The organism is Kitasatospora sp. NPDC088548, assembly GCF_044753005.1.
GTDB lineage: Bacteria > Actinomycetota > Actinomycetes > Streptomycetales > Streptomycetaceae > Kitasatospora.
Genome location: NZ_JBIVMI010000036.1, coordinates 1 through 57,671, shown reverse-complemented (window position 1 = coordinate 57,671; position 57,671 = coordinate 1). Strand labels below are relative to the sequence as shown.

The window sequence follows — 57,671 nt, the reverse complement described above, 5'->3', positions numbered from 1 at the left end:
TGGGCCCGAACATGATGGACCCGGCCCGCCGCGGCGCGGTGCTGGAGAGCGCGCTGTGCACCAGCCGGGCGGCCCTGGCGGGCGTGCGGTGAGACGCCCGGCCCGGACCGGACCGGGGGCGCGCGCCGCCGACCGGTGATCACGGGCGCGCTCCGGCGCTTATTCTGGGGGCGCTGGAAGCTGTGCCGCTGGACGAACCGGAGAGTGCCACCGATGCGCGTGTACGTGCCCACCACCCTGAACGGCCTGGCGGCGGCGCACCCGGGCGGCGCCCTGGAGCAGTCCGTGGCGTACGCCGTGACCCCCGCGCTGCGCGAGTGGTACGTCAGCGACGACATCGAGGAGCTGGAGTACGCGGCGCTGAACCGGGCCGCCCAGTCCTCGCTGCGGCTGCTGGCCGCGGAGCCGGACGCGCCGCGCCGCCGGGTGGTGGTGGCGCTCGACGTCGCCGACTCGGCGGTGAAGCCGTTCCCCGGTGACGAGTACCAGGACCAGGCCTCGCTCGGCCGGGTGGTGCTGGCCGGTCCGGTCCGGCTGGCGAAGGCGGCCGCGGTGCACGCGGACGTGGCCGACCAGGAGGTGGTCGCGGACGTCGAGGCGGCGGTGGCGGCCGTGGCGGCGGCCGACGCGGGTGACCAGGACGCCCAGTTCACCGTGGACGGCGCCGAGGACCACGACCTGCTCTGGTTCGCGACCCAGGAGATCCCCGCCCTGCTGGCCTGACCGGCGAGGGCCTGACCGGCGAGGGCCTGGCCGGGGGAGCCCCTGGGGCGAGCCCCGGCCTACCGGTGCGGCGGTGACCGGCGTTACCGTTCCCTGCGTGCGCACTCATATCGTCTGGGACTGGAACGGCACGCTCTTCCACGACATGGAGGCGGTGCTCGGCGCGAGCAACGCCGCGTTCGCGACCATCGGCATCGGGCCGATGACCATGGAGGAGTACCGCGAGCAGTACGAGATCCCGATCCCCCGCTTCTACCAGCGGCTGCTCGGCCGGATGCCCTCCGAGGCCGAGTGGCTGCGGCTGGACGACGTGTTCCACGACCGGTACGTGGAGCTGAGCCCGGCCTGCGGCCTGACCGAGGGCGCGCTGGAGCTGCTGAGCGGCTGGCGGGAGGCCGGGCACAGCCAGTCGCTGCTGTCGATGTACAACCACGAGCGGCTGCTGCCGGTGGTCGACACGTTCGGCCTGACCGGCCAGTTCCTGCGGGTGGACGGCCGCAGCGGCCCGTCCGGCGGCCAGAAGGCGCAGCACCTGACCAGGCATCTGGCCGCGCTCGGGGAGCATGTGGACCCGGCCCGTACGGTGCTGATCGGCGACGCGGCGGACGACGCGCTGGCGGCGCTGGGCGTGGGTGCCCACGCGGTGCTGTACACGGGTGGCTCGCACACCCGGGCGAAGCTGGAGCCGGTCGGGGTGCCGGTGGTGGACAGCCTCGCGGAGGCGGTCGAGCTGGCCGGGCGGCTGGCCGGCTGAGGCGGGTCCGGCACCCGCGCGGGCCCGGTGCGGTGGGCGTGGCGTGAACCACGTCCACCGGTGGCGTGTCTGAGCGGGCGAACCGGCCCGTCCCTCGTCAGTCTGGATTGACGCCAGGTCAATCAGTACGACGAGCGGAGCCGCCATGCCCATCGACGCAGTCACCCAGGTCCCGACCCCGGGCAACGAGCCGGTGCGGGGCTACGCGCCCGGCAGCCCGGAGCGGGCCGGGCTGGTGCGCCGGCTGGACGAGCTGGCGGCCGAGCAGATCCCGCTGCCGATGACCATCGGCGGCGAGCAGCGGTTCGGCGGCGGCGAGCGGATCGACGTCGTCCAGCCGCACCACCACGCCGCCAAGCTCGGCGTGCTCGGCAACGCCACCCGGGAGGACGCCCGGGCCGCGGTGGACGCCGCGCTCGCCGCCGGGCGGCAGTGGCGTTCGCTCTCCTTCGACGACCGGGCGGCGGTCTTCCTGCGCGCCGCCGACCTGCTGGCCGGGCCCTGGCGGGACACCCTCAACGCGGCGACCATGCTGGGCCAGTCCAAGACCGTGCAGCAGGCCGAGATCGACTCCGCCTGCGAGCTGATCGACTTCTGGCGGTTCAACGTCGACTTCGCCCGCCGGATCCTGGCCGAGCAGCCGCTCTCCTCACCGGGGGTGTGGAACCGCACCGACCACCGCCCGCTGGAGGGCTTCGTCTACGCGATCACCCCGTTCAACTTCACCGCCATCGCGGGCAACCTGCCGACCGCGCCCGCGCTGATGGGCAACACCGTGGTCTGGAAGCCGGCCCCGACCCAGACGCTGGCCGCGTACTACCTGATGCGGCTGCTGGAGGCGGCCGGGCTGCCGCCCGGGGTGATCAACATGGTGACCGGTGACGGGCAGCAGCTCTCCCCGGTGGCGCTCACCGACCCGGCCCTCGCCGGTCTGCACTTCACCGGCTCCACCGCCACCTTCCAGTCGCTCTGGCAGACCATCGGCGCCAACATCGGCACCTACCGGACGTACCCGCGGATCGTCGGCGAGACCGGCGGCAAGGACTTCCTGCTCGCCCACCGCTCGGCCGACCCGGAGATCCTGAAGACCGCGCTGATCCGCGGCGCCTTCGAGTACCAGGGCCAGAAGTGCTCCGCGCTGTCCCGCGCCTACCTGCCGCGCAGCCTCTGGCAGAAGATCAAGGACGACTTCCTGGCCGAGGTGGACGCGCTGGCCGTCGGCGATGTCACCGACCTGTCCAACTTCATGGGCGCGCTGATCGACCAGCGGGCCTTCGACAAGAACCGCGACGCGATCGACCGGGCCAAGAGCGACCCGACCGTGGAGCTGGCGGCCGGCGGCCAGTACGACGACGCCATCGGCTGGTTCGTCCGCCCGACCGTGCTGGTCTCCTCCGACCACCGCAACGAGATGTTCCGGACCGAGTACTTCGGTCCGGTCCTCGCCGTCCACGTCTACGAGGACGCCCGCTGGGACGACGTCCTCAAGCGGGTCGACGGCGGCGCGCCGTACGGGCTGACCGGCGCGGTGATCGCCCAGGACCGCTACGCGATCGCCCGCGCGGTGGAGGAACTGCGCTTCACCGCGGGCAACTTCTACATCAACGACAAGCCGACCGGCGCGGTGGTCGGCCAGCAGCCGTTCGGTGGCGGCCGGGCCTCGGGCACCAACGACAAGGCGGGCGCCGCGCAGAACCTGCTGCGGTGGACCTCGGCACGCTCCATCAAGGAGACCTTCGTCCCGCCGACCGCCCACGGCTACCCGCATATGGGCTGATGGCGAACATGACGGACCGGTTTGGACATGCTGTCCAGGACGGACGGATCTTCCTGCGGGTTTGCGCCTCCCTGTCCCCTGACACCTTCGTTTCAGCCCGTTAGGCTGGCTGGCGTCGTCGGGTGGTTCCGCAGGCCGAACGTCTCGTCCTACCCGCTGTAAAGGTGTTTCATGCGTGCCATGGAGGCCTTTCAGCCGGGTGGTGGGGCAGGATTGCGAGTGACCCGGCGGTGCGTGTCCATACACCACCGAGTCACGCAACGGCGCGCGACAGGAGCCAAGAAGTCATGCAGACCAAGCTGGACGCAGCCAAGGCCGAACTGCTCAAGAAGGCAGCAGCAGCCGCTGAGAACAGCCAGGTGGGGGGAGCGGCGCCGGGGGAGGGTCTGAGCAACGGCGCTCTGACCGCGTACCTGCACCACTACTACCTCCACACCGCGCCCGAGGACCTGGTCGACCGCGACCCGGTCGACGTGTACGGCGCGGCCGCCTCCCACTACCGCCTCGGTCTCAAGCGCCCCCAGGGCACCGCCGAGGTCCGGGTGCACACCCCCTCGGTGGAGGAGAACGGCTGGTCCTGCGGCCACACCGTGGTCGAGGTCGTCACCGACGACATGCCGTTCCTGGTCGACTCGGTCACCAACGAGCTCTCCCGCCAGGACCGCGCGATCCACGTCGTGATCCACCCGCAGCTCGTGGTCCGCCGTGACATCACCGGCAAGCTGCTGGAGATCCTCGACATCGACGCCTGCGCCCGCAGCCAGGCCGCCGGCACCGAGTGGCCCGCCGACGCGGTGGTCGAGTCGTGGATGCACATCGAGGTCGACCGCGAGACCGACCGCGAGGACCTGCGCGCGATCGAGGCCGACCTGCGCCGCGTGCTCGGCGACGTCCGCGAGGTCGTCGAGGACTGGTCCAAGATGCGCGACTCCGCGCTGCGGCTGGCCGACGAGCTGGCCGAGGAGCCCCCGACCGGGCTGCCCGAGCAGGAGGTCGGCGAGGCCTGGGAGCTGATGCGCTGGCTCGCCGACGACCACTTCACCTTCCTCGGCTACCGCGAGTACGACCTGGTCGAGCACGACGGCGAGGAGGTCCTGCGGGCCGTCGCCGGCACCGGCCTCGGCATCCTGCGCTCCGACCCGTTCACCCGCGACGAGGACCACCACCCGGTCAGCGAGGCCTTCGGCCGGCTCTCCGCGCCGGTGCGCGCCAAGGCCCACGAGAAGAAGCTGCTCGTCCTCACCAAGGCCAACAGCCGCGCCACCGTGCACCGCCCGTCCTACCTCGACTACGTCGGCGTGAAGAAGTTCGACGCCAACGGCGAGGTCATCGGCGAGCGCCGCTTCCTCGGCCTGTTCTCGGCCGCCGCGTACACCGAGTCGGTCAGCCGCATCCCGGTGGTGCGCCGCAAGGTCCAGGACGTCATCGCCAGCTCCGGCTTCTCCACCGAGAGCCACGACGGCCGCGACCTGCTGCAGATCCTGGAGACCTTCCCCCGGGACGAGATCTTCCAGACCCCGGCCGCCGAGCTGCTCCAGATCGCCACCAGCGTGCTCTACCTGCAGGAGCGCCGCCGGCTGCGGCTGTTCCTGCGCCAGGACGAGTACGGGCGCTACTTCTCCGCGATGGTCTACCTGCCGCGCGACCGCTACACCACCCGCATCCGGCTGCGCCTGATGGACATCCTGATGCAGGAGCTCAACGGCGCCTCGATCGACTACACGGTCTGGTCGACGGAGTCGGTGCTGACCCGGCTGCACTTTGTCGTCCGGGTCACCCCGGGCAGCGAACTGCCGCAGCTCACCGACGCCGAGATCGAGCGGATCGAGGGCAAGCTCGCCGAGGCCGCCCGCTTCTGGATGGACGGCTTCAACGACCAGCTGCACATCGAGCTGGGCGAGGAGAAGGCCGCCGAGCTCTCCCGCAAGTACGCCAACGCCTTCCCCGACGGCTACCGCGCCGACTTCACCGCGCGCACCGCCGTCGCCGACCTCAAGCAGATCGAGTCGCTGCACGGCGAGGGCGACTTCCGCCTCAACCTGTACCAGCCGGTCGGCGCGGGCGACGACGAGCGCCGCTTCAAGATCTACCGGGTCGGCGGCCCGATCTCGCTCACCGAGGTCCTGCCGGTCCTCCAGCGGCTGGGCGTCGAGGTGCTCGACGAGCACCCGTACGCGCTGACCCGCTCGGACCACACCACCGCCTGGGTCTACGACTTCGGCCTGCGGCTGCGCGAGGCCGTCGAGCTGACCGACGAGGCTCGCGAGCGCTTCCAGGAGACCTTCGCCGCCACCTGGACCGGCCTGGCCGAGAACGACGGCTTCAACGAGCTGGTCCTCACCGCCGGGCTGACCTGGCGCCAGGCGATGATGCTGCGCGCGTACGCCAAGTACCTGCGCCAGGCGGGTTCCACGTTCTCCCAGGACTACATGGAGGACGCGCTCCGCAACAACACCCACACCACCCGCCTGCTGGTGAACCTCTTCGAGGCCCGGCTGAGCCCCAGCCACCAGCAGGGCTCCGCCGAGCTGACCGAGGGCATCCTGGAGGAGCTGTCCGGCGCGCTGGACGAGGTCGTCTCGCTGGACGAGGACCGCATCCTGCGCTCCTTCCTGCACCTCATCAAGGCCACCCTGCGCACCAACTTCTTCCAGCACGCCGGTGAGCACGGCGAGTGGCACGCGTACGTGTCGATGAAGTTCGACCCGAAGGCCATCCCGGACCTGCCGGCCCCGCGCCCGGCGTTCGAGATCTGGGTGTACTCGCCGCAGGTCGAGGGCGTGCACCTGCGCTTCGGCAAGGTCGCCCGCGGCGGCCTGCGCTGGTCCGACCGGCGTGAGGACTTCCGGACCGAGATCCTCGGCCTGGTCAAGGCGCAGATGGTGAAGAACACCGTCATCGTGCCGGTCGGCGCCAAGGGCGGCTTCGTCGCCAAGCAGCTGCCGGACCCGTCGGTGGACCGGGACGCCTGGATGGCCGAGGGCATCTCGTCCTACAAGACGTTCATCTCGGCGCTGCTGGATGTCACCGACAACCTGGTCGGCGGCGAGGTCGTCCACCCGGCCGACGTGGTCCGCCACGACGAGGACGACACCTACCTGGTCGTCGCCGCCGACAAGGGCACCGCGAGCTTCTCCGACATCGCCAACGGCGTCGCGGAGTCGTACGGCTTCTGGCTGGGCGACGCGTTCGCCTCCGGCGGCTCGGCCGGCTACGACCACAAGGGCATGGGCATCACCGCCCGCGGCGCCTGGGAGTCGGTCAAGCGCAACTTCCGCGAGCTCGGCGTCGACACCCAGACCGAGGACTTCACCGTCGTCGGCATCGGCGACATGTCCGGCGACGTCTTCGGCAACGGCATGCTGCTCAGCGAGCACATCCGCCTGGTCGCCGCCTTCGACCACCGGCACATCTTCCTCGACCCGAACCCGGACGCGGCCGCCTCGTACGCCGAGCGCCGCCGCCTCTTCGAGCTGCCGCGCAGCTCCTGGGACGACTACGACAAGTCGCTGATCTCGGCGGGCGGCGGCGTCTTCCCGCGCAGCGCCAAGTCGATCCAGCTCAGCCCGCAGGCCCGGGCCGTGCTGGGCATCGAGCAGTCCCGGCTCACCCCGGCCGAGCTGATGAAGGCCGTGCTGCAGGCGCCCGTCGACCTGTTCTGGAACGGCGGCATCGGCACCTACGTCAAGGCCTCGGCCGAGACCAACGCCGAGGTCGGCGACAAGGCCAACGACTCCATCCGGGTCAACGGCGAGCAGGTCCGCGCCCGGGTCGTCGGCGAGGGCGGCAACCTCGGCTGCACCCAGCTCGGCCGCATCGAGTACGCCGCGTCCGGCGGGCCCGCGGGCACCGGCGGCTGGATCGACACCGACGCCATCGACAACTCGGCCGGCGTGGACACCTCGGACCACGAGGTCAACATCAAGATCCTGCTCAACCAGGTCGTCGCCGACGGCGACATGACGGTCAAGCAGCGGAACGCGCTGCTCGCCGAGATGACCGACGAGGTCGGCCGCCTGGTGCTGCGCAACAACTACGCGCAGAACGTGGTGCTGGCCAACGCCGTCGCCCAGGCGACCAGTATGGTCAACGTCCACTCCCGGATGATCAACCGGCTGGAGCGCCAGGGCCAGCTCGACCGGGCCCTGGAGTTCCTGCCCGCCGAGCGCCAGATCCGCGAGCGCCAGCAGAGCGGCCGCGGCCTGTCGCAGCCCGAGATGGCCGTCCTGCTCGCCTACACCAAGATCACCCTGGCCGAGGAGCTGCTCGCCACCGAGCTGCCCGACGACCCGTTCTTCCGCACCGCGCTGCACGAGTACTTCCCCAGCGCGCTGCGGGCCCGGTTCGCCGAGGCGATCGACAACCACGCGCTGCGCCGCGAGATCATCACCACGCTGATCGTCAACGACACGATCAACCGCGGCGGCTGCACCTTCGCCTTCAGGCTGAAGGAGGAGACCGGCGCCACGTACGAGGAGATCGCCCGCACGCACACCGCCGCGCGCGCCGTCTTCGGCCTGGAGGAGATCTGGTCCGAGATCGAGGGCCTGGACAACCAGGTCTCCGCTCACGCCCAGACCAAGATGCGGCTGCACTCGCGGCGCCTCGTCGAGCGCGCCACCCGGTGGATGCTCAACAACCGCCGCCAGCCGCTCGACATCGCCGGCACCATCGAGTTCTTCCACGACCGGGTCAACCAGGTCTGGGGCGCGCTGCCCAAGCCGCTCCGCGGCGACGACCTGGCCTGGTACGAGTCCGTCTACAACGAGCTCGTCGGAGCCGGCGTGCCGGAGGCGCTCGCCACCCGGGTCGCGGGTCTCTCCTCGACCTTCCCGACCCTGGACATCACCGAGGTCGCGGACCGTTCCGGCAAGGACGTCGCCGAGGTCGCCGAGCTCTACTACGACCTCGCCGACCGCCTCCAGATCACCCACCTGCTCGACCGCATCATCGAACTGCCGCGCACCGACCGCTGGTCGTCGATGGCCCGGGCCGCCATCCGCGAGGACCTCTTCGCGGCCCACGCGGCGCTGACCGCCGACATCCTGGCCTGCGGCCCCGAGGGCGCCACCCCCGAGGAGCGCTACAGCGCCTGGGCGGAGCTCAACGGCACGCTGCTGAACCGGGCGAAGAGCACCCTCGACGACATAAGGGGTTCGGACAACTACGAGCTGTCCAGCCTGTCGGTGGCCATGCGCGTCATCCGCACCCTGCTCCGCACGGGTTCGATGCGCTGACGGAACCGGTGGAACGGCGGGCCCGCGTCTTCGGACGCGGGCCCGCCGCCGTATGCGGGGCCCTGGCGGCCGGAGGCGGCGGCGGAGCCGGGGCCGCGGGGTGATGGCGCGATCACCCCGCGCGTGAACCGGTTCGTGGCCTGGGTGTGACGTGCGGGTTGACGCCGTGTCACAATGTTCGGCATTTCTCTGCCGGGGTGGCGGCAGGGGGCGGAGTTTTGCCCCAACTGCCCTGTTTGACAGCTGTTCTGGCATGCCGGGAGTTGCAGTAGGCTAACTCCGCGATAGGCGTTGCCGCAGGTCTCGTACCGGAAGAGCTCCACCGACGTGATGAAACAACAGGTGTCTTTCGAAGGGGCTAGGCCGCCAGTCCCATTCGCGCAGGGCGGTCCGGAGCCGTTCCTGACGCGATGCCACCTGAAGAGAGTTTCATGACGTCATTTGTGCAGGAACCCTTTTTCTGGGTCTTTATCGTGGTGGTGCTCGCAGCCGTCGGGGCCGCCCTCCAGGCCCGCAGGACGAACCTCGCCCTGCGTAGGAGAAACGTTTCCCTAGAGGAGGCGAGCTCCCTGGCGCAGCGTCAGCGCGACGACCTGAGCGCACTGAACGCACGTCTGCAGGGCCAGTACGCGGCCGAGCTGGCGGAGGTCCGCCGGGACGCCGAGGAGGACACCAAGGCCGTCCTCAAGGCGGCGATGCGGACGCTGCAGGGCCTGGCCGACGAGCAGCAGATCGTCATCGAGAAGGTGCAGCGGAAGTACGGCAACAGCCCGCAGATCCTGGCCGACCTGATGCTGGTCGACCACGCGAACAGCCAGTTCGGCCGTCGCTCCCAGGGCATCGCGGTGCTCTGCGGCGGCTGGCTGGGCCGCAGGGAGAGCGTCGCCTCGGTCTACGACGTGGCCCGCAGCGCCCAGGGCCGGATCCGGCACTTCGACCGGGTGCGGATCCACTCCCGGGTCAGCGTCTCGCTCGCCAGCAAGGTGGTCGAGCCGGTCGCCGTCGTGCTGGCCGAGCTGCTGGCCAACGCCACCAACTACTCCGCCCCGGACACCCCGGTGGAGATCAGTGTCCAGGCCGTCCCGACCGGCGTCTGCCTGATCATCGACGACGCCGGCCTCGGGATGGGGCAGGAGGAGAAGGACCGCGCGGCCGCGCTGCTGAACCCGGGCGCGCCGATCAGCCTCACCAGCCTGGGCAACCCCCCGAAGTTCGGCTTCGCCGTCTCCGGCATGCTGGCCGCCCGCTACGGCTTCCGCGTCTCCGTCGACTCGGTCTCCCCGTACGGCGGCGTGCGGGCCGTGGTGCTCCTGCCGACCGAGCTGCTCAGCAGCGAGGTCGCGCCCATGGCGGCCCCCGAGCGCGGCGAGTACCAGGGTGAGCCCGCGGAGCAGCCCCTGCCGGTCCGGGGGCAGGCCCCCGGGCAGCGGCTCGCGTCGTTGCCCGAGCCGGCCCCGGCCACCCTCGCCCCGGTCGCCCCGGCCACCCTGTCCCCGGTCGCCGCGGCCCCGGAGCCGGCGGAACCGGAGATGACGGCGGACGGACGGCTGCCCCGGCGCCGCCGCCAGCGCACCGTCTCGGTGGTCCCGCACCCGCAGGACTCCGGCCGCGTCGACGAGCCGGTGCGGACCACCGGCCAGGAGACGGCGTCCCGCCTCGGCGCGTTCCAGCGCGGGACGCTCTCCGGGCGCAACACCATGACCACGGAAGGAACCGAGAACCAGTGAGCCCTGATCTGTCCTGGGTGCTCAACGATGTACTCCAGGTGCCCGGTGCCCGGCACGCCATTCTGGTCTCCGCCGACGGCCTCCTGCTCGAACGGTCCAGCGGGATCGGCCGTGACGAGGCGGAGACCAACGCCGCCGCGATGAGCTCGATGCAGTCGCTGAGCCGGGCGGTCGCCCCGTTCGTCGGCGGCAGCGGCGGGACCTGGCGCCAGACCCTCCTGGAGTACGACCACGGCTGGATCTTCCTGATCGCGGCCGGCAGCGGAGCCTACCTCGCGGCCTCCACCGCCTCCGACGTCGACATGGAGGCGATGTCCTTCCGGATGCAGCAGCAGGTGGGCGCGCTCGGCCGGGCGATGACCGCGGCGCCGCGCCAGAGTACGCACAGCGGGTCATGACGGTGCCCGGCGAGGAGCAGCGGGTGGCCGGCGGTTTCATACGCTCCTATGTCATCACCGGCGGCCGTGAGTTACCGAGTGCGGACGATCTCTCCCTGATCACCCTGGTCACCGTCGCTCCCGAGCAGGAACTCCCGGCCCTGCCGAGCCCGGAGACCGTGGCGATCTGGGAACTGTGCTCCGGCGGCTACCTCTCGGTGGCGGAGGTCTCGGCCCGTCTGGGGCTGCCGGTGGGGGTGGTGAGGCTGCTGCTGACGGACCTGATCCGCGAGGGACGGCTGCTGCGCCGGGCGACCCCGCCGCCGGCCCAGGCCCCGGATCCGAGACTCCTAGAGAAGGTGCTGCATGGACTTCAACGCCGGTTCGCCTGAGGACATCTACGTCCCGGGCGCGGTGACGACCGCTGTCAAGATCCTGGTCGTGGGGCACTTCGCGGTCGGCAAGACCACGCTGATCGGCGCCCTGTCGGAGATCGCCCCGCTGAGCACCGAGGAGAAGATGACGCAGGCGTCCACCCGCGTCGACGACCTCCGGGGGGTGCCGGACAAGAAGACCACGACCGTCGCCCTGGACTTCGGCCGGCTGACGCTCGGCGACGACCTGGTGCTGTACCTGTTCGGCACGCCGGGCCAGCAGCGCTTCATGCAGCTCTGGGAGGACATGGCGCGGGGGGCGCTGGGCGCGTTGCTGCTGGCCGACCCGACCCGCCTCTCGGACACGTTCCCGGTCATCGACCTGATCGAGCAGTACGGCCTGGAGTACGCCGTGGCGGTCAACAGCTTCGACCGGCAGAGCGACTACACCGAGGACGAACTGCGCGAGGCGCTCGACCTGCTGCCGCACACGCCGGTGGTGTTCTGCGACGCGCGGGACCAGCGGTCGTCGGCCGACGCCCTGCTGACCCTCGTTCGGCACCTGCTCGAACGCGCCTCCTGACCTTCTCCTCCCGTCACCGTCCCCCGGGGCCGCACCCGCCCGGGGCCACTTCCAAGGAACGACCCATGGAATCTCCGCAGCGACCCGCCCCGCAGTCGCCTCCCCCGGGCTGCCCGATGCACGGTGGGCGCACACCGCTGTACGGGGAGATGTTCTCGTCCGACCCCGGCGTGGTCTACGACCAGCTGCGCGCCCACGGTCCCGCCGCCCCGGTGGAGCTGTCCCCGGGCGTGGAGGCCACCCTGGTCACCTCGCACGAGGCCGCCCTGCGGGTGCTGCAGAACCCGGGGCTGTTCGCCCGGGACTCCCGGCGATGGGCGGCGCTGAACGAAGGACGGGTGCCGCTGGACAGCCCCGTCCTGCCGATGATGTTCTACCGGCCCAACTGCCTCTTCACGGACGGCACCGAGCACCTGCGGCTCCGCAAGGCCGTCATCGAGAGCCTGGAGCGGCTCAACGACAACCGGCTCAACCGGCACGTCGAGCGGATCGCCGGCTACCTGATCGACCAGTTCAGCCCGCTGGGCCGGGCCGACCTGCTCAACGACTACGCCAAGCTGCTGCCGCTGCTGCTGTTCAACCAGCTCTTCGGCTGCCCGGCCGACATCGGCGACCGGCTGACCCGCAGCATGTCCGCGCTCTTCGACGGCCTGGACGTGATCCAGGCCAACGAGGAGCTGAACGCCTGCCTGATGGACCTGGTCGCGCTGAAGCGCCGTCAGCCGGGCGACGACATCACCTCGTGGCTCGTCCAGCACCCGGCCGGCCTGCGCGACGAGGAGCTCAAGGACCAGCTGGTCATGCTGATGGGCGCCGGCGTCGAGCCCGAGCGCAACCTGATAGGCAACGCGCTGCTCCTGCTGCTGTCCGGTGAGAACGCGGACGGCGGCTCCGGTCTGCGCATCGAGGACGCCCTCGACGACGTGCTGTGGAACAACCCGCCGATCGCCAACTACGCGACGCACTTCCCGATGCAGGACGTCGAGGTGGGCGGGGTCCGGATGGCCGCGGACAGCCCGGTGGTGATCAGCTTCGCCGCCGCCAACAGCGACCCCGTGCTGACGGACGCCCGGCTGACCCTCAGCAAGGGCGCTCATCTGGCCTGGGGCGCCGGCCCGCACGCCTGCCCGGCCAAGTCCCCGGCCCAGTTGATCGCCCTGACCGCGATCGAGTGCCTGCTCAACGCGCTCCCGGACGTCACGCTCGCCGTGCCCGCGCAGAGTCTGGAGTGGCGGCCGGGCCCCTTCCAGCGCGGACTGGTCTCGCTGCCGGTGCGGTTCAGCCCGACGTCCGCCCGTACCCCGGGGCCGGGCACGGGCGCCGCCCCGAGCGGGCCGGCCGCCTGGCCGACCGCCGCCCCCGAGACGCCGCACCAGCAGGCCGCCGCACCCGCCGCCGGCCGGGCCCCGGGCAAGCACAAGGGGTGGTGGAGCTCCTTCCTGGACGTCTTCCGGCTCTGACCGGGGGCCGGATTCCGGGCAACCGCCGTGAGGCGAACGGAATCCGGCGCCTCCGGAGCACGTGACGGGAGCAACACGGATCGACGCTTGAGCGCGCTGGGGCTGGGTAGATCGCCGCCGTACTGCCCGCCCGTGCAAGGAGCCCCGTGTGACCGCCATGTTGGAAGCCCGCCCCGGGAACCCGGAGTGCCGCGCTGGAACCGTCGACCGCCGCGCCGCGGTGCCGCTGCTGCGGCGGCTGCGGTCGGCCGAGGGGCTCGCCTGCCCGGTCCCGGTCTACGACGAGCTGCGGGCGATGGGCGATCTCGTCCCGGCGCCCTGGGGCGGGTACCTCGTCACCGGCTACGACGCGTGCAACCAGGTCCTGCGCGGCAGGACCTGGCTCGTCCCCGACTTCGCCTGGCAGGAGCGGCAGACCGACAGCGAGCGCTGGCACGCCGTCGCCACCCAGGAGATGAGCGGGACCCTCTCCCGGCTCAACGCCCCCGACCACACCCGGCAGCGGCACAGCCTCGGGAACCTCTTCGACCGGCAGACCATCCAGGCCATGGCGCCGCACATCGAGGCCGACGTCGCCGGGTTGCTCGACCGCCTGGCCGAGCGAATACGTGTGGACGGTGAGGCGGACCTGGCCGCCGTGGTCAGCGAGCGGCTGCCGATCAACACCGTCGGGCGCTGGCTGGACATCGCGCCGGAGGACTACGCGCACATCCTGGAGATGACCCACAACCAGGTGCACGCCCAGGAACTCCTGCCCACCAAGAGCCAGCTGGCGATCTCCGAGGCGGCGACCCTCCAGCTGCGCCGGTACTTCAACGGCCTCGTCCGGGAGCGCCGCGACAACCCGGGCGACGACGTGATCTCCGGCTGGATCCGCACCTGGGACGCGCTGGAGTCCGACCGCGAGGCCACCGACCGGATCATCTACCAGCTCACCATGTTCGTCACCATCGCCTCACTGGAGACCACGGCGACGCTGCTCTCCTCGCTGGTGTGGTCGCTGCTCCGGTCCCCCGGTTCGTGGGACTGGCTGCGGGCCCGGCCGGAGCACATCGACGACGCGATCGAGGAGGCGCTGCGCTACGATCCGCCGATCCGCCTCAACAGCCGCGTCGCGGGCGCGGACACCGTGCTGTCCGGGGTGCTCGTCCCCAAGGACACCATGGTCCACGTGATGTACGGCGCGGCCAACCACGATCCGCGCCGCAACCCGGACCCGCACACCTTCGACATCCTCCGCAAGGGCTCCCACATCGCCTTCGGCGGCGGCGCCCACTACTGCCTCGGCGCGGGTCTGGCCAGGCTGGAGGCGCGCACCCTGCTCGGCCAGTTGCTGGAGCGCTTCCCGACCCTGCGGGCGGTGAGCCCTCCCGAGTACGCGCCCCGGATGGTCTTCCATCGGGTGACGTCCCTGAGAGTTGCCGCATGAACGTTTCTCCGCACGCGGCTCAGCACCCCCCGTACACGCAGCACCCCCCGTACCCCTCGCACCCTCCGGCGTTCGGGGCCTGGTATCCGCAGCCCGGTGCCGCCCCCGTCCCGGTGGCGCCCCGTACGGTCCGCGCCGAACTCCAGGGGCCGGTGCTGTACGTCGAGCTGGACAGCCCCGAGACCGGAAACGCCGTCACCTCGGCCATGCTGGACGAACTCCTCGCCCTCCTCGCCGCACCGGACCCGGCGGTACGCGTCGTCGTCCTGTCCGGCGCCGGCCCGGACTTCTGCCTCGGCGGCGACCGCGAAGAGCTCGGCGCCACCCTCGGCGAGGACCCCACCGGCGGCGGCATCCGGAGCTACGGCAGCAAGGCCCGCCGGGTCTGCGAGGCCATCACCAACAGCCCCGCCGTCACCATCGCGCGGGTCCAGGGCCGGGCGATCGGCGCCGGCTTCGCCCTGGCCCTCGCCTGCGATCTGCGGGTCGGTGCCGACACCGCCGGCTTCCGGCTGCCCGAACTCGCCCTCGGCCTGCCCGTCGCCTGGGGCGGTCTGCTGCCCCGGCTCCTCCACGAGGTCGGCGCGGCCCGCGCCCGCGAGATCATCTTCACCGGCCGCCCGGTCGGTGCCGCGGAGGCCCACGGCCTCTCCATCCTGCAGCGGGTCGTCCCCGAGCAGGACCTGGACCAGGCCGTGGCCGAGTGGGCCAGGCCCATCGCGCGCCGCCCCGAAGCCGCCCTGCGGGTCACCAAGACCCTGCTCAACTCCCATGCGGCGGCGACCCGGCTGGCCGACACCTCCGTCCTCGACGCCGAGCTGATGGCCTCGGTCCTCGCCGCCGCGCACTACACCCGCGGGCTCGCCACCGCGCCCCCGACCGCCTGACCCACCGTCGCTTCCGCTTCGCTCCGCGTCCTTGTGCGAGCGGAGACCGACCACTCGCGTGGTGACGGACGAGGGCGGGGCCGTGGTGACCACCGCGGCCCCGCCCTCGGGCGTATCGGGCGGAGGAGACCGAACCCTTCACCGCCGACGCCTGGTCGGCGTTGGCCGCGGGGGCCGTGCCGGGGAGTTGTCCGGAGGCTGCTGACGCGCCACGGCTTCGTTTCGCGCGCCCCCGGCCGGCGGTGGCCGGGGGCGCGCCTTGGGCGGGCGAACGAGGGTGGGTTGGGCAGTGGTTCAGCGAACTGACGCCTTGTCGGCACGGCCCGTTCGTATGCGTGAACCCGGTGGAGGCCGGCCGCCCGGGTTCGGTACGGTGGCCTGCGGAAAGAGGGGGGAAGATCACCTTGGGGAAGACGCGCACCAGGCGCATGGCGGGAACCGTACTGTCCGTGGCGCTGGTCGTCACGGGGGCGGCGGCCTGCGACTCCGACGGAAACGAGAACAAGGCGGCGGCGAAGGCCGCGCCCACCACCACGGCCGTCCCGGAGGTGTTCGGCGCCGGGGGCTACCGGGGCCTGGCCCTCGGGATGGCGAAGGACGTGGCGCTGGCGACCGGCGCGCTGGAGACGGCACCGGTGTCGCTGCTCAACGGCTGCACCGACTTCGCGTTCAAGGGCGGCCCGGCGCCGGACCAGGCCCGGTTGGCGGCCGAGGCGGCCGTCCAGGCGAGGTTCGCGGAAGCGGACGCCAATGAGCGGGCGGCGAAGCGCGCCGTGGGTACGGTGGAGCCGCTGCCGCCCAACGCGTCCGTGGAGCAGCTCAAGGAGCGCGCCGACCGGATGGTGGCCCAGGTCGAGCGGATGAAGGCCGCTCAGACGACGCTCGACCAGCTGAGCAAGGCCGCTGACGAGCTGAAGGCGGCGAAGGCGACCCGGGACAAGGCGTTCCTGACCACCGGCCGGGTGCAGTTCGGCCTGGACGGTCTGCGCGAGCTGGCCGCCCCGGCAGAGGCCCGAACCGCCGAGGGGCTCGGGGCCGGCTCGACGCTGGACGACCTCAAGCGGGTGTACGGCGACAAGGGCCTGGAGCTGGGAAAGACCGGCAGGTACGAGATGCCGGCCGAGGGTGCCCAGGCAGCCAAGGGCTGGAAGTACGAGTTCACCGTCGAGGGGGAGAAGGTCGGCGGCATGTCGCTGGTCAACCGGAGCGCGTACTGCTCCTGAGCGGCCGAGCGGGAAAGCGGTTCTGCCCCGGCCTCGGCCGGGGCAGAACCGTTTCTGTCTGGCACCGTGCCTTCGGGAACCCCCGGGCCGGTGCGGACAGGTGGGAGTGTGGAGCTGTCACTGCGGGGTCGGTTGCGAAGTGGGGACCAGTGGGCTTTCAGGGAGGTGTTCGACGAGGCGGCGGGGGACCTGTACCGGTACGCGGTGCGGGTGTCGGGGGACTGGGCGGTGGCCGAGGACGTCGTCCAGTTGACGTTCCTGGAAGCGTGGCGGCTGCGCGGCACCCTGCGCGAGGAAGGCGGCCCGGTCCGGCCCTGGCTGTTCGGGATCACGGCGAACGTGCTGCGCAACACCGCCCGGGCGGCCCGGCGGCACCGTGAGGCGTTGGCGCGGATGCCGGCCCGGGAGGTGGTGCCGGACTTCGCCGACGAGTTGGTGGGCCGACTCGACGACGGCGCGCAGCTCGCGGCGGCGAAGCGGGCGCTGCGCAGGCTCCGGAAGGCGGAGCGGGACGTCTTCACGCTCTGCGTCTGGGCGGGGCTGGACTACGTGAGCGCCGCGGAGGCGCTGGGGGTGCCGGTCGGCACGGTGCGTTCGCGGCTCTCGCGCGCCCGCGTCAGGCTGCGCGCGCTGGCGGACGAGGAACTGTGCGGTGGGCGGGAACCCGATGCGGGTGGCGGACAGGTACCGGGTGGCCGCGCTGACGTGGCCCGGTCGATACGGGAGACGAACCGATGAACGAGGACGAACGCGTCGAGCTGGTCCGGCTGCTGCCGCCGCCCGCGCGGCCCGAGCTCTCCGCCGACCGCCACCGGCTGTTGAGGGGACATCTGATGAGCGAGCTGCGGGAACAACCGGTCCGCGTGCGGCGCGGCCGGCCCGGCCGGGTGGTCGTGCCCGCCCTGGCGGGCGGCCTGGCGCTGGCGCTGGTGCTGACCGGCGGGGGCTCCGCCAGTGGACCGGACCGATCGCAGGCACCGCAGGCAACGCAGGCACCGCAGGCCCAGCCGTCGGCCGGGTCCGCCCCGCTGAACGCGGCGCCGGTCGCGGCGGTACGGCTGCTGAACCAGGCGGCGGACGCGGCGGACCGGGCGCAGGACACCACCCCGAGAGGGGACCAGTTCGTCTATGTGAAGAGCGTCCAGACGTACCCCTCGACCGACGAGGCGACCGGCGAGGCGACGAAGGGCACGCCGCAGAACCGGGAGATCTGGCGCTCCGTCGACGGCAGCCGCTGGGGCCTGCTGGTCATGGACGGCCAGCGGCGGCCCACCGGGCAGGACCTGAAGGACCCGCACGCGCGGCCGGACGAGCCCGCGCCGCACCCGCTGGGCGGTGGCTGGCTGGAGCCGACGCCAGGCAACACCGGACCGAGCGGCTACGCCTACGCCGCCGCGCTGCCGACCGACCCGGACCAGCTGCTGGCGAAGCTCAAGGCGGACACCAAGGGGCAGGGGCCGGGCCCGGACCAGGAGGCCTTCGCCACCATCGGTGACATCCTGCGCGAGCAGCTGGTGCCGTCGCCGGTGCGGGCGGCCCTCTACCGGGCCGCCGCGCGGATCCCCGGGGTCACCGTGGTGGACGAGGTGACCGACGCGGTCGGTCGGCAGGGTGTCGCGGTCGCTCGGCTGGACTCCGGGGGGGTGGTCGAGACGCAGTGGATCTTCGACCGGAGCAGCTTCGAGTTCCTTGGTGAGCGCACGGTGGCGGTCAAGGACGACGGCTCCTGGAGGAAGGGGGAGGTCACCGGACAGACAACGATCCTCGGCCGGGCGGTGGTCGACCAGGTGGGCGACCGGCCGTAGCGGGCCCGGCAGAGCGCTGTGGGGCCCGGTGGAAGCGGGCCCCACAGCCGTTTCAGCGCCCGGCCGCCCGCTGGAGGGCGCTGGCCAGCAGGGCGAGGTCGGTCGGGCCGTTGCCCAGTTCGCGGACCGGGCGGCGGGCCGGCGGGGCGCCGAGCTGGAGCGGGTCGATGGCGACGACGGTGGGGCGCAGGGTCGCGGTGCGGGGGATCCGGCCGCTGATCCGGGCGGTCTGGAAGGCGGTGACGCCGCCGTCGGGCAGCCGGAGGTAGCCGCGGCCGGGGGTGTCCTCGCCGAGGGCGGCGGCGTCGCCGAGATGGATGAGCAGGTCGGAGTCGGCGGGGTCGTCCGTGCGCAGGGCGATCCGGAGCAGGGCGGCCTCGTCGACCTCGGTGCCGGCGCTCTCCTCGGGGCGGCCGGTGGTGACGGCGAGGTGGATGCCGAGCGGGCCGCCGCGCCGGGCGATGGCGGCCAGGGCGCGGGCGAGCGGGCGGCCGGCGGGTGAGGTGGGGGCGAGCAGGGCGTCGTAGTCGTCCACCACCACGACCAGCCGGGCGGGGGCCGGTCCGGCCGGGGCGGCGGCCGGCCGGGGGGTGTCGCCGCTGCGCGGCTGGACGACCCTGGGGGCGCTGGGGTGTCCGCCCGCTCCGACCGCGGCGGGCACCGGCACCTCGGGCCGGTCCGCGTCCAGGCCCTGCTCCCCGTCGAGAATGCGGGCCGCCTGCCAGGAGGCGAAGTCCAGCCCGTCGAAGAGCCGCTCGCGCAGCGCCAGTTCGTCCTGCAGGGCCTCCGCGGTGAGCAGTGCCTGCCGGGGTTCGTCGGCGGCGTTGACCCGGCCGGTGACGTGCGGCAGTTCGGTGCAGCCGTCCAGACCGCCGTCGCCCTCGGCCGCCCGGCCCTCGACGATCGTCACGGTGAGCCGCTCGGGCCGCTCGGAGACCGCCAGCGAGGCGACCAGGGTCCGCAGCAGTTCCGTCTTGCCGCTGCCCCGGGCGCCGCCGATGAGCAGGTGCGGGCCGCCCGGGTCGGGGGAGGGGACAGTGAGCTCGGGGTCGGCGAGGTCGAGGGTGCAGAGCTCGTCACGGGTGGTGCCGAGCAGTGCGACGGCCGCGCCGATGCCTCCGGCGTGGGCGTCCCAGCGGGCGGAGAGCTTGGCGGGGGTGACGGTGTCGAGCTGGAGCAGGTCGAGCAGGCGCAGCGCGTCGGGCAGTGGCCCGCGGGCGGCGGGCACGGCCTCGCGCAGCGGGGCGAGGACCCGGGCCAGCCGCTCGGCCCAGGCGTCGGAGACGGCGTCCAGCGAGACCTCGTGCAGGGTCTCGCGGCCGCGGGCGACCGGCCGGTCGATGGAGAGCTGGGTGCCGACCTCGCCGGTGATCAGGGCGGTGGCGCCGAGGCCGCGCGGCAGCAGCTCGGGCTGCTCGGCGAGGCAGATCGGGAAGATGCCGACGGCGGGGCCCTGGCGCAGCAGCAGGTCGAGCGCCTGGCGGGCGGCCGCGGTGGCCGGGCGGCCGTCGACCACGACCACGGTGGCGGGGTGTCCGCCGAGGCCGGTCGGGCCGGTGAGGCGGGCGGTGAGTTCGGTGAGGCGGGCGGTGGCCTGGTCGTCGTCGAGGCCGAGCAGCAGCCGGCAGTCCTGGCCGTCGGCGGGGCGCAGGTGGGGCAGCCAGAGGGCCCAGGCCCAGGTGTCGACGCGGTCCTGCGCGGGCCGGGCGGGGTCGGCGTCGACCACGACCAGGCTGAGGCCGGTGGGCGGGTGCAGCGCGGCGAGCTGGGCGACGACGGCCCTGGTGAGGGCTTCGAGGCGCTCGCGCGGGCCGCTGAGGCCGAGGCTGCCGGCGGTCTGGAGGTCGAGGGTGACGGGGACGGCGGGCAGCATGGTGCCGGGCGAGGTGCCCGCCCCGCCGGGCCGGTCGGCGGTGCCCAGGCGCAGGGTGAGCGCGTCGGGGTGGCCGGGGCCGCGCTCCCAGAGGCGGGGGCCGGGACCGAGCGCGTTGAGCAGCACGGTGGCGAGGTCGGGCCAGCGTTCGCGCTGGGCGGCGGCCTGCCGGACGCGGACGGCGGCGTGGTGGCGCTCGGCGCTCTCCTGGCCGGGCGGTTCGACGGTGCGGCCGAGGCGCAGCGAGAGCAGGCCCCTGGTGCGGCCGGCGGCGGGCTCCGGGGCGGCGGGCGGCTCGAACACGGGCGGGGCGTGCCTGACCGGGGCGGGCGCGGCGAGCTGGAGGTGGCCGTGGCCGTCGGGGAGCGCCGCGCGGGCGGGCGCCCCTGAGGCGTCCCCGAGATCCGGCACGGTGATCTGGAGGGTGGACTCGCCGATCCGCAGCAGGGCGCCGCCGTCGAGCGGGACGGCCTCCTCGGGCGGGCCGGGCGGCACGAGCCGGCCGTCCAGGGCGGTGCCGTTGGTGGAGCCGAGGTCGCGGACGGTGACCCGGCCGTCGTCGGTGAGGTGCAGGGCGAGGTGCAGCCGGGAGACGTCCGGGTCGTCGAGCGGGACGTCGGCCTCGCCGGAGCGGCCGACCCGGATCTCCCGGCCGTGCAGGCGGTGCACGCCGCCGGCGTCGGGGCCGCCGACGACCCGCAGCTCGGCGGCGGCGGGCCCGTCGTCGGGGTCGTCGGCGGTCGGGTCGGGCTCGTTGAGGCTGAGGACGGCGCCGTCGAGCAGCGGGGGGTGGCCGAGCAGGGTGTGCTCGTCGACCCGGTGCGCCCCGGCGTACAGGTGCACATGGGTGGCGGCCCGTGGGCCGCGCACGCCCACGGCGCCCGCGAGGGCGCCCGCGAGCGAGCCGAGCGCGGTGCCGACGGGCGCGGTGACCAGCACGTCCACGTAGGGGATGGCGGAGCCGGCGGCGGCCGGGCCGCTGCGCGGTCGGAGGACGGTCAGCCGGATCTGCATCTCGCCCGCGGGTCCCTTCTGCTGGTGTGACGCTTGGTACCGCTGCCTCGTGCCACCGCGGAGGCTGCCGGGGCAGTCGCGACGACCCTTGGGCCACAAGAGTGGCGAGTGTCATCCTGCCATCCGTCACGGACAGTCCGCGCACGGTACCGGATTTGACGATCTTGCGATCATCGCCATGGTGGAGGCGACGGAGGGTCAGGTCAACCGCCCCGGGGGCGGCCGTCCGCCCCGACCTCGGGAGGAACCCCGGCGGGTACCCGGGGAGGAACCCCGGCGAGTACCCGGGGGAAGGCCTCGGCGAGGCCCGTCCGTACCGCGGGGAGGAGGTCTGAGGGGCACCCGGTGTCATCCCCTAGGGGATGACCCCCAGGGCCGCCCGGATGCCCTCGCCGGTCGCCTCAGAAACGTGAACGGACACCGTTAGAGTGGCCCGGACACGGGCCCGGCAGGCTCACCGCACCGGCGGAGGAGCGCCCCGCGCGGGCGGCACGGCGAGGAGTGCGACAGGTGCGGCCAGTCGGCAGCAAGTATCTGCTTGAGGAGACCCTCGGACGGGGGGCCACCGGCACCGTCTGGCGGGGCCGGGTGCGCGCGGATGTCGCGGTGCCCGGCAGTGAGCCCGGGCAGTCGGTGGCGATCAAGGTGCTGCGCGAGGAGCTGGCGGCCGACCCGGACGTGGTGATGCGCTTCCTGCGCGAGCGCTCGCTGCTGCTGCGGCTGACCCACCCCAATATCGTCAAGGTCCGCGACCTGGTCGTCGAGGGCGAGCTGCTGGCCCTGGTGATGGACCTGATCGACGGCCCCGACCTGGCCCGCTACCTGCGCGGCAACGGCCCGTTCAGCCCGATCGCCGGCGCCCTGCTGATGGCCCAGGTGGCCGACGCGCTGGCGGCCAGCCACGCCGACGGCGTGGTCCACCGCGACCTCAAGCCCGCCAACGTGCTGCTCGCCTCCACGGTCGTGGACGGCACCGAGCAGATGCACCCGATGCTGACCGACTTCGGCATCGCCCGGCTCGCCGACTCCCCGGGCATCACCCGCACCCACGAGTTCGTCGGCACGCCGGCGTACGTCGCGCCGGAGTCCGCCGAGGGCCGTCCGCAGACCTCCGCGGTGGACGTCTACGGCGCCGGGATCATGCTGTACGAGCTGGTCACCGGTCGGCAGCCGTTCCAGGGCGACGGCCCGCTGGCGGTCCTCCAGGCGCACCTCGCCCAGGAGCCGCAGCGCCCGGCCAACCTGCCCGAGCCGCTCTGGACGGTGATCGAGCGCTGTCTGCGCAAGGACCCGGCGCAGCGGCCGGGCGCGGTCTCGCTGGCCCGCGCGCTGCGGGTGGTCGCGGCGGGCGTCGGCGTGCACGCCTCCCCGGCCGCGGTGGACGCCGCGCTCGCGGTCGGCGCGCTGCTGCTGCCGGACCCGCAGCCGGCCGCGGTGCCGACGGCGGCCCCCGGAGGCCTCGGCGGTCCCACCGGCCCCGGTGGCCCGATGGCCGGCCTGCCCGGCGCCGAGGACCGGACCCAGGTGCTGCCGGCCGGCCCGCCCGGCCAGCAGTACGACCCGGCGGCCGCGACCCGCCTCATGGGCACCCAGCCGCCGCCCGCCGCCCCGTACGGCGCCGCGGACCGCACCCAGGTGATGCCGCCGACCGCCGGTCCGCCGGTCCCGCCCGGCCCGCCGCAGCCCGAGGCGCCGCACCCGTGGCAGACCCAGCTGCGCGCCGCGCGCGACCGCAACCAGCAGACCGAGGTCGGTTACTTCGACCCGGCGGAGTTCGAGGCCCCGCCGGTGGCCCCGCCGCCGTACCAGGCCGGCGGGCCCGGCCGTCCGCAGGGCTACCAGCAGCAGCCGCCCCCGCCCGGCTACGGGCAGGACCCGCGCCGCCAGGGCCCGCCGCCGCCGCCCGGCTACGCCCAGCGCCCGCCGGTGGCCCCGCCGCCGTACCAGGCGCCCGGTGGCGGCCGCCCGCAGCCGCCCGGTGGCTACAACCAGCCCCCGCACGGCCACCAGCAGGCCCCGCAGGGGTACGGCCAGGGGCCGGGCCGCCCCGGGCAGCCCCCGGCCGGCCCGCAGGGCGGCTACCCGCAGCCGGCCCCGCCGGCCGTCCCGCGCCGGGCCGAGCCGCCGGCGCCCCAGCACCGCGAGCCCCCGCAGCGCCGTGAGCCCCCGCAGCGCCGGGAGGCGCCGCCGCGCGAGCCGGCCCGCCGGGAGCCCGCGCCCGCCCGCGAGCCGCGTCCGCGCAGCCGCAACCGGATGTACATCCCGGGCCTCGGCTGCTTCAAGGGCTGCCTGATGGTGCTGCTGGTGCTGGCCGTCGCGGCGGTGGCGCTGTGGAACTTCACGCCGCTGCCGCAGTACTGGACCAACGTCCAGGACTGGTTCAGCGGCGCGAGCGACTGGGTGGGCAACCTGGTCGGCAGTTCGAAGAACTGACCGGGGACGGGCGCCGGGGCGCCGGACGCGGCTGCGGGACCGCGCCGGGCCCGGCCGCCCGGTCGAACACCCCGCCCCGGCGGCAACATTGACGCTTTGTCGACAATTCACAAGATTTCTCGCCCGCCGCTGCCTGTCCGGCGCCCTCAGGCGACCCGGGAAGGGTGTTCGGGCGCGTAGGTTGGTCGCTGTTGTCCCGCCCCACCGAGCGCACCGGACCCCCGGCGCGCTCCCGCCGCCCACGGAGCAGCATTGGCACGCAAGATCGGCAGCCGGTACACCGTCCACCAGGTGATCGGCCGGGGCTCGGCCGGGACGGTCTGGCTCGGCGAGGGGCCGGACGGCCCGGTCGCGGTCAAGCTGCTGCGCGAGGACCTGGCCGCCGACCAGATACTGGTCGGCCGCTTCGTCCAGGAACGCGCCGCGCTGACCAGCCTCGACCACCCCCGGGTGGTCGGCGTGCGCGACATGGTCGTCGACGGCAGCGACCTCGCCCTCGTCATGGAACTCGTCCAGGGCACCGACCTGCGCTCCCGGCTGGAGCGCGACGGCGCGCTCGCCCCGCAGACCGCCGTCTCGATCATCGCCGACGTGGCCGACGGCCTGGCCGCCGCGCACGCGGCCGGCATCGTCCACCGCGACGTCAAGCCCGAGAACGTCCTGCTCGACCTCGCCGCCGCCCCCGGCCCCGGCGGCGCCCCGCGCGCCAAGCTCACCGACTTCGGCGTGGCCCGCCTGGTCGACGCCCCGCGCCGGACCCGCGCCACCCGGATCATCGGCACCCCCGACTACCTCGCCCCGGAGATCATCGAGGGCCTGGAGCCGCGGGCCGCCGTCGACATCTACGCCCTCGCCACCGTGCTGTACGAGCTGCTGGCCGGCTTCACACCGTTCGGCGGCGGCCACACCGGCGCGGTGCTGCGCCGGCACGTCACCGAGCAGGTGCCGCCGGTGCCCGGTCTGCCGGACGGCCTCTGGCGGATCATCGCCGAGTGCCTGGCCAAGGCCCCGGCCTCCCGGCTGCGCGCCGCCGAGCTGGCCGAGCGGCTGCGCGAGCAGCTGCCCGCGCTCACCGGCCTGCCGGTGCTGGCCGTGCCCGCGCAGGGCCGCACCCCGGCCGAGGAGCCGCTGACCCCCGGCGAGGCCGTGTACGCCGAGGTGGACGCCGCCCCGGGCACCCACAAGCGCCGCCGCGGCCCGGCCGTCCCGCTGGTGCCCGGCGCCGCCCCCGACTCCACCCGCGACACCCACACCAGCCTGCGCCGCCCCTCCGCCCACGAGCTGGCCTCCTACGCGGCCGAGTCCCGTGCCCAGCGCACCGCCCCGGGCACCGGCCACCGACGGGACCGCCAGGCGCTGCTGCGCCGCCGCCGGGTGCTGGCCGTCCTGCTGGCCGTGGTCCTGCTCCTGGCGGGCGCCGCCGCGGCCTGGACGGCCTTCGCGGCGGACGTCCCGGACGCCGGGAACCCGCCCCGTCCGGGTGCCGTCACCAGCGCACCGAGGGCCCCGTAAAGGGCCGAAGGCCCCCGGTGTCGCCGGATGCCCCCCCGGAACCATTACCCTGGGTGCGTGGCAGCCGTCGATCCTTCCGAAGAGCTCAAGAACCTCGAGACGACCATGGGGTCGATCGAGGCCGTCCTCGACCTGGACAAGATCCGGGCCGACATCGCGCGTCTGGAGGAGGAGGCAGCCGCCCCCGACCTGTGGGACGACGTCGCGAACGCGCAGAAGGTGACCAGCCGGCTCTCCTTCCTCCAGGGCGAACTGCGCCGGGTGCAGAGCCTGCGCAGCCGGGTCGAGGACCTCGGCGTCCTGTTCGAGCTCGCCGAGGCCGAGGACGACGCGGACACCCGCGTGGAGGCCGAGAACGAGCTCACGGCCGTCAAGAAGGCGGTCGAGGAGCTGGAGGTCCGCACCCTCCTGTCCGGCGAGTACGACGCCCGTGAGGCGCTGATCAACATCCGGGCCGAGGCCGGTGGCGTGGACGCCGCCGACTTCGCCGAGCAGCTGATGCGCATGTACCTGCGCTGGGCCGAGCGGCACAACTACCCCACCGAGGTGTACGACACCTCGTACGCGGAGGAGGCCGGCATCAAGTCCGCGACCTTCACCGTCAAGGCGCCGTACGCCTACGGCACCCTCTCGGTCGAGCAGGGCACCCACCGCCTGGTCCGCATCTCGCCGTTCGACAACCAGGGCCGCCGGCAGACCTCCTTCGCCGGGGTCGAGGTGCTCCCCGTCGTCGAGCAGTCCGACCACGTCGACATCGACGAGTCCGAGCTGCGCATCGACGTCTACCGCGCCTCCGGCCCGGGTGGCCAGGGCGTCAACACCACCGACTCGGCGGTGCGCATCACGCACATCCCGACCGGTGTGGTGGTCTCCTGCCAGAACGAGCGCTCGCAGATCCAGAACAAGGCGTCCGCGATGAACGTCCTCCAGGCCAAGCTGCTGGAGCGGCGCCGTCAGGAGGAGCGGGCCGCGATGGACGCGCTCAAGGACAGCGGCAGCTCCTGGGGCAACCAGATGCGCTCCTACGTGCTGCACCCGTACCAGATGGTGAAGGACGTCCGCACCGAGTACGAGGTCGGCAACCCGCAGGGCGTGCTGGACGGTGACATCGACGGCTTCATCGAGGCCGGCATCCGGTGGCGCAAGCAGCGGGAGACCGCCGCGCAGTAAGCGGTGACACGAAGAAGGCCCCGACGGTTCTCCGTCGGGGCCTTCTTCGTGACGTTCGGGAGCCGGGAATCAGGCCAGTGCCTGCCGGGCGATCAGCGCCACCGCGAGCAGTCCGGCCAGCAGGGCCAGCAGCAGGGCGGGGGAGAGCGCGGCGAACGGACCCTGCTGCTCCTGCAGGCGGGCCCGGTTGGCGCGGCACACCGGGCAGCGGCCCTCGCTCACGCGGCCGTTGCAGTTGGCGCACACCAGATGGTCGCAGGTCATGCGATCTCCTCCTCGCTGCTACAGCCAACGCACCGGACGGGGCTTTGGTTCCTCTGGTTGCCCTGTGCGGGGGAGCGGCCGACCCCGGCCGCTCTCTCCACTCTGCCAGGTTCTGCGGGTTCCGGCCCCCGGGCTGTGAGATGCCTCGCAATTTTCGGGGCATAAGCGGACATTGTCCCCCAACTTTCGCCGACTGTCACCGGCCGGTCCTGCGAGCCGGGTGCCGCTTCGCGTATGGTCCCAAGCCGGGAGCGGCCTCTTCCGCTCCTTCCGCCGCCCCAGGGCCGGGCGCCCGGGGTGGACCGACCGAGGACTGGCGCCGCCTAGGATGGCCTCCGTGATGCAGCCGTGATCAGATTCGACAACGTCTCCAAGACCTATCCCAAGCAGAATCGTCCCGCCCTGGACAACGTCTCGCTGGAGATCGAGAAGGGCGAGTTCGTCTTCCTGGTCGGCTCGTCCGGCTCGGGCAAGTCCACCTTCCTGCGCCTGTGCCTGCGCGAGGAGCGCCCCAGCACCGGTGAGGTGCACGTGCTGGGCAAGGACCTGGGCAAGCTGTCCAACTGGAAGGTGCCGCACATGCGCCGCCAGCTGGGCACCGTCTTCCAGGACTTCCGCCTGCTGCCGAACAAGACGGTCGCGCAGAACGTGGCCTTCGCGCTCGAGGTGATCGGCAAGCCCAAGAGCGCCATCGGCAAGGTGGTGCCCGAGGTGCTGGACCTGGTCGGCCTCGGCGGCAAGGAGGACCGCATGCCGGGCGAGCTCTCCGGTGGCGAGCAGCAGCGTGTGGCCATCGCCCGGGCGTTCGTGAACCGCCCGATGCTGCTGATCGCGGACGAGCCCACCGGTAACCTCGACCCGCAGAACTCGGTCGGCATCATGAAGCTGCTCGACCGGATCAACCGCACCGGCACCACGGTGCTGATGGCCACCCACGACCAGGCCATCGTCGACCAGATGCGCAAGCGCGTCATCGAGCTCGACAAGGGGCTGCTGGTCCGCGACCAGGCCCGCGGCGTCTACGGATACCAGCACTGATTCACCAGCACTGATTTCCGTAGGCCGCCGGCCCACGCTGCCGGACCGGTCCCGACCCTGGAGTTGTTACACGCATGCGCGCCCAGTTCGTCCTGTCGGAGATCGGTGTGGGTCTCCGCCGCAACCTGACGATGACCATCGCGGTCGTCGTCAGTGTCGCGCTCTCCCTCGCCCTCGCCGGTGCCTCGCTCCTGGTCCGTGACCAGGTGAACTCCATGAAGGGGTACTGGTACGACAAGGTCGAGGTGAGCATCTACTTCTGTACCAAGTCGGACGCCCGCAACTCGCCGCAGTGCGACAAGGGCGCGGCCACCGACCAGCAGGTCGCCGACATCAAGACCCAGCTGGACAAGATGGATTCGGTGGTCCAGTCGGCGACCTTCGAGAACTCCGCGGAGGCGTACAAGCACTGGAAGGAGATGAACCCGGACAACCCGCTCATCTCCGTCCTCGGCCCGGAGGCCATCCCGCAGTCCTGGCGGGTGAAGCTCAAGGACCCGACCAAGTACGACGTCATCCAGAGCGCCTTCGCCGGCAAGCCCGGCGTCAAGTCGGTCGAGGACCAGCGGAAGATCCTGGAGAACCTCTTCGGGCTGCTCAACGGCCTCCAGACGGCGGCCTTCGTCATCATGGTGCTGATGCTCTTCGTCGCCCTGTTGCTGATCGTCAACACCGTCCGGGTGTCGGCGTTCAGCCGCAGGCGTGAGACCGGCATCATGCGCCTGGTCGGTGCCTCGAACTTCTACGTCCAGATGCCGTTCATCGCCGAGGCCGCGTTCGCCGCCCTGCTCGGCGCCGTGATGGCCTCCGGACTGCTGCTCGGCGGGCACTTCTTCGTCCACAGCTGGCTGGCCGACCGGGTGCAGTTCATCCACTTCATCGGCCTGAGCTCGGTGCTGGCGGTGATACCGCTGCTGGTCGTGGTCGGTATGGGCATGGCCGGTATCGCGGCGTTCTTCACGCTGCGCAAGTACCTGAAGGTCTGACCCGGCTCCCACCGGCCGGCCTCCCGGCGGCCCCGGACGGCACCGCGCCGTCCGGGGCCGCCGCCGTTTCACCGTCAGCCGTTCCGGTACGGCGGGCTCCGCGCGGTGTCTAGACTCCGATGCCATGCCAGAAACTCCGCGAAGGGCACGTCAGGCGGTCACCCTCAGCCTGGTGTTCGGCGCCGTGCTGCTGGCCGGGGCCGCCACCGGTGCCTGGGGCGACCCGGGCGCGCCGCCGCACCGCCCGGCAGCCGCCCCGGCCGGGGCGGGCTTCGCGACCGGCCAGGACCCGGCCGGCACGACCCTCTCCGAGCAGCAGGCCGAGCATCTGATCGGCGTCAACGGCGACCGCTGGGGCGCCTATTACAGCGCGCAGGAGTACGCCGAGTTCAGCCAGGGCCTGGACGGCCGCTACCTCGGGGTGGGCCTCTCGGTCGGCCGCGGTCAGGACGGCGTCACCGTCGTCTCCCAGGTGCAGCCGGCCGGCCCGGCCGCCGCGGCCGGGATCGCCCCCGGCGACCGGCTGCTGCGGATCGACGCCGACCCGGCCGACCGGCTGCCGGTCACCGAGGTGGTCGCCCGGCTGCGCGGGCGCGAGGGCGAGCGCCAGGCCGGCTCGGAGGTCACCCTCGCCGTCCGGCGCGGCGACGGCGAGGTCCGCGAACTGCGGCTGCGCCGGGCCCTGCTGGACACCCAGCAGGTCACGGTGGAGCGGTTGGACAAGGGCGTCGTCCGGATCACCGTACGGGCCTTCACCAGCGGGGTGGCCGAACAGGTGCGCGCCGCGGTGCGCACCGCGCACGCCGGGGTGGTGCTCGACCTGCGCGGGAACTCCGGCGGCCTGGTCGAGGAGGCCGCCGGCACCGCCGCCGTCTTCCTCGACGGCGGCCCGGTCGGCTCCTACCAGGAGCGCGGCGGGACCCGCGAACTGACCGCGCCGCCCGGCGGCGACCAGCGCACCCCGCTGGTGGTGCTGGTGGACGGCGGCACGATGAGCGCCGCCGAACTGCTCACCGGCGCCCTCCAGGACCGCAGCCGGGCGGTGGTGGTGGGCGGGCGCACCTTCGGCAAGGGCACCGTCCAGCAGCCCAGCCGGCTCGCCGACGGCGCGGTGCTGGAACTGACCGTCGGCCGCTACTACACCCCGGCGGGCCGCTCCCCGGACGGCACCGGCCTGACCCCCGACGTGCCCGCGGCCGGCTCCGAGGACGCCGGCGCGCTGGCCCTGCGGGTGCTGGCGGGTCTGGGGACGCGGACGTAAAGGGGCTGCCCGACACCGGGTCGGGATGCGAGAATAATCGGCGTTATGGCAAAGGAAACCGGACAGAAGCTGATCGCGCAGAACAAGAAGGCGCGACACGAGTACACCATCCTCGACACCTACGAGTGCGGTCTCGTGCTCACCGGCACCGAGGTCAAATCACTGCGCGAGGGTCGGGCCAACCTGGTCGACGGCTACGCCTACGTCCAGAACCACGAGGCGTGGATCGACAACGTCTTCATCCCCGAGTACACCCAGGGGACGTGGACCAACCACGCGGCACGGCGCAAGCGCAAGCTGCTGCTGCACAAGCTGGAGATCCACAAGATCGAGGCCAAGGTGCGGGACGCCGGCCACACCCTGATCCCGCTCTCGCTCTACTTCAAGGACGGCCGGGTGAAGCTCGAACTCGCGCTCGCCGTCGGCAAGAAGCTGTACGACAAGCGGCAGACGCTGCGCGAGAAGCAGGACACCCGCGAGACGGCCCGCGCGGTGGCGGCGGCCCGGCGACGCCAGGGTTAATCCGCTGGACCCCCGCTGGTCGTCTCGCGTACTATGGCGCCAGCAACACGGTACGGGTCGGGTCACCGCCCGCCGAGCTGTTTCTCAACAAAACATGGGGATGATCGGTTTCGACAGGGGATGTCGAAACAGGAGAAGCGAGCCGAGGAACGCGGCAATGATCTCGTTAACCATCTGTCGCAAAAAAATAATCGCCAACACTAAGCGCGATTCCCAGCAGTTCGCTCTCGCTGCCTAATAAGCACCGATAGCGCTTGGGTGTCAGACCGGGGAGTTCCCGACCCGGACCCTGGCATAATCTAGGGAACTCAACCGTCCGCCCGGGCTGCGAGGGCGGATGGGAAATCAAACAGCAGCTGGGCCTGTTGGCGGCTTGTCCGCGTGACCGCCAGGGCCGAGAAAATCACAGCGGACTGCGCTCGGAGAAGTCCTGAATCCACTCCACTGGACCCGGGTTCGATTCCCGGCATCTCCACCACCCCATGTTTGACACCATGAAGGCCGCCCTCCAGCCGGAGGGCGGCCTTCGTCGTGCCCGGCCCGTCCGTCGGCGCCCCACCAGTACCCCACCCGACGCCCTGCCCGCCGGCGCCGCGGCAGGCGGTGCAGCGCGGACAAGGGTCGGCGGCGTAGGATTTTCCGTCCGCTCATTTCTCCGAGCCGGATCCACCCACCGCAGGACGTACGTCAGGGGGCTTCTTGGGCGCGCACGGCTCAACCCAGTACTCCGCCGCAACCACCGAGGCCATGCAGAGCAACACGGACACCGCCACCGCCACCACCGGCGCCGCCACCGATGGGGACACCATCCGCGAACGCGAGATCGCCGGCGAACAGCGCCACCTCGACACCGTCTACCACCGCCTGGAGGAGAAGCTCGCCGAAGCCGAGTACATCCTGGAGGACGCCGCCAAGCGGGTCCACGTCGGCACCCCCGGCGCGCTCGCCGAGCGCGACGCCCAGGTCTACCGGGCCGGCGCCCACCTCCAGCGGCTCAACAACGAGTTCGAGGACTTCCTCTTCGGCCGGATCGACCTCCAGCGGCCCGACGCCCCGGAGGAACACGGCATCCCCTCCAACACCCCCTTCGACCCGGCCGACCCGGCCGTCGCCGAGACCCTGCACATCGGCCGGCTCGGCGTGCTGGACGCCGAGTACGGCCCGCTGGTGATCGACTGGCGGGCTCCCGCCGCCGCGCCGTTCTACCGCTCCACCCCCCTGGAGCCCGGCCGGGTCATCCGCCGCCGGGTGATCCGCTCCAAGGGCCGCAAGGTGATCGGCGTCGAGGACGACCTGCTGCGCCCCGACCTCACCCCCACCCTGGACGGCCACGAGCTGGCGGTGGTCGGCGACGGCGCGCTGATGGCCTCGCTGGGCCGGGCCCGCAGCCACTCGATGCGCGACATCGTCTCGTCCATCCAGAAGGAACAGGACGAGGTGATCCGCGCCGCCGCGGCCGGTGCCACCCTGGTCACCGGCGGCCCCGGCACCGGCAAGACCGCCGTCGCCCTGCACCGCGCCGCCTTCCTGCTCTACCAGGACCGCCGCCGCTACGCCGGGGGCATCCTGGTGGTCAGCCCGACGCCGCTGCTGGTCTCGTACACCGAGGGCGTGCTGCCCTCGCTCGGCGAGGAGGGCCAGGTCGCCATCCGCGCGGTCGGCTCGCTGGTGGACGGCATCGAGGCGGACACCTACGACACCCCGGAGGCGGCCCGGGTCAAGGGCTCGGCCCGGATGACGCAGCTGCTGCGCCGGGCCGCCCGGGCCGCGCTGGAGCTGGGCGCGCCGCAGGAGCTGAAGGTGGTCGCCCGCGGCGAGGTGCTGCGGCTGGACGCGGGCCGGCTCAAGGGGGTGCGCGGGAACGTCATCGGCTCCGGCGGCACCCCGCTGAACCTGCTGCGCCCGCGCGCCCGCCGGCTGCTGCTGGACGCGCTCTGGCAGGAGGCCACCCGCCACCTGCCCAGGCCCGCCGACCACTACGCGCGCGAGCAGCGCCAGGAGGAGAAGGAGTCGTTCGACGACTACGTCTCGGACGAGGCGCCGTTCCTGGACTTCCTGGACGCCTGGTGGCCCGCGCTGACCCCGCGCCGGGTGCTCGGCACGCTCCGGCAGCCCCGGCACATCAACCGGACCGCCCGCCGCGCCGTGACCCCGGAGGAGGCGAAGGTGCTGGCCGCGTCCTGGCGGCACCTCTCGGACCGCGGCGAGGGCGCGCTGTCCGCGCACGACGTGGCGCTGGTGGACGAGCTCCGGGTGCTGCTCGGCGAGGCGGCCCGCCCGAAGGTCCGTGAGGTGGACGCGGTGGACCTGCTGAGCGGCCTGGACGAGGTCACCACCTTCGCCGACCGCAACTCCCGCCAGCGCGAGCGCGTGCCGGTCGAGCGGACCGAGTACGCGCACATCATCGTGGACGAGGCCCAGGACCTCACCCCGATGCAGTGGCGCATGATCGGCCGCCGGGCCCGGACGGCCACCTGGACGATCGTCGGGGATCCGGCGCAGTCCTCGTGGCCGTTCCCGCAGGAGGCGCAGTCCGCGCTGGACGAGGTGCTGTCCGGCAAGCCGCGCCGCCGGTACACGCTGACCGTGAACTACCGCAACCCGGCCGAGATCGCCGAGGTGGCGGCCAAGGTGCTGGCGCTGGCGGCGCCCGGGACGCCCTCGCCGAGCGCGGTGCGCGAGGTCGGGGTCGAGCCGCGCTTCGCGGCGGTCACCGACCCGTCCCCGGAGGCCTTCGGGGCGGCGGCCCGGGCCGAGCTGGAGCGGCTGCTCGCCGAGGTCGACGGCACCGTGGCCGTCGTCGTGCCGATGGACCGCCGGGCCGAGGCGGCCGGGTGGATCGAGGGGCTGGGCGGCCGCGCGGTGGCGCTGGGCAGTCTGGAGGCCAAGGGTCTGGAGTACGACGCGACGGTGGTGGCCGACCCGACCGGGATCGCCGGCGAGTCGGAGGCCGGCCTGCGGGTGCTCTACGTGGCGCTGACCCGGGCGACCCAGCGGCTGACCGTGCTCTCCGGCCCGGACGACCTGCCGGACGCGGCGGGCGTGCCCGCGCTGCTGCACGACTGAGCCGGCCTGCCCTGACGGCCGCTCAACGAGCGGGGCCCCCACCACCGGTGGGGGCCCCGCTCGTACGTTGATGACACCGACCCGCCATGCTCGCCTCGCGGCAAGTGGTCGCTCGAAGCGACTAAGGTTGGGCCCGGGGGCTTGGATCGAGCCGGTGTCCCGTCCAATGTAACGCATCGGCCGCCACGGGCAAGAAGAGCGGCCGGTCTTCTCGCGGCGCGTTCCGCCGGGTCCGGTGTCCGCTTGTCGGGTCCGCACACTCAATGCACGTTATTTCTGACTTCTCCCTGGCAGGTGCGACGATCGAGGTCTAACATGCGCTGCGTGCCGATTCAACATCTTGTTGAAACCCGACACCGTGTTGAACTGCGTTCGGCCCGCAGCCACCCTCAGTGGACGGAAGAAGGACGTCGATGGCGACGGTGCCCAGTGTCTCCAACTCGATCACGGTGCGGCTGGAGGTCCCGGCCAGCGGCAGTGCTGTCAGTGCGATCACCACGGCGGTCGAGTCCTCCGGTGGATCGGTCACCGGTCTCGACGTGACGGCCTCCGGCCTGGAGGCCCTGCGGATCGACGTGACGGTGGCCGCCTCCTCGGTCGCGCACGGCGAGGAGATCGTCGAGAAGCTCCGCGCGATCGACGGCGTGTCGATCGGCAAGGTCTCGGACCGTACCTTCCTGATGCACCTCGGCGGCAAGATCGAGATGTCGTCCAAGCTGCCGATCCGCAACCGTGACGACCTCAGCATGATCTACACCCCGGGTGTCGCCCGGGTCTGCATGGCGATCGCCGAGAACCCCGAGGACGCCCGCCGCCTGACCATCAAGCGCAACAGCGTCGCGGTGGTCACGGACGGCTCGGCGGTGCTGGGCCTGGGCAACATCGGCCCGGCGGCCGCGCTGCCGGTGATGGAGGGCAAGGCGGCCCTGTTCAAGCGCTTCGCCGGCATCGACGCCTGGCCGATCTGCCTGGACACCCAGGACACCGACGAGATCGTGGCCATCGTCAGGGCGATCGCCCCGGGCTTCGCCGGCATCAACCTGGAGGACATCTCCGCGCCGCGCTGCTTCGAGATCGAGGCCCGGCTGCGCGAGGCCCTGGACATCCCGGTCTTCCACGACGACCAGCACGGTACCGCGATCGTGGTGCTGGCGGCGCTCACCAACGCGCTCAAGGTGGTCGGCAAGGAGATCGGCGACATCCGGGTGGTGATGTCGGGCGCCGGCGCCGCCGGTACCGCGATCCTCAAGCTGCTGCTGGCGGCCGGCGTCGAGCACGCCACCGTGGCGGACGTGCACGGCGTGGTCCACCAGGGCCGTGACGACCTCAACGACTCGCTGCGCTGGATCGCCGAGCACACCAACCGCTCGGGCCGCACCGGCACCCTCAAGGAGGCCGTGGCGGGCGCCGACGTGTTCATCGGCGTCTCGGCCCCGAACGTGCTGGACGGCGACGACCTGGCCACCATGGCGACGGACGCGATCGTGTTCGCGCTGGCCAACCCGGACCCGGAGGTGGACCCGGCGGTCGCCCGGCAGACCGCCGCCGTGGTCGCCACCGGCCGCAGCGACTTCCCGAACCAGATCAACAACGTGCTGGTCTTCCCGGGCGTCTTCCGCGGCCTGCTGGACGCCCAGAGCCGGACGGTCAACACCGAGATGATGATCGCCGCCGCCCGGGCGCTGGCCACCACCGTCGCGGACGACGAGCTCAACGCCAACTACATCATCCCGAGCGTCTTCCACAAGGACGTCGCCAAGACGGTCGCCGCCGCCGTGCGCGACGCCGCGCTGGCCGGGGCCCAGGAGGACCCGGCGCCGTCCCGTCCCACCCCGGGCATCGTCGGCACGCTGGACACCGCGTCCTTCCCGGTCGTCAAGCTCTGACCGGGAGCGCGCCGGAGGTGTCGCGGATCGGTCAAATGACCGATTAGCGGCCTTACCCACCCAAGCCCGCCTCGAACCCTTGCGACACAAGGGCGAGGGGCGTGTTTGGGCTTGTCGTGCCTAGGGCGTACGGTAGCCCTGCACGGGGCAGGCGTGTCCGACAAGTACGGAACGTCCCCCTGGTCTTCCGGCGCGTCGTCCCGACCGCCGCCCGCGCCCGGTCCGCCGGAGCCGACGGAGCGTCATACCTCCGGCGGGTGGGCGTTGTTCGGGCGGTGAAGCCGGGGGCCCGATTGGCTTTCTCGGGGCAGGTCGGGGCAGGATTCGTATCCAGGCAGGCAGGCGGGCCTTTTCGACGGCACCGGCGCGCGGCACGGGGTACGAACCCGGCCTGCGACCACGCATTGCCTGAATGAGCACAGTGTGCGGACCTGCGGCCCATCCGGATGCCCCCGGAGGGAGCACCGTGTGGGCCCCCGCACACCGCAAGCGAACAGACCACAGGAGTACACATGAACCGCAGTGAGCTGGTGGCCGCGCTGTCCGAGCGCGCCGAGGTGACCCGCAAGGACGCCGACGCCGTTCTGGCCGCCTTCGCCGAGATCGTCGGCGAGGTCGTCGCCAAGGGCGACGAGAAGGTCACCATCCCCGGTTTCCTGACCTTCGAGCGCACCCACCGCGCTGCCCGCACCGCCCGCAACCCGCAGACCGGTGAGCCGATCCAGATCGCGGCCGGCTACAGCGCCAAGGTGAGCGCGGGCTCCAAGCTCAAGGAAGCCGCCAAGGGCGCCTGAGCAACCCCTTGAACGCCCGAGAGGCCGGGCTCCCCGTGAGGGGGGCCCGGCCTCTCGCCGTGGTGCGGGCCGGTCAGGCGTCGACCAGCTGCTCGTTGGGCAGCTCGACGTGGGCGCCGAGGTCGCGCAGCTTCTCCATGAAGTTCTCGTAGCCGCGGTTGATCAGGTCGATGCCGTGCACCGTCGAGGTGCCCTGGGCCGCCAGCGCCGCGATCAGGTACGAGAAGCCGCCGCGCAGGTCCGGGATGACCAGCTCGGCGCCGATCAGCTTGGACGGGCCGGAGACGACCGCGGAGTGCAGGAAGTTGCGGGCGCCGAAGCGGCACGGGGTGGCGCCCAGGCACTCGCGGTAGAGCTGGATGTGGGCGCCCATCTGGTTGAGCGCGCCGGTGAAGCCGAGCCGCGACTCGTACACCGTCTCGTGCACGATAGACAGGCCGGCCGCCTGGGTCAGCGCGACCACCAGCGGCTGCTGCCAGTCGGTCTGGAAGCCCGGGTGCACGTCCGTCTCCAGGGCGATCGCCTTGAGCTCGCCGCCCGGGTGCCAGAAGCGGATGCCCTCGTCGTCGACCTCGAACGCGCCGCCGACCTTCCGGAAGGTGTTGAGGAAGGTCATCATCTCCAGCTGGCGGGCACCGCGGACGTAGATGTCGCCCTTGGTGGCCAGCGCCGCGCAGGCCCAGGAGGCGGACTCCAGGCGGTCCGGCAGCGCGCGGTGGTTGTAGCCGGAGAGCTCGTCCACACCGGTGATCAGGATGGTCCGGTCGGTGCCCATCGAGATGATCGCGCCCATCTTCTGCAGCACGCAGATCAGGTCGACGATCTCCGGCTCGATGGCCGCGTTGCGCAGCTCGGTGACGCCCTCGGCGAGGACGGCGGTGAGCAGCACCTGCTCGGTGGCGCCGACCGACGGGTAGGGCAGCTCGATCCGGGTGCCGCGCAGCCGCTGCGGGGCGACCAGGTAGGTGCCCTGCGGGTGCTTCTCGATCGAGGCGCCGAACTGGCGGAGCACCTCGAAGTGGAAGTCGACCGGGCGGCCGCCGATGTCGCAGCCGCCGAGGCCCGGGATGAAGGCGTGGCCGAGGCGGTGCAGCAGCGGGCCGCAGAACAGGATCGGGATGCGTGAGGAGCCCGCGTGCGCGTCGATGTCCGTGACGTTGGCGCTCTCCACGTGGGAGGGGTCGAGGATCAGCTCGCCGTCCTCGTCACCGGCGCGCACGGTCACGCCGTGCAGCTGGAGCAGGCCGCGAACCACCTTGACGTCGCGGATGTCCGGGACGTTGCGCAGTCTGCTGGGGCCCTGTCCGAGGAGGGCGGCGACCATGGCCTTGGGTACCAGGTTCTTCGCACCGCGGACGCGGATCTCGCCTTCGAGCGGGTTTCCGCCGTGGACCAGCAGGACGTCGTCGGTCATCGTTCTCGCAATCCGGGGTGCCAGAGGAGTGGGTGGGGCTCCGGTCAGAGAGCCGGCGGTGGACCGGTCGTACGGGCGCGTTCGGGCCCCCGGCGTGACCGAGTCGGCACCGTAAAAGGGCGTCCACCATCAGTAGATGGTAGTAGGCGTGCGGCTGGTTCCCGCCTGCCTCTCCCGTGATGGTGCTCTCTCGGGGTGGTGTTCCGCCCGCCGACACGTCCGTACGGGTGTTCGTCGGGCCCTGTGGTGTTTCGTGTTGCGGTGTCCGCCCCCGGCGGTTCTGCGGGATCATGTGAGGCATGACGGCGGCCCATTCGCACGGAGGACGGTCCCACACCGGCCGTTTGCTCGTCGCGACCCCCGTGCTCACCGACCCGAACTTCGCCCGGGCGGTGGTGCTCCTCCTCGACCACGACGCCGAGGGGGCGCTCGGCGTCGTCCTCAACCGGCCGACGCCGGTGGAGGTGGGCAGTGTGCTGGACGGCTGGGGCCGCCTGGTCGGGCAGCCGGCGGTGGTCTTCCAGGGCGGGCCGGTGGCCCTGAACTCGGCGCTGGGCCTCGGGGTGGCGCCGGGGGAGCCGGGGACCGGGGAGCCGCTCGGCTGGCGGCGGGTGCACGGTGCGATCGGCCTGGTGGACCTGGAGGCGCCGCCCGAGGTGATGGCCGGCGAGCTGGGCGCGCTGCGGATCTTCGCCGGGTACGCGGGCTGGTCGCCGGGGCAGCTGGAGGCGGAGCTCGACGGCGGCGCCTGGTACCTGGTGGACTGCGAGCCGGGTGACATCTCCAGCCCCGAGCCGGAGCGGCTCTGGCGCGCGGTGCTCCGCCGCCAGCGCGGCCCCCTGGCGCTGCTGGCGACCTACCCCGAGGACCCCACGCTGAACTGACGTGCGACCGCCCCGGCGCCGTACTGGCCCGCTTTCCCGGGGCCCCCATAGACTTGGCACCCATGAGCACTCTTGAGCCCGAGCGCGGCCTCGGCACCGGCACCCTGGTCGAGCCCGTCCCCCAGGTGTCCCACGGGGACGGCGACCACGAGCGCTTCGCGCACTATGTCCAGAAGGACAAGATCATGGAGAGCGCGCTCTCCGGCTCGCCCGTGGTGGCGCTCTGCGGCAAGGTCTGGGTGCCCGGGCGCGACCCGAAGAAGTACCCGGTCTGCCCGATGTGCAAGGAGATCTACGACGGCATCGGCAAGCCGCAGGACGGCAAGGACGGCGACGGAAAGTAGTTCCGCCCGGTCTGGACCATTTTGCAAAATGCTCCATGAATGGTCTATGCCAGTCGGCCCGGCGCGGGCAGGATGGCGGAATGGACCTCATTCCCGCACCACTGAGTGCCGTCCGTCGCCCGGACGAGGACTTCCCCCTCGACCACACCACCACCCTGACCGCGCCGCCCGCGCTCGCCGACGCCGAGCAGTGGCTGCGCACCTCGCTGACCGCCGCCACCGGCCTGCCGTTCGGGCCGGGGCGGTCGGGTGAGGGCGTCGAGTTCGTTCACGACGGGACGCTGGGCGCCGAGGCGTACCGGATCTCGGTGCGTCCCGGCCACGCCGTGGTCACCGCCGGCGGTCCGGCCGGCGCCCTCTGGGGCGCCCAGACGCTGCGCCAACTGCTCGGTCCGGACGCCTACCGCCGCGCCCCGCTGCGCCGCACCGGCTGGGTGCTCCCCGGCGCGGACATCGAGGACGCCCCCCGCTTCGGCTGGCGCGGCGCGCTGCTGGACGTCTCCCGGCACTTCCTGCCCAAGGCGGACGTGCTGCGCTTCCTCGACCTGCTCGCCGCGCACAAGCTCAACGTGCTGCACCTGCACCTGACCGACGACCAGGGCTGGCGGGTGGAGATCAAGCGCTACCCGGCGCTCACCGAGCGGGGCGCCTGGCGCGAGCGCTCGATGGTCGGCTACCGGCTCGGCAACCGTCGTGACGACCGCCCGCACGGCGGCTTCTACACCCAGGACGACCTGCGCGAGATCGTCGCGTACGCCGCCGGACGGGGGATCACCGTCGTCCCCGAGATCGACCTGCCCGGCCACACCCAGGCCGCCATCGCGGCCTACCCGGAGCTGGGCAACACCGACGTGGTGGACACCTCGGCGCTGGGCGTCTGGACCGACTGGGGCGTCAGCCGCAACGTGCTCAACGTCTCCGAGGGCACCATCCGCTTCTTCGAGGGGGTGCTGGAGGAGGTCCTGGAGCTCTTCCCGTCCGAGTTCATCCACCTCGGCGGCGACGAGTGCCCCAAGGAGCAGTGGAAGGAGAGCGCGGCCGCCCAGGCGCGGATCGAGGAGCTCGGCCTGGCCAACGAGGACGAGCTGCAGAGCTGGGTCATCCGGCACTTCGACGGCTGGCTGGCCGAGCGCGGCCGCCGGCTGATCGGCTGGGACGAGATCCTGGAGGGCGGCCTGGCCCCCGGCGCCGCCGTCTCCTCCTGGCGCGGGTTCGGCGGCGGGATCGCCGCCGCCCAGGCCGGCCACGACGTGGTGATGTGCCCCGAGCAGCACGTCTACCTGGACCACCGGCAGGCCGCGGGCGAGGACGAGCCGATCCCGGTCGGGTTCGTCCGCACCCTGGAGGACGTCTACCGCTTCGAGCCGGTCCCGGCGCAGCTGGACGAGGTGGCGGCCCGGCGGGTGATCGGCACTCAGGCCAACCTGTGGAGCGAGTTCATGGACAGCGCCCGGGACATCGACTACCGGGCCTTCCCCCGGCTCGCGGCGTTCGCCGAGGTCGCCTGGTCCGCGCTGCCCACCGATCCGGCCGCGCGCGACTACCAGGCCTTCGAGCGCCGGCTCGACGGCCACCTGGCCGTGCTGGACGCGCTGGGTGTCGCGTACCGCCCGGCCGACGGGCCGTACCCCTGGCAGCGCTGGCCCGGAGTGGCCGGCCGCCCGATCGAGGGCCCGCCGCCGGCGGTGTGACCTTGGCGGCACCGCCCTTTGCGGACGGTGCCCGGGAACTTCTGAGTGGTCATCTGACGTCAAGAACAGATGAACATCTGCTCCGGTCCTGATCGGGCCGGAGCAGATACCGCCCGGTATCCGTCCCAATCGGGCAGTCCCGTTCGCCCGCCCCGAAATGATCATCGAGCATTGTGTGCCAGAGTTGCCCAACCCGGCCCGATCGCCCGTACCCTACGGGCCAGGCCGGGCTGCCGACGCGGACACCTCGGCCGAAGGCCGCGGGCGGCAGGCGATCGATGAGCAAGTGGAGCACGGTGGGACCCAGGTGAACCGGACGATCATGCTGCCGGCCTCCCTCGACGAGGCCGTCGACGCGCTGGCCGCCACCCCGGCCGCGGTACCGGTGGCCGGCGCCACCGACCTGATGGAGGCCGTCAACGCCGGACGGCTGCGCCCCGCCGCCCTGATCGGCCTCGGCCGGATCACCGAACTGCGCGGCTGGCGTTACGAGGACGGCGGCACCGCCGTCCTCGGCGCGGGGCTCACCCACGCCCGGATGGACCGCCCCGACTTCGCCGCGCTCATCCCCGCCCTGGCCGACGCGGCCCGCACCGCCGGGCCCCCGCAGGTGCGCAACGTCGGCACCCTGGGCGGCAACATCGCCACCGCCGCCCCGGCCGGCGACACCCTCCCGGTGCTCGCCGCGCTGGAGGCCAGCGTCACCCTCGCCCGGGCCGGCTCCACCCGCGAGGTGCCGGTCAGTCACCTGCTCACCGGGCTCGACCCGCTGCGCCCCGGCGAACTGCTCACCTGGGTGCGCGTCCCGCTGCTGCACGCCCCGCAGGTCTTCCTCAAGGCCACCGGCCGCAGCGGCCCGGCCCGTGCCACCGCCTCCGTCGCGCTCGTCCTCGACCCGGCCCGGCGCGCCGTGCGCTGCGCCGTCGGCGCGGTCGCCCCGGTGCCGCTGCGCCCGCTGGAGGCCGAGGCCTGGGTGGCCGGCTGCATCGACTGGGACGGCAGCCGCGAGATCGATCCCGCCGCGACGGCCGCCTTCGGCGAGTACGTGGCCGCCGCCTGCGTACCCGACAGCTACGGCGCCGAGGGCGCCTGGGAGGCCGTGACCGAGGGGCCGAGCGCGGCCGCCGTTCGGCTGCGGCGTACCGTATCGGTGCTGGCCCGCCGGGCACTGGGAAGGGCGCTGAAGTGACCACAGACCCCCTTGAGACCCTCGACGCGGGCCTCCTCGACCACGCCCCCCAGGTCAGCCGCGAGCTGCGCCCCTGCGCCTCGTACACGCTGCGGGTCAACGGCTTCGAACGGCCCGTCACCGACGCCTGGATCGGCGAGAGCCTGCTCTACGTGCTGCGCGAGCGGCTCGGTCTGGCCGGCGCCAAGGACGGCTGCGAACAGGGCGAGTGCGGTGCCTGCTCGGTGCAGGTGGACGGCCAGCTGGTGGCCGGCTGCCTGGTGCCCGCCGCGCTGGCCGCGGACAGCGAGATCAACACCGTCGAGGGCCTGTCGGCCGGCGGCGCCGCCAGCGACGTCCAGCAGGCGCTGGCCGAGTCCGGCGCGGTGCAGTGCGGCTACTGCACGCCCGGCATGGCGATGGCCGTGCACGACCTGCTCCAGCGCAACCACCGGCCCACCGACGTCGAGGCCCGGCAGGCGCTCTGCGGCAACCTCTGCCGCTGCACCGGCTACCGGGGCGTGCTGGCCGCCGTCCAGAGCATCGCCGACGCGCGCGCGCTGGAGGCCGAGCAGGCGGAGGACGCGCAGGCCGCCGCCGGGGAGGCAGCGGCCGCCGCGGTCCCGGCCCCGGGTGCGGCCTCGGTCGCGGGCGAGCCCGCCGGGGGCCCCGAACCGGCCGCGCCGCCGACCCCGTCCGCCGAGGCCGCACCGCCGGCCGGCGACCTGCCGGTGTACACGGACGCCGACGCCTGGATCGAGCACGTCCCGCAGCCCCCCGCCGAGGAGACCCCGACCACCGCCGGGACCGGCGTCGGCCTGCCGTACGGCACCCCCGACGGCCAGGGCGGCTACGACAGCGGCGTGTACGACACCGCCGTGCTGTCGCCCGTCCAGGGCATCCCCGCCCAGGCCGCCGACGGGGCGGGCTACTACCCGCAGCAGGGCTACCCCGCGCCGTACCGGGGCGCCCCGGCCCAGGACGCCTACCCGCCCGGCGGCTACCCACAGCATCCCGGCTACGGCACCGCCACCGGGTACGACGGCCCCGTGTACGAGTCCACCCCCGCGCACGGCACCGCCTTCGACGGCACGCCCGCGCACGGCACGCCGTACGTCCCCACGCCCCCGCACGGCGTCCCGGCCGAGGGCACCGCCCCGGCCGGCGTCCCGTACGGCGCCACCCCCGCCCACGGCATCCGGCTCCCCGAGGACGACCACGCATCATGACGTCGCCTACCGACATCGGCGCAGCAACCCAGCAGGACGGTGACGAGGGCGGCGCACCGGAGCCGTTCGGGCTGGGCAGCTCACCGCTGCGCAGCGACGCGCTGCCCAAGGCGCTCGGCATCTACCCGTACGCCGCCGACCTCTGGGCCGAGGGCCTGCTCTGGGGCGCGGTGCTGCGCTCGCCCCACCCGCACGCGCGGATCAAGGGCGTCGACACCTCGGCCGCGCTCGCGCTGCCCGGCGTGCACGCGGTCGTCACCGCCGCCGACCTGCCGGCCGGTCCGGACGGCAGCCCGGACGGCGCCCCGGCCGGGCCGATCGTCGCCGACCGGCCGATCCTGGCCGCCGGGGTGGTCCGCCACCACGGTGAGCCGGTCGCCGCCGTCGCCGCCGACCACCCCGACACCGCCCGGCTCGCGGTCGGTCTGATCGCCGTGGAGTACGAGCCGCTGGAGGCGGTCACCGACCCGGAGCAGTCCTTCACGGCCGCCGCGCTGCACCCGGACGGCAACCTCTTCCGTCACCTGCCGCTGCGCAGCGGCGACCCGGACGCGGTCGGCGAGATCGTCGTCGAGGGCCTCTACCAGGTCGGCCGGCAGGACCCGGCACCGCTCGGCGCCGAGGCAGGCCTGGCCGTGCCCCGCCCGGACGGCGGGGTCGAACTGCACCTGTCCTCCACCGATCCGCACGGGGACCGCGACCGCACCGCCGGCTGCCTCGGCCTGGAGCCCGACCGGGTCCGCCTGGTGGTCACCGGCGTGCCCGGCGCCACCTCCGACCGCGAGGATCTCTCCTTCCAGGTCACCCTGGCGCTGCTGGCGCTGCGCACCGGCCGGCCGGTGAAGATGACCCTCACCCGCGAGGAGTCCTTCCACACCCACACCTCCCGGCACCCGGCGCTGCTGCGCTACCGCCACCACGCGGACGCCGAGGGCAAGCTGGTCAAGGTCGAGGCGCAGATCCTGCTGGACGGCGGTGCCTACGCGGACGTCTCGGCCGAGGCGCTGGCCGCCGCGACCGCCTTCTCGGTCGGCCCGTACGTCTGCCCGAACGTCTTCGTGGACGCCTGGGCGGTGCGCACCAACAACCCGCCGGCCGGCCGGATGCGCGGCGAGGGCGCCCTCCAGGCCTGCTTCGCCTACGAGTCGCAGCTGGACCAGCTGGCCGCGCGGGTGGGCGTGGACCCGGTCGAGATCCGCCGCCGCAACGCGATGGCCACCGGTGACCCGATGCCCACCGGACAGGCCGTCACCTGCCCCGCGCCGGTGGCCGCGCTGCTGGACGCCGTCTCCAAGGAGCCGCTGCCCGCGCTGCCGGTGGACGACCCGAACGCCGAGTGGCTGCTCCCGGGCGGTCCGGGCGGCGCGGGGGACCCGGCGGCGGTGCGGCGCGGTATCGGCTACGCCGTGGGCATGGTGCACATGCTGGGGGCCGAGGGCGAGGACGAGGTCTCCACCGCGACGGTGCGGGTCAGCGGCGACCACGCCACGGTGATCTGCGCGGCCGTCGACTCCGGGCAGGGCTTCGCCACCCTGGCCCGGCAGATCGTGCAGTCGGTGCTGGGCGTCAGCGAGGTCTACATCGCGCCGGCCGACAGCGACCAGTCGATCGCCGGGCCCTCGGCCCGCGGCCGGCACACCTGGGTCTCGGGCGGTGCGGTCGAGCGGGCCGCGCTGATGGTCCGCCACCAGCTGCTCCATCCGATCGCCGCCAACTTCGGGATGTCGGTGGAGCTGCTGCAGATCTCCGACGGCAAGATCACCTCCTATGACGGGGTGCTCGGCATGCCGGTCGCCGAGGCGCTGGAGGGCAAGGAGCTCTGGGCCACCGCGCAGTGCCGTCCGCACCCCACCGAGCCGCTGGACGAGGCCGGGCAGGGCGACGCCTTCGTCTCCATCGCGTTCTGCGCGATGCGGGCGGTGGTGGACGTGGACATCGAGCTCGGCGCGGTCCGGGTGGTGGACATGACCGTCGCCCAGGACGTCGGCCGGGCGCTCAACCCGCGGCAGATCGAGGACCGGATCGAGGCGGGGGTGGCGCAGGGCGTGGGCCTGGCCCTGCTGGAGGACCTGCGGACCGAGGGCGGCCTGCTGGTCAACCCCTCGCTCACCGGTTACCGCCTGCCGACCGCGCTGGACACCCCCGAGGTGCGGATCGCCGCCCTGGTGGAGGAGCGGGACGTGGTCGCCACCTTCGGCGCCAAGGCGGTCAGCGCGGCCCCCGCGGTGGTCGCCCCGGTCGCCGTCGCGGCCGCCGTACGGGCCGCCACCGGGCTGCCGGTCGGCCGGCTCCCGATCCGTCCCGAGGACGCCACCACCGCCTGACGCCCCGGGGCGGAAATCCGACCGGTTTTCCGCCCCCGGCGTGATTCCCGGGGCGTAATTTTCGAAAAATGCACGACGAATTGCCGGCCGGTGAATTTCTCGCCGGTCGGCAATTCGTTTCTGGGAGGCCATGACGGGAATCGAACCCGTGTACACCGCTTTGCAGACGGTTCCCTAAGCCACTCGGGCACACGGCCGTGGGGTGGAGCTGTGCGTGCGATCAGACGCAACAGCGACAGGCGCGACAACACCGGGGAGCGGCGACACAGGTGCGGGGCGCGAGGGCCGCCGTCTTCCTGTTCATGTCCGACTCCTGTCGTCGTTCGCCGTGTTGGTGAATTCATCATGGCGGAATACCGGGCGGGCCGTCAATATCCTTTTGTAAATTCCGTGTGGCGGCTCGTGCTACGGTCGAGGGCAGGTGGCCGCCACGCGACCGCCCCGGACGAGCGCGTCGTACCCGGTCAGGACAAGACGGCGCAGTACAGCGGCAACCCGGCCGCTGCCGACTGCGGAGGTCCGACCGTCATGGCCTGGCTCGTTCTGATCATTTCCGGCGTCCTGGAGACCGTCTGGGCGGTGGCCCTGGAATCGTCCAAGGGCTTCTCCCGGCTCGTCCCCAGCCTCGTCTTCGGTGTCGCCCTGCTGCTGAGCATGGGCGGCCTGGCGTACGCGATGCGGTCCATCCCGATCGGTACGGGGTACGCCGTCTGGGTGGGGATCGGTGCGGTCGGTACGGCGCTGTACGGGATGGCGGTGCTGGGGGACGCCGCCACCCTGGCGCGGATCGGCTGCCTGCTGCTGATCGTCTCCGGTGTGGTCGGCCTGAAGGTGCTGCACTGAGCCGGCGGCCCGCCGGGCGGGGCACGCCCTAGGTCCATCGCCGTAGGCGATCACCCGACCAAAGTCAGGGGTCACGCGGGTGGACGAGCCTTACGATGTTTCGTATGACCACTGCATCCCCCACCTCGGTCGACTCCGCCCCGATACCCCCCGCAGAGCACCCGGCCGACGGGGATCCCGGAGGCGGGGTGCTCAGCGGGGGGTATCGGGCGCTGACCCTGGGGATCGTCTCCGTGGTCCTGCTCCTCGCCTTCGAGGCGACGGCCGTCAACACCGCGATGCCGGTGGCGGCCCGGCAGCTGAACGGCCTGGAGCTCTACGCCTTCGCCTTCTCGGGGTACTTCACCACCACGCTGTTCGCCCTGGTCGTCTCCGGCCAGTGGTGCGACAAGCGCGGCCCGTTGCAGCCGCTGTTCACCGGCATCGCGGTGTTCGGCGCGGGCCTGGTGGTCGCCGGGGCGGCGCCGGGGATGTGGATCTTCGTGAGCGGCCGGGCGATCCAGGGCCTGGGCGGCGGGCTGGTGATCGTCGCGCTCTACGTGGTGGTCGGCCGTGCCTACCCGGAGCGGCTGCGGCCGGCCGTGTTCGCGGCCTTCTCCTCGGCCTGGGTGCTGCCCTCGATCGTCGGCCCGGTGGTCTCCGGCGCCGTCACCCAGCACCTGGGCTGGCGCTGGGTGTTCCTGGCCGTTCCGGCGCTGATCCTGCTGCCGCTGGCGGTGATGGGCCCGGCGCTGCGCCGCTCCGAGCGGGAGCAGCCGGTGCTCAAGGGCGCGGACTTCGACCGCCGCCGTACCCGGCTGGCCGCGATGGCCGCGCTCGGCGCCGGCCTGCTGCAGTACGCGGGCCAGCGGCTGGACCTGATCGGGCTGGTCCCGGCGGTGGCCGGGGCGGCGCTGCTGCTGCCCGCCGTACTGGGGCTGCTGCCGACCGGGACGCTGCGGGCCGGGCGCGGGCTACCGACGGTGATCCTGCTGCGCGGGGTGGCCGCCGGGGCGTTCTTCGCGGCCGAGGCGTTCATCCCGCTGATGATGGTCACCCAGCGGGGTCTCTCGCCGACGCTGGCCGGGCTGACCCTGACCAGCGGCGGTCTCTCCTGGGCGCTCGGGTCCTGGCTGCAGGGCCGGCCGGGAGCGGAGCGGTACCGGGAGACGATGATCCGGGCCGGCTTCCTGCTGACGGCGGTGGCGATCGCCGGTGCGGCCCTGGTGCTCGTCCCGGCGGTGCCGGTCTGGGTGGCGGCGGCGGCCTGGGGCGTCGGCGGCATCGGCATGGGCCTGACGGTCGCCAGCGTCAGCGTGCTGATGATGCGGCTGTCCACGCCGGAGGACGCCGGTGCCAACTCGGCCTCGCTGCAGATGAGCGACGCGCTCGGCAACGTGCTGCTGGTCGGCCTGGCCGGGGTGCTGTTCTCGGCGCTGGGCGGCGGGTCGGTGGCCGCCGCCCACGAGGGTGCCGAGGGTACCGGCTCGGCCGGCGCCTTCGCGGTGATCTTCCTGACCATGACCGGGGTGGCCCTGCTGGGCGCCCTGGTCTCCGGCCGGGTCCGCCGCGCGGCGGACGCCTGATCAGCCGGCCGCGGCCGGGGCGACGGCGCCGAGGAAGGTCTCCCAGCCCCCGGCCGGCGACTGGCCGACGGCGAGGCCCTGCAGCTTGCGCAGCACCGCCGGGTCCTGGGCGTCCAGCCAGTCCACCAGCTGGCGGAAGGAGACCAGCCGGACCTCGGGCTTGTCGGCGACGGCCTTGAGCACGTCCTCGACGGCGTTCATGTAGACGCCGCCGTTCCACTGCTCGAAGTGGTTGCCGATGATGTACGGCGCCCGGTTGGTGGTGTAGGCCCGTTCGAAACCCATCAGGTAGGCGTCGCGGGCCTGCTGCTGGTACGCCGGGTGGAGCGAGGCGTCGGCCTTGGTGTTGCTGCCGGACTGGTTGAACATGATGTTGTAGTCCATCGACAGCACCTGGAAGGTGTGCCCGGGGAAGGGGATGGACTGCAGCGGCAGGTCCCACAGCGCGCCGCCCTGGATCTTCTGCGGCCAGATCTGCGTCCCGTTCCCGCTGCTGTCGTACCGCCAGCCGCGCTTGACGGCGGTCGGCAGCAGATTGCGCTGGCCCTCCAGACAGGGGGTGCGGCTGCCGATCAGTTCCTTGCGGTAGTCGAAGGGCAGCGCCGGCAGGTCGGTGAAGCCGGTGTTGGTCCGCCAGTTGGTGACGAAGTCCATCGCCTGCTGGATCTCGCTGTCCCACTCCTCGGGCGACCACGCGCTGACACCGGTGGAGCCGCAGAAGTGCCCGTTGAAGTGGGTGCCGATCTCGTGGCCCTCCAGCCAGGCCGCGTGCAGGTTCTCCAGCGTGTCGTGGATGTGCCGGTCGGTCAGGTAGCCGATGTCGGAGGCGCCGGCCTTGTGCTGCGGCGGCCGGTAGAGGTCCTTCTTGTCCTCGGGCAGCAGGTAGAGGCCGCTCAGGAAGAAGGTCATCGAGGCGTCGTGCTCCCGCGCGAGCCGGCGGAAGCGGCCGAACAGGCCGTTGTCCAGTTCGCCTGCGCCGTCCCAGGAGAACACCACGAACTGCGGCGGGCGCTCGCCGAGCCCGAGCCGCTCGGGGACCGGCTGGTTCGGCTGGGCGCCGGTGTTCGAGGTCGAGCCGTCGCCGATCAGGACGGCGGGCTGTTCGGCGTCCGCGGCCGGGGCCGCGTTCTGCTTCGCCACCGGGCTGTCCGGCACCGGCACCGGGGTGGCTGACGGCGCGCCCACGGCGCCGTCGTTCGCGCCGCAGCCGGCCGCGAGACCCGCGGCGGTGGCGGCGCCGGCGGCGAGCAGGGCGCGGCGGGAGAGAGCGTCCATGGTCACTCCGTTCATGAGGCGTGTGACAGGCGTGCGACAGGCCGGCGGTACGTCCGGTCGGACAAGTGGGGTGATAGCCGCGCGGCCCGGGTCAGCATGGCATGGGTGCACGACCGGTCGGTGATTCACCGCGAACGGGCGCAAGTGATCGCCTGAATGATGCAACCGGACCGGTGTCCGGAACTGTCGATGGTCATGCGGTGTCGTTCCGCCCGTCGGCGCTCTCGCTCGGTGACCACACCCCTACGCGGCGCAGTATTCCGTCCGCTGGACCTGCCGATCGGGGGGCGCGATACGACCGTCGTATGGATGTGCCTTAAGGTCCGATCCGGTTGAATTGTTCTCAGGAAACTCCCAGGAACGGTCAGATCGTCAGCAGAGGGGAGCGCCGGTTGGGCGCCCAGCAGAGCAGGAGCCCGTGGCCGGGCGCCTTGGCGGCCGGCGCCGCCCTGGTGTTCGGCGCCTGGCTGCTGCACGGCGGCGGCTCCGGCGAGCTCCCGCCGGCCCCCGGCACCGGACAGGCCCTCTCCGGCTTCGCCCCGGTCTCCGTGGTACCTCCGCTCGGCCCCTCCGCCCCCACCCGGATCCGCATCCCCGCCGTCAGGCTCGACGCGCCCGTCACCGGCCTCGGCCTGGACCGCGACGGCCACCTCCAGACGCCCCCGGAGACCGACCGCAACCTGGCCGGCTGGTTCCGCGGTGGTGCCACCCCCGGGCAGCGCGGCACCGCGATCATCGCCGGACACGTCGACAACAGGAGCGGGCCCGCCGTCTTCTACCGGCTGGGCGCCCTGCACCGCGGCGACCGGATCGAGATCGCCCGCGAGGACGGCGCCACCGCCGTCTACCAGCTCTACGCCATCGAAGTGCACGACCGAAAGGACTTCCCGGACGACCGGGTGTACCGCCAGGCCTCCGACGCGCAGCTACGGGTGATCACCTGTGGCGGCGGGTACAGCGAGGAGCACGGCTACGAGGGCAACGTCGTCGCCTACGGCTTCCTGGCCGACACCACTCGGCCGGGGAAGAACGCATGAACTCTGTCTCGCTCGCCGTCCGCTGGAACCCGATCGACTGGCCGCTGACACACGGTCCGATCCCGCACGCCGTGCTGGCCGCGGGCTGGGGGGCCCTGCTCGTGCTCGCGCTCTCCCGGAGCCGGGCCTGGTGGAAGCGCCGGCTGCCCGCCGCGCTGCTCGCCGCCGCGGCGCTGAGCCTGCTGCTGGACACCGTCGTCGACGGCTGGTGGCACCCCTTCCCCGAGGGGCTGCCCCGGTACGTGACCTGGTGGATCGCCATCGCGCTGCTCGGGCTCTGCCTGGCCGGCTTCCGGATGCCCTCGCTTCCCCGGCGCGGCAAGGCGCTGGCGGCGGTCGGCGGCATCCTGGTGCTGCTGATGGCCTCCTCGCAGGTCAACCGCGGCTTCGGCCAGTACCCGAGCGGCCGGGTCATGCTCGCGCCCTGGCTCTCCAAGACCCAGGAGCTGATCACCAGTAAGGACGCCAGGACGGTCGGTCCGCCGCCCGGCAAGGTGCTCGACGAGGTCTGGCAGGCACCGCCCGGGCTGCCCGCCAAGGGCACCGTCTCGGTCACGCCGATCCCCGGCCCCAAGTCCGGCTTCAAGGGGCGCGACGCGTACGTCTACCTGCCGCCCGCCTACCAGGCGAGCCCCCGGCCGCTGCTGCCCGTGGTCATCCTGATCACCGGTCAGCCCGGGAACCCGGGGGACTGGGTGCTCGGTGGCCAGGTGAACGAGGCGCTGGACGCCTTCGCCGCCGAACACCACGGCCTGGCACCGATCGTGGTGATGCCCGACCAGCTCGGCTCCATCTGGGCCAACACGCTCTGCATGGACTCCAGGATCGCCAACGTGCAGACCTACCTGGCCGTGGACATCCCCGACTGGGTCCACCAGAACCTCCAGGCCGCCAGGGGCCGGGGCTCCTGGTCGATCGGCGGCGCGTCCATGGGCGGCACCTGTGCGCTCCAGCTCGCCGTCAACGCCCCGGACGTCTACGGTTCCTTCCTCGACATGTCCGGACAGGAGGAGCCCACCCTGGGAACCCGTGAGCAGACCGTCGCGGCGGCCTTCGACGGGGACGCGGCGCGCTTCGACGCCGTCGACCCGTTGCAGGTGATGGCCCGTAAGCGCTTCCCGGACACGGCCGCCGCGATCGTCGTCGGCCGCACCGACGGCGAGTTCCGGCCGCAGCAGGAGAAGATCTACGAGGCCGTCACGGCCGCCGGGATGAAGGCGAAGTTCGACCTGATGCCGGGTGGACACGGCTGGGTGGTGTTCCGGCCCGGCATCGTCGACCAGTTGCCCTGGCTCGCCCAGCAGACCGGGCTGATCCGGTGATCCGGCTCGGCCCGGCGCCGGTCCTGGTCGACCAGCGTGAACGGGACCGCGACCGCGGCCACGCCCCGGACCGTGAACGGGAGCCCGACCACGCCCCGGTCACCGGTACGCCCGAGCCCCGGCCGCAGCGCGTCGGCCGGATCGCCGCCGTCCTGGGCGCGCGGCTGCGCGCCGCGCCGCTCACCCTGCTGCTGCTCGTCACGCTCTGGACGGTCGGCGCGGCCGGCGGCAGCCTGACCGGCGGGCCCTCGGCGCGGCTGCTGTCCCGGGCCGGCGTCGGCGTGTCCACCCTGGCCGAGGGCCGCTGGTGGACGCCGTTCACCTCGCTGTTCTGGTGCTCCGGCGTCAGCTCCTACGCCTTCGCCAGCCTGCTGCTGCTCCTGGTCGGCCCGGCCGCCGAGCGCCGGCTCGGACGGCTGCGGACCGCCGCCGTGCTGGTCGGCGGGCAGCTGCTCGGCACCCTGCTGGGCACCGGTCTGGTCGCGGCCGGCTCCCGGGCCGGCGAGCAGTGGACGGTCTCGGTCGCCGACCAGACCGCCATCGGTCCCGGCGCCGGTCTGTTCGCCCTGGCCGGGGTGCTCGGCTACCGCCTCACCGTGCTCTGGCGCCGCCGGCTGCACCTGCTGGTGGTGCTCGTCCCGCTGGTGATGACGCTGTACGTCGGGCACCTGCAGAGCGTCCAGCGGATCGCCGGCGCGCTGCTCGGCCTGGGCCTCGGCGCGCTGCTCTCCGAGGGCCGGCCGCACCTGCGCACGCACCGCTCCTCGCACACCGAGACCCGGGTGCTGGTCGCGTTCTGCCTGATCGCCGCCGCCCTCGGACCGCTGATCGCCTCGCTGTACGACAACGCCAGCGGACCGTTCAACACCTTCTCCGAGCTCTACTTCTCGCACCGGCTCACCCCCGACGAGGTCGCGGACTTCTGCGCGCTCTCCGCCCACGACTGCGCCCGCGCGCACGCCGTCGAGCGGCTCTTCGACACCCCGGGCCGGCTGATGGCAGCGCTCTTCCCGGCGCTGCTGCTGGTCCTCGCCGAAGGGTTGCGGCGGGGCCTGCGGCTCGCCTGGCGGATCACCGTCGCCACCGAACTGCTCTGGGTGGCGCTGCTGGTCTGGCTGTTCGCCGACTCCGGCACCGGCAACGGGGACGCGATGCAGTACTTCGTCGAGGCGCTGCTGCTGCCGCTGCTCACCACCGGACTGCTGCTGGCCACCCGCCAGCGCTTCCGCCTGCGGCTGCCGGGCAGGGTGCTGCTCCGGCTCACCGCCGCCGTCGGCGGCGCCGCGCTGGCCGCCTCGGCCGCGTACACCGGTCTCGGGCTCGCCGCGGCCGGCCAGTTCGAGCCGGGGGCGACCTTCCGCGGGCTGGTCTCCGGCCTGCCGGCCCAGTTCCTGCCGCCCGCCTACAACGACCTGCTGCCGGACTACCCGATCGCCGTCGGCCGGTTCGCCCGCCTGCTGGAGACGTACTGCGGGATGGCCTTCTGGGCGGTCGCGCTGAGCGCCCTGCTGGTGGCCTTCCGCCGGCCGGTGGTGCACGCGGCCGCCGAGGACGCCGCCCGGGCCAGGGCGCTGCTCACCGCGTACGGCGGCGGGACGCTGTCCTTCATCACCACCTGGGACGGCAACCACTACTGGTTCGACGAGGAGGGCCGGGCCGCCGTCGCCTACCGGGTGCTCTCCACCGTGGCGCTGACCACGGGCGACCCGTTCGGCGAGTCGGAGGCCCGGCGGCGGGCGGTGGCGGGCTTCGCCCGGTACTGCGACGCCCGGGGCTGGACCCCGTGCTTCTACAGCGTGACCCCGGAGACCAGGGCCGCCGCCGGGCAGCTCGGCTGGCGCTCGCTGCAGGTCGCCGAGGACACCGTGGTGGCGCTGCCCGAGCTGGCCTTCACCGGCCGCAAGTGGCAGGACATCAGGACGGCGCTGAACAAGGCCGGCAAGCAGGGCATCACCGCCGAGTGGTGGGCCTACCACGAGGTGCCGCTCGCCCTGAAGGACCAGATCCGCTCGATCTCGGAGGAGTGGGTCTCCGAGAAGGGCCTGCCGGAGATGGGCTTCACCCTCGGCGGGCTGGAGGAGCTGGACGACCCGGCGGTGCGGCTGCTGATCGCCGTCGACGGGGACCGCACCGTGCACGGGGTGACCAGCTGGATGCCGGTCTACGAGGCCGGGGAACCGGTCGGCTGGACGCTGGACTTCATGCGCCGGCGCTCGGACGGCTTCCGCGGGGTGACGGAGTTCCTGATCGCCTCCGCCGCGCTCGGCTTCAAGGAGGAGGGCGCGAGCTTCCTCTCGCTCTCCGGCGCTCCGCTGGCCCGTTCCGGGCAGGGCGGGGAGCCCACCGCGCTGCAGCGGATGCTGGACTGGATGGGCCGGGTGCTGGAGCCGGTGTACGGCTTCCGCTCGCTGCTCGCGTTCAAGGCGAAGTTCCAGCCGGAGTACCGGCCGATGTACATGGCGTACCCGGACCCGGCGGCGCTGCCCAGCATCACCCGGGCGATCGGCAAGGCCTACCTGCCGCACCTGACGGCGGCGCAGGGCGTCCGGCTGATGCGCCGGCTGTCCTCCTGAGGGCGGCGGGGCGGCGGCCCCGGCAGCGACGGCCTGGGCCCCTCCTGCCCGGCGGCGGGCGAGGAGGTGGGCCCCTCCTGCTCGATGGCGGGCGAGGAGGTGGGCCCCTCCTGCTCGATGGCGGGCGAGGAGGTGGGCCCCTCCTGGCCGATGGCGGGCAAGGAGGGAGAGCAGTGGGGGTGCTCCCGGCCGCCGGGCGGGGCTCAACCGAGCAGCTCGGCCAGCGCGCGGTCGGCGTCCAGGTGCAGGTGCTCCTCGCCCTCGGGGACGAGCAGCCGGCTGCGCCACAGGAAGCGCCGCAGGTCGGTGCTGTCGAACTGGATCAGCGCGGTGCCCTCGGGCGCGCGCAGCTCGACCATGGTGCGGCGGCCGAGCGCGGGCCGGATGTGCACGTCGCCGATGCCCGAGGGCAGCTCCAGGCCGGCCGTCAGCAGCTGGCGGGCGAAGACCCACTCGATGTCCTGGCCGCCGGTGTCGGGGCCGGGCCCGTCGGCCGGCTCGTCCAGCGAGAACTCGGCGGGGAAGGCCATCCGGACGGCGAGTGGGTCCTCCGGGCGGTAGGTCAGGGTGACCCGCAACCGGATGGAGCGGTGAGTGGAGATGATCAGGCGGGCGTGGACGATCTCTTCGGCGGCGGTGTACACGGCGGTTCCCTTCTCGTGGTGCGAGGCCGGCGGTGGCGACTGTGGAGGGTGGGGCGGCCTCACACCGGATGAGAGCGGGTGGGGTGGTCGCGATTACGCGGTTTCCCGGACCGATTCCAGTGATCCACGTCACATCGATTTCCGGCCGCGCGGGCCGCGCGGGGGCCGGGCCTGGGCGTCCCCGCGGCGCCGGGCCGGTACGCTGGACCGGTTGTCCGATCGCCGCCCGACCGCGGGCCGGGGCCGCAATACCGCCCCTGACCTGCGACGATCCCCCTCGGAGACCGTGAGTACTGCCGCCGCCTCCTCGATGCCCCTCTTCTCCGACGCGCACGAGTCGCACGCACCCGTCCGGGCCGCCGCCCATGGCGCGTCCGGCCCCTCGCACCACCTGTCGCCGGCCTTCCCCGGCCGTGCCCCCTGGGGCACCGCCGGCAAGCTCCGGGCCTGGCAGCAGGGTGCGCTGGACAAGTACATCGAGAAGCAGCCGCGCGACTTCCTCGCGGTCGCGACCCCGGGCGCCGGAAAGACCACCTTCGCGCTGACCCTGGCCTCGTACCTGCTCCACAACCACCTGGTGCAGCAGATCACCGTGGTCGCGCCGACCGAGCACCTGAAGAAGCAGTGGGCCGAGGCCGCCGCCCGGATCGGCATCCGGCTCGACCCGGCGTACTCCTCCGGGCCGCTCTCCCGGGACTACCACGGCATCGTGGTCACCTACGCGGGCATCGGGGTGAACCCGATGCTGCACCGCAACCGCACCGAGGCCCGCAAGACGCTGGTCATCATGGACGAGATCCACCACGCCGGTGACTCCAAGTCCTGGGGCGAGGGCTGTTTCGAGGCCTTCGAGCCGGCCACCCGCCGGCTCGCGCTGACCGGTACGCCGTTCCGCTCGGACACCAACCCGATCCCGTTCGTCCAGTACGAGGCGGGCGGCGACGGCATCCGCAAGTCGGTGGCCGACTACACCTACGGCTACGGGCACGCGCTGGCCGACCACGTCGTGCGCCCGGTGATCTTCCTCTCCTACAGCGGCAACATGCGCTGGCGCACCAAGTCGGGCGACGAACTGGAGGCCCGGCTCGGCGAGCCGATGACCAAGGACCTGATCGCCCAGGCCTGGCGCACCGCGCTGGCCCCGCAGGGCGAGTGGATCCCCAGCGTGCTGCAGGCCGCCGACCGCCGGCTGACCGAGGTCCGCAAGGCGATCCCGGACGCCGGCGGGCTGGTCATCGCCACCGACCAGAACACCGCCCGCGCGTACGCCAAGATCCTGCGCGAGATCAGCGGTGAGAAGGCCACCGTGGTGCTCTCCGACGAGACCGAGGCGTCCAAGCGGATCTCCGACTACGCGGCGGGCGACTCGCGCTGGATGGTCGCGGTCCGGATGGTGTCCGAGGGCGTCGACGTGCCGCGGCTGTGTGTCGGGGTGTACGCCACCTCGATCTCCACCCCGCTGTTCTTCGCGCAGGCCGTCGGGCGCTTCGTGCGGGCCCGCAAGCGCGGCGAGACGGCCTCGGTCTTCCTGCCGACCATCCCGATGCTGCTGGGCTTCGCCAATGAGATGGAGGTCCAGCGCGACCACGTGCTGGACCGGCCGAAGAAGGAGGGCGAGGGCCTCTTCGACGAGGAGGACCGGCTGCTCGCCGAGGCCGAGCGCGCCAACGACGGGCCGGACGGTGCCGGGGGCGAGGAGTTCTCCTACGAGGCGATCGGCTCCGACGCGGTCTTCGACCGGGTGCTGTACAACGCCATGGAGTTCGGCATGCAGGCGCACCCGGGGAGCGAGGAGGAGGACGACTACCTCGGCATCCCGGGCCTGCTGGAGCCGGACCAGGTGCAGATGCTGCTGCAGAAGCGCCAGCACCGGCAGATCCAGCGCAGCAAGAGCAAGCCCGCCGAGGAGGCCGACCTGCTGGAACTGCCGGCCGAGCAGCGGCCGGTCGTGACCCACCAGGAGCTCCGCGAGCTGCGCAAGGAGCTGAACGCGCTGGTGGCGGCGTGGCACCACCGCACCAGCCAGCCGCACGGCACCATCCACAACGAGCTGCGCCGCCAGTGCGGCGGTCCGCTCACCGCGCAGGCCACCGCGAACCAGCTCAAAGCGCGGATCGTCCAAATCCGGGAATGGGCGAAGTAACGGTACGTCAGGCAATAATTCCGGGTTGTAGTAGCTATATATGACATTCAGGTATACGTGAAGGAATTGAAGAGACATCCGGTGTGATCATCGGCTAGTGTTCCGCGTGCCGCGCCGCTTCCGGGCCGTCACAGCTGTACGCCGACCCGCCGGGGACGGTTGCCGCAGTCCCCGGTGAGTCCGGCCGGCGACCTCACCGAACCCGAGGCCGCGGCAACCATGCCGTGCCCGGGGATGCCGCTACAAGGAGCACACCGAACGTGTCGTACCCCCCTTACGCCCAGCAGCCCGAGCTGTCCGACAAGTCGAAGGTCGTCGCGGGCATCCTGCAGATCCTGCTCGGCTCGCTCGGCGTGGGCCGCTTCTACACCGGCCACATCGGCATCGGCATCGCCCAGCTGCTGACCTGTGGCGGCCTGGGCGTCTGGTCCCTGATCGACGGCATCCTCTTCCTCACCAGCAACGACCGCACGGACGCCCAGGGCCGGCTGCTGCGCAGCAACTGACCTTGCGCACGCCACGCGCGGCACGCCGCCCCGGCTCCGGCCGGGGCGGCTTCGCCGTTCCCGCCCGGCTGCGGACCGCCGCCCCGCCGCTGGCGGTGCTCGTGGGCGGACTGGCCGGCGCCGCCTACCTCTGGTCGCGCGACCCGCACCTGCCCGGGCAGGTGCTGCCGTTCTGCCCCTGGCGCAAGGTCACCGGCCTGCAGTGCCCCGGCTGCGGCGGCACCCGGATGGCGTACGACCTGCTGCACGGCGACCTCGCGGCGGCCTGGCACGACAACGCGGCACTGCTGCTCTCGCTGCCGCTGGTCGCCCTGCTCTACGTCACCTGGCTGCGGCACGGGGTGGCCGGCCGGAGCTGGCAGCCCCCGCTCGGGCGCCGCGGCACGGCGGTGGTGCTCGGCGCCGCGGTGGCCTGGACGGTGCTGCGCAACCTGCTCTGAGCTTGTCGTTTTACCTCCGGTGATCGGCTTGAGGTTGTTCGATCTGGTCACCCACATGGGGATCTGCCGGACACGGCGACGACCTCCGTTTCAC

44 protein-coding genes, 1 tRNA gene, 1 other RNA gene and 1 riboswitch (1 of these 47 running past the window's edge) are annotated in these 57,671 nt (G+C 72.9%); of the genes, 40 read left to right on the top strand and 6 right to left on the bottom strand.

From position 1 onward, the window contains the following. The 15 genes from ACIP82_RS33495 to ACIP82_RS33425 form a co-directional block, all read left to right on the top strand. A protein-coding gene (locus ACIP82_RS33495) for a patatin-like phospholipase family protein (protein WP_400658958.1) crosses the window boundary here: on the top strand, positions 1 to 92 show its 3' end. 916 nt of this gene lie to the left of the window's left edge; 92 of the gene's 1,008 nt are visible here — the last part of the coding sequence; its start codon lies off the left edge, out of view; it ends in the stop codon at positions 90 to 92. 121 nt (positions 93 to 213) lie between these two features. Beyond that, positions 214 to 723, top strand: a complete 510-nt coding sequence (locus ACIP82_RS33490; protein WP_363611606.1) for a DUF6912 family protein — start codon at positions 214 to 216, stop codon at positions 721 to 723. Positions 724 to 820: 97 nt separating this feature from the next. Next, a complete protein-coding gene (locus ACIP82_RS33485) occupies positions 821 to 1,477 on the top strand; it encodes an HAD family hydrolase (protein WP_363611607.1) in 657 nt (218 codons plus the stop codon). Between the two features lie 151 nt (positions 1,478 to 1,628). Continuing rightward, positions 1,629 to 3,254 (top strand): L-glutamate gamma-semialdehyde dehydrogenase, encoded by a 1,626-nt coding sequence (pruA, locus tag ACIP82_RS33480; protein WP_363611665.1) that lies wholly within the window; start codon positions 1,629 to 1,631, stop codon positions 3,252 to 3,254. Positions 3,255 to 3,541: 287 nt separating this feature from the next. After that, entirely contained in the window at positions 3,542 to 8,491 is a 4,950-nt protein-coding gene (locus ACIP82_RS33475; RefSeq protein WP_363611609.1) for an NAD-glutamate dehydrogenase, read from the top strand. A 431-nt stretch (positions 8,492 to 8,922) separates the two neighbouring features. After that, positions 8,923 to 10,218 carry an ATP-binding protein gene (locus ACIP82_RS33470; RefSeq protein WP_363611611.1) on the top strand — a complete coding sequence of 432 codons (1,296 nt, stop codon included), beginning with the start codon at positions 8,923 to 8,925 and terminating at the stop codon, positions 10,216 to 10,218. Beyond that, positions 10,215 to 10,616, top strand: coding sequence for a roadblock/LC7 domain-containing protein (locus ACIP82_RS33465; RefSeq protein WP_363611613.1), 402 nt, complete (start codon positions 10,215 to 10,217; stop codon positions 10,614 to 10,616). Before ACIP82_RS33470 ends, ACIP82_RS33465 begins: the two co-directional genes overlap by 4 nt. Further along, positions 10,613 to 10,987, top strand: a complete 375-nt coding sequence (locus tag ACIP82_RS33460) for a DUF742 domain-containing protein (RefSeq protein WP_363611615.1) — start codon at positions 10,613 to 10,615, stop codon at positions 10,985 to 10,987. The genes ACIP82_RS33465 and ACIP82_RS33460 overlap by 4 nt, the downstream gene beginning before the upstream one ends. Next, positions 10,962 to 11,552, top strand: coding sequence for an ATP/GTP-binding protein (locus tag ACIP82_RS33455; RefSeq protein ID WP_363611617.1), 591 nt, complete (start codon positions 10,962 to 10,964; stop codon positions 11,550 to 11,552). Before ACIP82_RS33460 ends, ACIP82_RS33455 begins: the two co-directional genes overlap by 26 nt. 65 nt (positions 11,553 to 11,617) lie before the next feature. Beyond that, positions 11,618 to 13,012, top strand: a complete 1,395-nt coding sequence (locus tag ACIP82_RS33450; protein WP_363611619.1) for a cytochrome P450 — start codon at positions 11,618 to 11,620, stop codon at positions 13,010 to 13,012. A 295-nt stretch (positions 13,013 to 13,307) separates the two neighbouring features. Continuing rightward, positions 13,308 to 14,441, top strand: a complete 1,134-nt coding sequence (locus ACIP82_RS33445; RefSeq protein WP_400658985.1) for a cytochrome P450 — start codon at positions 13,308 to 13,310, stop codon at positions 14,439 to 14,441. Further along, positions 14,438 to 15,328 carry an enoyl-CoA hydratase/isomerase family protein gene (locus tag ACIP82_RS33440; RefSeq protein WP_363611621.1) on the top strand — a complete coding sequence of 297 codons (891 nt, stop codon included), beginning with the start codon at positions 14,438 to 14,440 and terminating at the stop codon, positions 15,326 to 15,328. The genes ACIP82_RS33445 and ACIP82_RS33440 overlap by 4 nt, the downstream gene beginning before the upstream one ends. 428 nt (positions 15,329 to 15,756) lie before the next feature. Continuing rightward, positions 15,757 to 16,551: a hypothetical protein gene (locus tag ACIP82_RS33435; protein WP_400658948.1), complete on the top strand. Its 795-nt coding sequence runs from the start codon at positions 15,757 to 15,759 to the stop codon at positions 16,549 to 16,551. Positions 16,552 to 16,671: 120 nt separating this feature from the next. Next, on the top strand, positions 16,672 to 17,289 hold the full coding sequence (locus tag ACIP82_RS33430; protein ID WP_400658983.1) for an RNA polymerase sigma factor: 618 nt from the start codon (positions 16,672 to 16,674) through the stop codon (positions 17,287 to 17,289). Beyond that, positions 17,286 to 18,356 carry a CU044_5270 family protein gene (locus tag ACIP82_RS33425; RefSeq protein ID WP_400658946.1) on the top strand — a complete coding sequence of 357 codons (1,071 nt, stop codon included), beginning with the start codon at positions 17,286 to 17,288 and terminating at the stop codon, positions 18,354 to 18,356. The genes ACIP82_RS33430 and ACIP82_RS33425 overlap by 4 nt, the downstream gene beginning before the upstream one ends. A gap of 52 nt (positions 18,357 to 18,408) precedes the next feature. Here ACIP82_RS33425 and ACIP82_RS33420 read toward each other — a convergent pair whose 3' ends face one another. Continuing rightward, positions 18,409 to 21,243: an FtsK/SpoIIIE domain-containing protein gene (locus ACIP82_RS33420; RefSeq protein WP_400658944.1), complete on the bottom strand. Its 2,835-nt coding sequence runs from the start codon at positions 21,241 to 21,243 to the stop codon at positions 18,409 to 18,411. A 510-nt stretch (positions 21,244 to 21,753) separates the two neighbouring features. Here ACIP82_RS33420 and ACIP82_RS33415 point away from each other — a divergent pair. The 3 genes from ACIP82_RS33415 (at position 21,754) to prfB (ending at position 26,358) form a co-directional block, all read left to right on the top strand. Next, positions 21,754 to 23,676 (top strand): protein kinase, encoded by a 1,923-nt coding sequence (locus ACIP82_RS33415; protein ID WP_400658942.1) that lies wholly within the window; start codon positions 21,754 to 21,756, stop codon positions 23,674 to 23,676. Between the two features lie 252 nt (positions 23,677 to 23,928). After that, the gene (locus tag ACIP82_RS33410) at positions 23,929 to 25,188 is read left to right on the top strand and encodes a serine/threonine-protein kinase (protein ID WP_400658940.1); all 1,260 of its coding nucleotides are present in this window, start codon (positions 23,929 to 23,931) and stop codon (positions 25,186 to 25,188) included. Positions 25,189 to 25,245: 57 nt separating this feature from the next. After that, positions 25,246 to 26,358, top strand: coding sequence for a peptide chain release factor 2 (gene prfB, locus ACIP82_RS33405; protein ID WP_363611635.1), 1,113 nt, complete (start codon positions 25,246 to 25,248; stop codon positions 26,356 to 26,358). 69 nt (positions 26,359 to 26,427) lie between these two features. Here prfB and ACIP82_RS33400 read toward each other — a convergent pair whose 3' ends face one another. Further along, positions 26,428 to 26,622: a hypothetical protein gene (locus tag ACIP82_RS33400; protein ID WP_363611637.1), complete on the bottom strand. Its 195-nt coding sequence runs from the start codon at positions 26,620 to 26,622 to the stop codon at positions 26,428 to 26,430. A gap of 348 nt (positions 26,623 to 26,970) precedes the next feature. On the opposite strand from ACIP82_RS33400, the gene ftsE reads away from it, so the two are divergent. From ftsE to ACIP82_RS33360, 8 genes are all read left to right on the top strand, one after another. Continuing rightward, entirely contained in the window at positions 26,971 to 27,660 is a 690-nt protein-coding gene (gene ftsE, locus ACIP82_RS33395; RefSeq protein ID WP_030394280.1) for a cell division ATP-binding protein FtsE, read from the top strand. A gap of 74 nt (positions 27,661 to 27,734) precedes the next feature. Further along, positions 27,735 to 28,646 (top strand): permease-like cell division protein FtsX, encoded by a 912-nt coding sequence (gene ftsX / locus ACIP82_RS33390; protein ID WP_363611639.1) that lies wholly within the window; start codon positions 27,735 to 27,737, stop codon positions 28,644 to 28,646. 124 nt (positions 28,647 to 28,770) lie between these two features. After that, a complete protein-coding gene (locus ACIP82_RS33385) occupies positions 28,771 to 29,907 on the top strand; it encodes a S41 family peptidase (RefSeq protein WP_400658936.1) in 1,137 nt (378 codons plus the stop codon). A 45-nt stretch (positions 29,908 to 29,952) separates the two neighbouring features. Beyond that, positions 29,953 to 30,429, top strand: coding sequence for an SsrA-binding protein SmpB (smpB, locus tag ACIP82_RS33380; RefSeq protein WP_363611643.1), 477 nt, complete (start codon positions 29,953 to 29,955; stop codon positions 30,427 to 30,429). 96 nt (positions 30,430 to 30,525) lie between these two features. Next, positions 30,526 to 30,907: a transfer-messenger RNA gene (gene ssrA, locus ACIP82_RS33375) on the top strand. Between the two features lie 269 nt (positions 30,908 to 31,176). Further along, on the top strand, positions 31,177 to 33,495 hold the full coding sequence (locus ACIP82_RS33370) for a UvrD-helicase domain-containing protein (protein WP_363611645.1): 2,319 nt from the start codon (positions 31,177 to 31,179) through the stop codon (positions 33,493 to 33,495). A 413-nt stretch (positions 33,496 to 33,908) separates the two neighbouring features. Beyond that, positions 33,909 to 35,381 (top strand): NAD-dependent malic enzyme, encoded by a 1,473-nt coding sequence (locus tag ACIP82_RS33365; RefSeq protein WP_363611647.1) that lies wholly within the window; start codon positions 33,909 to 33,911, stop codon positions 35,379 to 35,381. Between the two features lie 512 nt (positions 35,382 to 35,893). After that, a complete protein-coding gene (locus ACIP82_RS33360; RefSeq protein ID WP_030059737.1) occupies positions 35,894 to 36,175 on the top strand; it encodes an HU family DNA-binding protein in 282 nt (93 codons plus the stop codon). Between the two features lie 73 nt (positions 36,176 to 36,248). Here ACIP82_RS33360 and murA read toward each other — a convergent pair whose 3' ends face one another. Next, entirely contained in the window at positions 36,249 to 37,589 is a 1,341-nt protein-coding gene (murA, locus tag ACIP82_RS33355; RefSeq protein ID WP_363611649.1) for a UDP-N-acetylglucosamine 1-carboxyvinyltransferase, read from the bottom strand. A gap of 299 nt (positions 37,590 to 37,888) precedes the next feature. Here murA and ACIP82_RS33350 point away from each other — a divergent pair, with 299 nt between their 5' ends. The 6 genes from ACIP82_RS33350 to ACIP82_RS33325 all read left to right on the top strand — a co-directional run bounded on the left by ACIP82_RS33350 (position 37,889) and on the right by ACIP82_RS33325 (position 45,229). Continuing rightward, on the top strand, positions 37,889 to 38,473 hold the full coding sequence (locus tag ACIP82_RS33350) for a YqgE/AlgH family protein (protein ID WP_400658932.1): 585 nt from the start codon (positions 37,889 to 37,891) through the stop codon (positions 38,471 to 38,473). Between the two features lie 62 nt (positions 38,474 to 38,535). Next, positions 38,536 to 38,817, top strand: a complete 282-nt coding sequence (locus ACIP82_RS33345; RefSeq protein ID WP_363611653.1) for a DUF3039 domain-containing protein — start codon at positions 38,536 to 38,538, stop codon at positions 38,815 to 38,817. A gap of 80 nt (positions 38,818 to 38,897) precedes the next feature. Continuing rightward, the gene (locus ACIP82_RS33340; RefSeq protein ID WP_400658930.1) at positions 38,898 to 40,508 is read left to right on the top strand and encodes a beta-N-acetylhexosaminidase; all 1,611 of its coding nucleotides are present in this window, start codon (positions 38,898 to 38,900) and stop codon (positions 40,506 to 40,508) included. A gap of 322 nt (positions 40,509 to 40,830) precedes the next feature. Beyond that, positions 40,831 to 41,697, top strand: a complete 867-nt coding sequence (locus ACIP82_RS33335; protein ID WP_363611669.1) for an FAD binding domain-containing protein — start codon at positions 40,831 to 40,833, stop codon at positions 41,695 to 41,697. After that, positions 41,694 to 42,905, top strand: a complete 1,212-nt coding sequence (locus tag ACIP82_RS33330; protein WP_400658928.1) for a 2Fe-2S iron-sulfur cluster-binding protein — start codon at positions 41,694 to 41,696, stop codon at positions 42,903 to 42,905. Before ACIP82_RS33335 ends, ACIP82_RS33330 begins: the two co-directional genes overlap by 4 nt. Continuing rightward, complete coding sequence (locus ACIP82_RS33325) at positions 42,902 to 45,229, top strand: xanthine dehydrogenase family protein molybdopterin-binding subunit (RefSeq protein WP_400658926.1); 2,328 nt, start codon at positions 42,902 to 42,904, stop codon at positions 45,227 to 45,229. Before ACIP82_RS33330 ends, ACIP82_RS33325 begins: the two co-directional genes overlap by 4 nt. 125 nt (positions 45,230 to 45,354) lie before the next feature. Here the strand turns inward: ACIP82_RS33325 and ACIP82_RS33320 are convergent. Further along, positions 45,355 to 45,426, bottom strand: a tRNA-Cys gene (locus tag ACIP82_RS33320). 221 nt (positions 45,427 to 45,647) lie between these two features. Continuing rightward, a riboswitch (guanidine-III (ykkC-III) riboswitch) is annotated at positions 45,648 to 45,713 on the top strand. Positions 45,714 to 45,757: 44 nt separating this feature from the next. Here ACIP82_RS33320 and ACIP82_RS33315 point away from each other — a divergent pair. Continuing rightward, entirely contained in the window at positions 45,758 to 46,072 is a 315-nt protein-coding gene (locus tag ACIP82_RS33315) for an SMR family transporter (protein ID WP_363611660.1), read from the top strand. A gap of 104 nt (positions 46,073 to 46,176) precedes the next feature. Continuing rightward, positions 46,177 to 47,637 carry an MFS transporter gene (locus tag ACIP82_RS33310; protein ID WP_400658923.1) on the top strand — a complete coding sequence of 487 codons (1,461 nt, stop codon included), beginning with the start codon at positions 46,177 to 46,179 and terminating at the stop codon, positions 47,635 to 47,637. On the opposite strand, the gene ACIP82_RS33305 is transcribed toward ACIP82_RS33310, so the two are convergent. Further along, the gene (locus tag ACIP82_RS33305) at positions 47,638 to 48,912 is read right to left on the bottom strand and encodes a hypothetical protein (protein ID WP_400658921.1); all 1,275 of its coding nucleotides are present in this window, start codon (positions 48,910 to 48,912) and stop codon (positions 47,638 to 47,640) included. 392 nt (positions 48,913 to 49,304) lie between these two features. On the opposite strand from ACIP82_RS33305, the gene ACIP82_RS33300 reads away from it, so the two are divergent. The 3 genes from ACIP82_RS33300 to ACIP82_RS33290 are packed head-to-tail and all read left to right on the top strand — an operon-like array spanning position 49,305 to position 53,844. After that, positions 49,305 to 49,949, top strand: coding sequence for a class F sortase (locus ACIP82_RS33300; RefSeq protein WP_363606594.1), 645 nt, complete (start codon positions 49,305 to 49,307; stop codon positions 49,947 to 49,949). Beyond that, a complete protein-coding gene (locus ACIP82_RS33295; RefSeq protein ID WP_400658919.1) occupies positions 49,946 to 51,271 on the top strand; it encodes an alpha/beta hydrolase in 1,326 nt (441 codons plus the stop codon). Before ACIP82_RS33300 ends, ACIP82_RS33295 begins: the two co-directional genes overlap by 4 nt. Then, positions 51,268 to 53,844 (top strand): bifunctional lysylphosphatidylglycerol flippase/synthetase MprF, encoded by a 2,577-nt coding sequence (locus ACIP82_RS33290; RefSeq protein ID WP_400658917.1) that lies wholly within the window; start codon positions 51,268 to 51,270, stop codon positions 53,842 to 53,844. The genes ACIP82_RS33295 and ACIP82_RS33290 overlap by 4 nt, the downstream gene beginning before the upstream one ends. A 203-nt stretch (positions 53,845 to 54,047) precedes the next feature. Here the strand turns inward: ACIP82_RS33290 and ACIP82_RS33285 are convergent, their stop codons facing one another. Further along, on the bottom strand, positions 54,048 to 54,488 hold the full coding sequence (locus tag ACIP82_RS33285) for an SsgA family sporulation/cell division regulator (RefSeq protein ID WP_363606598.1): 441 nt from the start codon (positions 54,486 to 54,488) through the stop codon (positions 54,048 to 54,050). Between the two features lie 310 nt (positions 54,489 to 54,798). Here ACIP82_RS33285 and ACIP82_RS33280 point away from each other — a divergent pair, with 310 nt between their 5' ends. The 3 genes from ACIP82_RS33280 to ACIP82_RS33270 all read left to right on the top strand — a co-directional run bounded on the left by ACIP82_RS33280 (position 54,799) and on the right by ACIP82_RS33270 (position 57,577). Continuing rightward, positions 54,799 to 56,631: a DEAD/DEAH box helicase gene (locus tag ACIP82_RS33280; RefSeq protein ID WP_400658981.1), complete on the top strand. Its 1,833-nt coding sequence runs from the start codon at positions 54,799 to 54,801 to the stop codon at positions 56,629 to 56,631. Positions 56,632 to 56,891: 260 nt separating this feature from the next. Then, positions 56,892 to 57,137 (top strand): TM2 domain-containing protein, encoded by a 246-nt coding sequence (locus tag ACIP82_RS33275; protein WP_363606600.1) that lies wholly within the window; start codon positions 56,892 to 56,894, stop codon positions 57,135 to 57,137. A gap of 2 nt (positions 57,138 to 57,139) precedes the next feature. Continuing rightward, complete coding sequence (locus ACIP82_RS33270) at positions 57,140 to 57,577, top strand: DUF2752 domain-containing protein (protein ID WP_400658914.1); 438 nt, start codon at positions 57,140 to 57,142, stop codon at positions 57,575 to 57,577. Positions 57,578 to 57,671: the final 94 nt, after the last annotated feature.

Coding starts and splice junctions, on each gene's coding strand:
- ACIP82_RS33490 (WP_363611606.1), top strand. CDS start 214: ATGCGCGTGTACGTGCCCACCACCCTGAACGGCCTGGCGGCGGCGCAC.
- ACIP82_RS33475 (WP_363611609.1), top strand. CDS start 3,542: ATGCAGACCAAGCTGGACGCAGCCAAGGCCGAACTGCTCAAGAAGGCA.
- ACIP82_RS33470 (WP_363611611.1), top strand. CDS start 8,923: ATGACGTCATTTGTGCAGGAACCCTTTTTCTGGGTCTTTATCGTGGTG.
- ACIP82_RS33460 (WP_363611615.1), top strand. CDS start 10,613: ATGACGGTGCCCGGCGAGGAGCAGCGGGTGGCCGGCGGTTTCATACGC.
- ACIP82_RS33455 (WP_363611617.1), top strand. CDS start 10,962: ATGGACTTCAACGCCGGTTCGCCTGAGGACATCTACGTCCCGGGCGCG.
- ACIP82_RS33450 (WP_363611619.1), top strand. CDS start 11,618: ATGGAATCTCCGCAGCGACCCGCCCCGCAGTCGCCTCCCCCGGGCTGC.
- ACIP82_RS33445 (WP_400658985.1), top strand. CDS start 13,308: ATGGGCGATCTCGTCCCGGCGCCCTGGGGCGGGTACCTCGTCACCGGC.
- ACIP82_RS33440 (WP_363611621.1), top strand. CDS start 14,438: ATGAACGTTTCTCCGCACGCGGCTCAGCACCCCCCGTACACGCAGCAC.
- ACIP82_RS33435 (WP_400658948.1), top strand. CDS start 15,757: ATGGCGGGAACCGTACTGTCCGTGGCGCTGGTCGTCACGGGGGCGGCG.
- ACIP82_RS33425 (WP_400658946.1), top strand. CDS start 17,286: ATGAACGAGGACGAACGCGTCGAGCTGGTCCGGCTGCTGCCGCCGCCC.
- ACIP82_RS33420 (WP_400658944.1), bottom strand. CDS start 21,243: ATGCAGATCCGGCTGACCGTCCTCCGACCGCGCAGCGGCCCGGCCGCC.
- ACIP82_RS33400 (WP_363611637.1), bottom strand. CDS start 26,622: ATGACCTGCGACCATCTGGTGTGCGCCAACTGCAACGGCCGCGTGAGC.
- ftsX (WP_363611639.1), top strand. CDS start 27,735: ATGCGCGCCCAGTTCGTCCTGTCGGAGATCGGTGTGGGTCTCCGCCGC.
- ACIP82_RS33385 (WP_400658936.1), top strand. CDS start 28,771: ATGCCAGAAACTCCGCGAAGGGCACGTCAGGCGGTCACCCTCAGCCTG.
- smpB (WP_363611643.1), top strand. CDS start 29,953: ATGGCAAAGGAAACCGGACAGAAGCTGATCGCGCAGAACAAGAAGGCG.
- ACIP82_RS33370 (WP_363611645.1), top strand. CDS start 31,177: ATGCAGAGCAACACGGACACCGCCACCGCCACCACCGGCGCCGCCACC.
- ACIP82_RS33365 (WP_363611647.1), top strand. CDS start 33,909: ATGGCGACGGTGCCCAGTGTCTCCAACTCGATCACGGTGCGGCTGGAG.
- ACIP82_RS33360 (WP_030059737.1), top strand. CDS start 35,894: ATGAACCGCAGTGAGCTGGTGGCCGCGCTGTCCGAGCGCGCCGAGGTG.
- murA (WP_363611649.1), bottom strand. CDS start 37,589: ATGACCGACGACGTCCTGCTGGTCCACGGCGGAAACCCGCTCGAAGGC.
- ACIP82_RS33350 (WP_400658932.1), top strand. CDS start 37,889: ATGACGGCGGCCCATTCGCACGGAGGACGGTCCCACACCGGCCGTTTG.
- ACIP82_RS33345 (WP_363611653.1), top strand. CDS start 38,536: ATGAGCACTCTTGAGCCCGAGCGCGGCCTCGGCACCGGCACCCTGGTC.
- ACIP82_RS33340 (WP_400658930.1), top strand. CDS start 38,898: ATGGACCTCATTCCCGCACCACTGAGTGCCGTCCGTCGCCCGGACGAG.
- ACIP82_RS33335 (WP_363611669.1), top strand. CDS start 40,831: ATGCTGCCGGCCTCCCTCGACGAGGCCGTCGACGCGCTGGCCGCCACC.
- ACIP82_RS33325 (WP_400658926.1), top strand. CDS start 42,902: ATGACGTCGCCTACCGACATCGGCGCAGCAACCCAGCAGGACGGTGAC.
- ACIP82_RS33315 (WP_363611660.1), top strand. CDS start 45,758: ATGGCCTGGCTCGTTCTGATCATTTCCGGCGTCCTGGAGACCGTCTGG.
- ACIP82_RS33310 (WP_400658923.1), top strand. CDS start 46,177: ATGACCACTGCATCCCCCACCTCGGTCGACTCCGCCCCGATACCCCCC.
- ACIP82_RS33305 (WP_400658921.1), bottom strand. CDS start 48,912: ATGGACGCTCTCTCCCGCCGCGCCCTGCTCGCCGCCGGCGCCGCCACC.
- ACIP82_RS33295 (WP_400658919.1), top strand. CDS start 49,946: ATGAACTCTGTCTCGCTCGCCGTCCGCTGGAACCCGATCGACTGGCCG.
- ACIP82_RS33280 (WP_400658981.1), top strand. CDS start 54,799: ATGCCCCTCTTCTCCGACGCGCACGAGTCGCACGCACCCGTCCGGGCC.